We start from the raw sequence: 57,671 nt of genomic DNA on the forward strand, positions 1-57,671 counted from the left end.
CCAGCCGCGCCGCCTCCCTGAGGGCTCGCACCTGCTCGTCACTGAGACCACCGGTCGGGTAGGACATCCTGGCTCCTGTCGATCGAAACGGCGCTTGGTGGCCACATCACTCCCTGGTCAGAGCGTCCGCGCATGACGAGCCCTGCACGGTCACTGCTCGTCGACGCGCTCGCAGACGACGAATCCGGGTTCGATCTCCGAGCATTCGAAGACCGGCTGAGAGATCCCCACCGTCATCGTTGTTCCCGATTCCTCGCCACGGCCCGCGGGGTGGTAGGCGAGCGAGAAGTGCCGGTCCGCACGGGGGTACTTCTCGAGCAGACCGCGAAATTCTGCGATCAGTCCGCCGAACTCCTCCGGAATGGCATCGCTGCTCTTGCGTTGCTCCGTCATGACCGCTCCCAGGTCAGAGAATCGCTGGTACCGACTCAATGGCATTCACAGCGCTTCAGTCTCGCGCGACGAACGCATATGCACGGCGTGCGCCACGCGGAGGGACCGGACCGAGCTCACGACGGACCCCGGTGCTCCTCGGCGAGGGCGGTGAAGGGGATGGGACAGCACGGGCTTCCGACGCAGACGGTCAGGTCGTCGCAGCCCGCCTCGACGGCGGCGGCCAGGGCGGTGCGGATGGTGGTCAGGTCGGCGATCTTCGCCTCGACCTCGGCAAGCTTGGCCTCGGCCCGCTCCTGGAGACCGGCGACGGGGCGGCCGTGGCGGTGACTCTGGCGAGAGCGGCCGTGGCGGCCGGCCTCCAGCAGTTCGGCGACCTCTTCGAGCGTGAAGCCGAGCCTCTGGGCAGCCTTGATGACCCGCAGGACGGTCACCGCGTCGTCACCGTAGAGGCGGTGGCCGCCGCTACTGCGTTCCGGTTCGGCGAGCAGGCCGCGCCGCTCGTAGTAGCGCAGGGTCTGGATGTTCACACCCGCCGCTTCGGCCACCTGCCCGCTGCGTAGACGGGAACTCACGGCGACTCTTCGGCGCCGGCGGTGCGTGCGGCGAGGGCGTCCAATACCGCCTCGTGCGCCCGGTCCACCGAGATGTCGAGGCCGATCAGGTCCTCGCCGGGGGTGGTGGTGAAGGTGAAGAACGAGCAGCAGTCGCTCTCACGCGCAACCAGGTCCCGCACTCGCTCCTCGACGCCCGGTCCGCCGGCCAGGTCAAGCCGCAGCCTCAACGGCTGGGGCCTGGACATCGAGGTCAACCGTTCGGAGAAGAGCGCGTCCCACTCCGCGACTCGCAGGGGACGTTCCTCGGTGGGCAGTGTGCAGGACTGCGGAACCCACACAAGATCGCTCATCGCCCTCACTCCCGTCATCACGTACCGCAAGGCCGGGGACGCTTCCCACCGTAAACCTGTACCTGGGTACAGGTTGCAAGCCGTACGAACCCCGGAGACGACGACCCCGCGCTCAGTTGCAGCACGCGCATCCGGGGCCGCACCCACAGGCGTCCTCCCCGCCCGCACTCGCGCTCACCTGCATGGCACGGGGTGCCGCGCAGCAGCCCCTTCCTTGCCAGGTGTCGCGACCTTCCTTGACGGCGATGACGGCGATGACCAGGGCGGCGATCGGGTCGGCCCAGGACCAGCCGAGGGTGGCGTTGAGGATCAGGCCGACCAGGGCGATCACGGCTGGCAGACAAGCCGACGGCCCCCGACCATCGATGCTGGTCAGGGGCCGTTCACCTGCGGTGGGTGTGGGATTTGAACCCACGGTGACTCGCGCCACGACGGTTTTCAAGACCGTTCCCTTAGGCCGCTCGGGCAACCCACCCCGCGCCGGATCCCGTTCGGGGCGGCGCGGGGGACAGCCTAGCCGGTCAGTTGTCGCCCGTGCGTTCGCCGAGGGTCACCGTGGTCGTCGCGGGCTTGCCGTCGCGCTCGTAGGTGACCTTGATCGAGTCGCCCGACTTGTGGGTCCAGATCTCGCTGATCAGCGTCGGGCCGCTGTCGATCTGACGGTCGCCGAAGCCGGTGATCACGTCGCCCGGCTTCAGGCCCGCCTGCGCCGCCGGGCCGTTCGGGGTGATCGCCGGCGTGCCGCCCGCGCCCTCGTCGGCGATCGTGGCGCCCTCGCCCCGGTCGGTCATGTTCACCGTCGCGCCGATCACCGGGTAGACCGGCTTGCCCGACTTGATCAGCTGCTCCGCCACGTTCTTGGCCTGGTTGACCGGGATGGCGAAGCCGAGGCCGATCGATCCCGCCTGCGACTGGCCGAAGCCGTTGCCCGTCGACTGGATCGCCGAGTTGATGCCGATCACCGCACCGTTCGCGTCGAGCAGCGGACCACCCGAGTTGCCCGGGTTGATCGAGGCGTCCGTCTGGAGCGCGCTCATGTACGAGTTGCTGCCTCCGGAACCGTCGCCCGAGGCCACCGGGCGGTTCTTGGCGCTGATGATGCCCGTCGTCACCGTGTTGGACAGGCCGAACGGCGCCCCGATCGCGATCGTCGAGTCGCCGACCGCCACCTTGTCGGAGTCGCCGAGCAGGAGCGGAGCAAGCCCCTCCGGCGCCTTCTTCAGCTTCAGGACGGCCACGTCGTAGCCCTCCGCCCGGCCCACGACCTCCGCGTCGTACGTCTTGCCGTTGGAGAAGGTCGCCGAGAGCGTGCCGCCCTCCGCCGCCGATGCCACCACGTGGTTGTTGGTGACGATGTGGCCTTCCTTGTCGTAGACGAAGCCGGTGCCCGTACCGCCCTCGCCCTCGCCCTCGCTCTCACCGGTGCTCGCACCCGACTTCGCCTGGATCGTCACGACGCTCGGCAGCGCCTTGCCCGCCACCGCCGCGACCGTGCCCGGATCGCGCTTGAAGGCCGCCGGGGAGTCGCCCGCGGAGACCGTCGTCGAGCTGATCCCGTCGTCGCTGCGCTCGGCCGCCCAGTAGCCGATGCCGCCGCCGACACCGCCGGCCACCAGAGCCGCCACCAGGACCGCCGCCACCAGTCCACCGGCCCGCTTGCGCGGAGCCTGCGGGGCGGGCGGGACGGGCGCACCCCAGGCCGGCACGGTCGGCGGAGGCGGAGGCCAGCCACCGGCGCCCGCGGGAGCCGGGGCCCCAGCCGCGGCCGGAGCCTGTGCCGGGTGGGCCGCCTGTGCCGGGTGCGCCGCCGTGGGCTGGTCCGGGGTCGGGTGGGCAGCGGGGGACGGGTGCGGGGTCGGGTGTGCCGCCGTGGTCTGGTCTGCGGTCGGGTGCGTCACCGCGGTCTGGTCCTGAGCCGGGGCGGCGGCCGTCGGCTCCGGTGCGGCAGGGGTCGGGGGTGTGGGAGGGGCGGGAGGGGCGGACGGGGCACTCGGGTCCGCCGGAACCTCGGTGCCCTCGTTCTCGGTGCTCACAGCTCTCTCCTCGTTCACTGCACGGGTGGATGCCATCTCTCGGGTGCTGCGAACAGCTTTTCCCACAGGACGTCAGGCCACTGTAAGGCGGAGCTGTGCATCCGCACCCCATTCTTTATTTACGGACAGAACGGACGCGATCCGATACGGTCGTCCCGCCAATGGCACCATGACGCGGTGACCCACGCACGGCAGCACCCCCGGCCGCACTCGAACCGCGCCCCCGTCCAGGTGGTCGCCCACCGCGGAGCCTCCGAAGACGCCCCGGAACACACTCTCGCCGCCTACGTGAAGGCCATCGAGGACGGCGCCGACGCCCTCGAGTGCGACATCCGGCTCACCGCCGACGGCCACCTCGTCTGCGTCCACGACCGCCGCGTCAACCGCACCTCCAACGGCCGCGGCGCCGTCTCCGCCCTGGAGCTCGCCGACCTCGGCGCCCTGGACTTCGGCACCTGGAAGGGCCGCGAGGAAGCGGGCGAGAGCCCGGACTGGAAGGACTCCGGACTCACCTCCGTACTCACCCTGGAACGCCTTCTGGAGCTGGTGTCCGACGCCGGGCGCCGCGTCGAGCTGGCCATCGAGACCAAGCACCCCACCCGCTGGGCGGGCCAGGTCGAGGACCGGCTGCTCCAGCTCCTCAACAGGTTCGGCCTCGCGGAACCGGCGACCCCCGAGGACTCTCCCGTACGGGTCATGAGCTTCTCGGCGCGCTCCCTGCACCGGATCGCGGCCGCCGCCCCGACCCTCCCCACCGTCTCGCTGTCCCAGTTCGTCACCCCCCGGCTGCGCGACGGAAGGCTTCCCGCGGGCGCGCGGATCGCCGGGCCGTCGATCCGGATCGTCCGCCACCACCCCACCGTGATCCTGCGGCTCCAGAAGGCCGGGCACCAGGTCCACGTCTGGACGGTGGACGATCCGGAGGACGTGGAGCTCTGCGAGCGGCTCGGCGTGGAGGCGATCATCACCAACCGGCCCAAGCAGGTGCTGTCCCAGTTGGGCCGCGTTTGATCCCCTTTCCCTCCCCCACGCGTCCCCTTCTTTCCCACCCGTCGCAGAGTGACAAGGAGTGCACCGGCGCGTTCGGTCCGTACTCGATCGTCACGAGTGCGTCACCGCACGCTCATGGGGCGGTTTCCGGTCCAGGCCATTGGGGCATTCACACCGTGGCGTGGGGCAAAGGAGGTCTCGGGGGTGGCGTTGGTGGTGGCACAGGAGGTGCCCACGTCGTCGAGCATGGCCGTACCCCATGGCCCTGCGGGCGTGGGTGAGGCGCGACACCGCATGCGGGAGCAGTTGAACCGCAGCGGGATGTCCGAATCGGTCGTCGACGATGCGGTACTGATCCTTTCCGAACTGCTCAGCAATGCCTGCCGGCACGGCAGACCGCTGGGGCGGGCGGAGGTGGGCGACGGGGATGTCCGTGCGGCCTGGCACGTCGATCCGTCGGGCGGGCTGACCGTCGAGGTGACGGACGGCGGTGGTCCGACGCGACCCGTTCCGTCGACGCCCTCGGTCACCGCACGCGGCGGCCGTGGGCTGAACATCATCAGTGCGCTGGCTCAGGACTGGGGCGTACGGGACAGTGCGTCCGGCGAGGTGACGGTCTGGGTGGTCGTCACCGAGGGCCATCGCCGCGAGGACTTCGCCGCGCGGGTCGGCGGCGGCTCGGGCTTCGACTTCCTGGACGCGTACGACGATCTGGACTGAACGCGCGGCGCGCGCAGGACTGACCGTGCACGTGCGATGGCGGGCACGACTGACGGTGAACGTGCGGCCGCGCGGGGCGCCCCCGGCCCGTGATCGTGCCCGCCTGAGGCCCTCGGCCCCTCCGTACGGCTAGGCTCGCCCGACACAGAGCCGTGCAACGAGCGCGGCCTGCACCACACGCACTGCCGCTATCGGGAGAAGCCACACCATGGCCAAGAAGCGCCCCCAGACGAAGGCCGTCAAGGCACAGGTCACGAACGGGGAGATCCCGGTCGTCGGTGCGCGCGAGCCGTGCCCCTGCGGCTCGGGTCGCCGCTACAAGGCGTGTCACGGCCGAGCCGCCTCGCACGCCGTGACCGAACTGGTCCAGCGCCCCTTCGAGGGACTGCCCGGCGAGTGCGACTGGGTCGCGCTTCGCGAACTGGTGCCCGCCGCCACCGTCCCGCTCACCCTCAAGGACGGGCTGCCCGAGGGTGTGCCCTCCGTGACGCTCGCGACCGTACTGCCCATGGCGTGGCCCGCGCTGCGCCGCGACGACGGTTCCGTCCTCCTCGCCCTCCAGAACGACTCCTCCTCCGGCGACCTCGCCCGCGACCTCGCCGACACCCTCCTGCGCGCCCTGGAGACGGAGCCCGGCACTCCGGTCACCGGCCGTCGCGTGCCGGCCGACGGCCCGCGCCTGCAGGATCTGCTCGACCCGAACAGCGATTTCACGCCGGTCGTGCACACGGGCTTCGAATTCTGGGTTCCGGAGTCCTCCGACAACTCCAACCCCGAGGTCAGCGCCTCCCTGGAGCGCGCCAACGCCGCCGCGATCCCCACCGTCAAGCTGACGGGCGTGGACTCCTCCTACTGGTGCGAGACCCCGGAGAAGAACCACCTGCGCTGGGTCATGCCGCACCCCGAGGAGAAGCTCCTCGACGCGCTCGCCCGCCTGCACGCCGCCGGCACCTCGTCCCTCGGCGACAACACCCGTCTGGTCGGCTCCTTCCGGGCGCACGGCCTCATGGTGCCGGTCTGGGACCTGCCGACGTCGATGAGCGCCGAGGAGTGCGAGAAGCCGGCCGCCGAGTTCGCCGAGCGGCTGGCCGCGGCGCTGGCCACCGACGCCCCGCTCACCCCTGAGGAGCGCCGGGCCCGCGGCGGCCTCACCAACCGTCAGGTCACTCTCAGCTGACACCGGTGATGCGGGTGGTGACGGCGGGGACTGACAGACCGACCAGTCGGTGACATCCGCCACAACTCCTCGCGCGGCCAGGTAAATCCCTGTCCGAATAACCGAGATCGAATTTGCGAACAGCAGATCTCTTGTTACCGTTCTAGAAGCCCGGTCGCTGGTGCATCCCCCGTCGCCAGCGACCGGGTCTTCTCATACCCGGACGGACCCCGTCCCGAGGCTCAACTGCCGCCCGCAGCGGCCATGTTGCTCCCCGAGCGCAGCAGCAGCGGAGCACTCCCGCTCTCTCCCACACCCGCGAATTCCGCCACGGCCGAATATGCCGAAGCAGCGCCCCGCGAGCGCTCCCGCGGCGTCTCACAGGCCCCCGGTTCATCCCTTGCCGGAACAGCACAACGCACTTGTACGGTCCGCCCGCCGGGCGCCATCAGAGTGAGTACGGAGTCGAGCCGCCGACCGGCCGCGTTGCGGTAGTACGTACGCGCCCAGGTGTCGGGCCCCTCCGTGAGCACGCACGTCTGCGCCTCGATCCCGTCCGGGGAGGCCAGCTCGGGCCCGCAGCGCGAGGCGCGGCCGACGGCCTCCGACGGCGCCCGCACGGCCGCCGAGGGGGCGGTCCCGGGCGCAGGGGTCGGCGGGCTCTCCGGCGCGCCGAGACCGAGCCCGGGCAGCAGGCCGCCGCCGGCGCGCCGTCCGGCGTCATCCGTCCGCGGCTTCGCATCGTCGCCCGGGCCCGGACCCGGGCCTGCGGCCTCGCCGGCGAGGGCGGCCAGCGGGAGGAGCGTGGCACACGCCACGACGGCCCCGAGCCCGATCATGCGGAGATTCATGGGACCCACCTGCCCGGCTGGCTGCGACGTGTGAACGGCGTGGACGGCGCGTACGCGCGTACGGCGTGAACTGCGAGAACGCGCGTGAACGGTGGGGCGAAGATATCGGCGGATCGGGGGCGCGCAGTGCTCCGCGCGCCCAATACCCGTACAAGTCGGGCAGCCTCACACTCGTACGGGTGAGGCCGGCCTTCCGGATTCCGTCCGACCTCCCGGATTCCGTCCGATCCGATCCCTCGTGAGCCCGGGCCCGCCGAGCCCCGTCCTCGTACGGGGACACCGCCGAGCCCCGTCGTCGTACGGGGACACCGCCGAGCGCCGACGGGCCTACCGAGCGCCCCCGAGCGCCGCCGACACGGGCCCCCGCCGCGGCCCGCCCCCCCCTGCCCGTCAGTACGTGAGTCTGCTGCCGCCGCCCGGCGCGCCCGTGCTCGCCTCGACCAGCGCGTCCACGACCGCCTCCACGTCCGGCAGCCAGGGCCTGGCCGAGCCCTCCAGCGGCGCCCGCTCCCAGCGCACCTGCCCCGTACCCGCGACCGACGGCGGCAGCAGCAGATAGCCGCCCTCGCCGTGGAACCGCAGCGAACTGGGCACGCTGTCCTTCGCGTAGAGGAGCTCGCCGAGCCGTTCGAGGCCGTACGGGGCGACCAGCAGCGACCAGCGCGTGGGCGTCGCCACCACCGGTCCCAGCCGCATGCCCATCGCGTCGAGGGCGACCAACGCCCGCGCCCCCGCCACGGCCGGCAGGCTCACCGCGCAGGGCGCGCCGCCTCCGGTGGCCATGACGACCGGCGCGTCCGGGCGCCTGGTCCACCACCAGCGGATCATGCGCTCGTCGGTGGTCGCCGCGAGCAGTCCGGGGTCGAAGGGGTGCGCGCCGGGGACGACACACCCCGGGTCGGGGCAGGCGCAGCCGGCCCCTCTGGACGTACGAGTCGTCGCCTTCAGCCCCACACCGGGCAGTACGGGCCATCCCCAGTCGCCGGCGCAGACGAGCGCCGCGTCGAGCTGGACGGTCCTTTCCCTGCGCCGGAACCGGAACCTGCGTCGCCTTCCGAGGATCTCGCGCATGAGCGCTCGTTCCTTTCCGTTGAACGCCGAATCCACATCACACCATGTGCAGATCACTTCACTGTGCGTATCAGCGCGTACAAGGTCGGCGGATCACCGCCCCGTGCGGTGGGGCGGGAGGGGCCGAGCTGAGGCTCGTCGTCCACTCGAGGAGCGCGGCCTGCGGCGGTGAGGACGCCCAGGCACCCTGCCAGGTTCCGGGGCCGTTCCAACTGCCCCTGGCCATCACCGATTACGTACCCGTCACGTTCAAATCAACGCGCCTTCAAACGACGCCAGTCGACCGTAAAAGGTGCGCCGAGGGGGTAATTTTCGGCCAACTTGGCCTGCACTTCAACCCCTCTGCCAAACCCCACGGACACCACAAGTCCCGTGGGGACAATGCTGGACATCGCTCCTCTTGTGCGTGTACATGTGGATGCATTGCTAGCGGCGCAGATTGACATGGGGGTTTGCGATGCTATTGAGCGAAACGCACCGGTCGGAAAGCCGGCCGACATGAGCGCCCCACACCTGCCGAAAGTGGCTGGAATCGATTCAACGGTTCCCTCGCCCGCGCACACTACCGCGCCCGTACCGCCCGCACAGCCGTCCCCGACAGCCCTCCCGGGCGTCCCCGGCGCGATGATCCAGGACCGCCTGGCCAGCTGGGTCTCCGACCTCACCACCCTCCACGAACTCACCGAACGCCTGGTCAAGACCGGTTCCCTCGACGAAGCCCTGCGCGAGGTGCTGCGCGCCGGAGCCGCCCTCGTCGGCGCCCGCCGCGGCATGGCCGTCCTCGAACCCGGCGACGGACTCGGCCCCACCTCCACCGTCGGCCTCGGACTCGCCCACGCCGACCTCGGCACCATCGAGACCGTCCCGCGCAGCGCCACCTCCTACGGCCGCATCCTCGACGGCCTTCCCGAACCCGCCGCCACACGCACCACCGTCCCCGGCCCGGTCGCCCCCAGCCCGGCCGCCCCGGACCCGATCGCCGTCCCCGAACCGATCGCCGTCCCCGACCTGCTGAGCGAGGCGGAACTCGACCCGCGCCACCGCGAGGTCGCCGCCCGGCTCGGCTACGCCGCCAGCTACGCCCTCCCCCTCGCCACCGAGGCAGCCGGGAAACTCGGCGCCGTCGTCTGGCTCTACGACGAGCCCGCCGAACCGGTCGAACGCCAGCGCCATCTCGTCGGCCTCTACAGCCGCCACGCCACCGAGCACCTCGCCCGCCTCCTGGAGCTGGAACGCGCCCGCGTCCGGGTCGCCACCATCGCCGAGGAGTTGCTGCCCAGCCGCCTCCCCCGGGTCCCCGGAGTCCAGCTCGCGGCCCGCCACCGCACCGGCCCCCAGGGCGGCGGCGACTGGTACGACGCGCTCCCGCTGCCCGAAGGCGCCCTCGGCCTCGCCGTCGGCTCCGTCTCCGGCACCGGCCCGAGCGCCCTCGCCGCCATGGGCCGACTGCGCGCCTCCCTGCGGGCGTACGCGGTCATGGAGGGCGAGGACCCCGTCGCCGTCCTCTCCGACCTGGAACTCCTGCTCCGGCTCACCGAACCCGCCCGCTCGGCCACCGCGCTCTTCGCCTACTCCGAGCCGAAGCAGCGCAAGCTCGTCCTCGCCGGAGCCGGACACACCCCGCCACTGATCATCGGCGACCACCGCACCGAGTTCGTCGAGACCTCGCTGTCGGCACCGCTCGGGATGCTCGCCTGCTGGGAGGCGCCCAGCATCGAGATCGCCCCCGCCGCCGGAGAAACGGTGCTGCTCTACACCGACGGGCTGCTCCGCCGGACCGGCGACCCCATGGACCGGGCCTTCGCACGGCTGCACGCGGCCGCCGCGAGCGTCCCGAGAGCGGACCGTACGGACCCCGGAGCCATCGCCGACCACATCCTGCGGACCCTGCTGCCCGAGGGCCTCGACCACGACGTCGACGGGGAGGACGTGGTCCTGCTCGCCGCCCGCTTCGAGTGAGAGCACACGTGCACGACGGCTCGCGCCCGTAGCACGCGGGCCCGCGGCAGGTCCGCGGCCCGCTCCCGGTGAGCCGCGCGCAGACCACCGGTGACTCAGCGGTGACTCAGCGGTAATGGGTCTTCCGGCCCTGGGCCCCCTTCCGTACGACCGTACGATGGAGGGGGTTCAGTGTCGTACCAAAAGGAGACCCCCCGTGGCAGACGAGCTCACCCCGGAAACCCCGGACGAGACCGAAGAGCCGATCAAGCAGCGCAAGAACGGCCTGTACCAGGGCGTGTCCGACGAGCTCGCCGAGAACATGAAGTCCGGCTGGGCCGACACCGAGCTGCACGACCTGCAGCCGATCGCCCAGGCGCAGCACACCGCCGACCGTCGCGCCGCGCTCTCCGCGCGCTTCCCGGGCGAGCGTCTGGTGATCCCCGCCGGCAACCTGAAGACCCGCTCGAACGACACCGAGTACAGCTTCCGCGCGTCGACCGAGTACGCCTACCTCACCGGCGACCAGACGGAGGACGGCGTCCTCGTCCTGGAGCCCACCAAGAGCGGCCACAAGGCGACGATCTACCTGCTGCCGCGCTCCGACCGCGAGAACGGCGAGTTCTGGCTCGACGGCCAGGGCGAGCTGTGGGTCGGCCGCCGCCACTCCCTGACCGAGGCCGAGCAGCTCCTCGGGATCCCGGCCAAGGACGTCCGCGAGCTGACCGCCGCCCTCAAGGAGGCCACCGGCCCGGTCCGCGTCGTCCGCGGCCACGACGCCGCGATCGAGACCGCGCTGACCGACAAGGTCACCGCCGAACACGACGAGGAACTGCGCGTCTTCCTCTCCGAGGCCCGCCTCGTCAAGGACGCCTTCGAGATCGCCGAGCTCCAGAAGGCCTGCGACTCCACCGCCCGCGGCTTCGAGGACGTCGTCAAGGTCCTCGACAAGGCCGAGGCCACCAGCGAGCGGTACATCGAAGGGACGTTCTTCCTGCGCGCCCGCGTCGAGGGCAACGACGTCGGCTACGGCTCCATCTGCGCCGCCGGCCCGCACGCCACCACCCTCCACTGGGTCCGCAACGACGGCGCGGTCCGCTCCGGCGAGCTGCTGCTCCTCGACGCCGGCGTCGAGACCAACGAGCTGTACACCGCCGACGTGACCCGCACGCTGCCGATCAACGGCCGCTACACCGACCTCCAGCGCAAGATCTACGACGCCGTGTACGAGGCGCAGGAGGCGGGCATCGCCGCGGTGAAGCCGGGCGCCGCCTACCGCGACTTCCACGACGCCGCCCAGCGCGTGCTCGCCGAGAAGCTCGTGGAGTGGGGCCTGGTCGAGGGCCCCGTCGACCGCGTCCTGGAGCTGGGCCTCCAGCGCCGCTGGACGCTGCACGGCACCGGTCACATGCTCGGCATGGACGTCCACGACTGCGCCGCCGCGCGCACCGAGGCGTACGTCGACACCACGCTGGAGCCGGGCATGTGCCTGACCGTCGAGCCGGGCCTCTACTTCCAGGCCGACGACCTGACCGTGCCCGAGGAGTACCGGGGCATCGGCGTCCGGATCGAGGACGACATCCTCGTCACGGAGGACGGCAACAGGAACCTCTCCGACTCGCTGCCGCGTCGCGCCGACGAGGTCGAGGCGTGGATGGCCGCCCTGAAGGGCTGACCCGCACACGGACGAAGACGGAAAGGGCCCCCACCGACGACGGTCGGCGGGGGCCCTTCCCCATGCCCTGTCAGGTCGGGTCGGGTCGGGTCGGGTCGGGTCCAGGATCAGATCGGCTCAGGTGAGCCGTAGGCCCCGGATCAGGTCGGCGCGGGCCGGGAGGGGGTCGGCGCGGCCCCGGATCAGGTCAGCGCCAGCGGAGCGTCCGTGCGCCACTTCACGATCTTGTCGAAGCTGACCAGCGCCCCGCCCCGGCCCGTACGGCCGAAGTGGACGTGGTCCGCCAGCTCCTCGATCAGGCGCAGCCCCCGCCCGCTCTCGGCATCCGGACCCGCGGAAGCCGTGAGGCACCCCGTCCCCGCGAAACCCGGCCCGGAGTCCGCGACCTCGATACGGCACGTCTCGCCATCCAGATACGCCGTCACCCGGTACGCCTCCGACGCCGGACCGCAACCGGTGTCCCCACCGTGCTCCACGGCATTGGCGCACGCCTCGGTCAGCGCCACCGACAACTCGTAGGAGACATCGGGATCGACCCCCGCCGTCTCCATCGTCCCGAGCAGAAGCCGCCGGGCGAGCGGAACGCTCGCGGCCTCGCGCCTCAGATGGAGGGACCACCAGATGCTCATGCTCCAGCCTCCTGGCTGCGGCTCGACATGCTGCGGCGCGACATACCGTTACCTATTGCCGCCCCACGGGGTCCGTAAGCCCCCCACGGCGTCAAGAGCGCTCGTTCGGCGGATGCGTGCACACCGCACGCCGGTGTATGACCGGCCCGAAGGCCCCAAACGTGATCTTCCGGACCTGCCTCATGCCGGGCGGGGGCCTGGTGCGATGATGGGCCCGCCATGTCTGCCCCCGCGCTCGCGCCACGCCTGCTGAGGGCCGCGGTGTTCACCGCGGTCTGCGTCGTGCTGTCCGGACTCGGACACGCCATCGCGGCATGCGAAGCCATCGCCCCCTGGGCACTGGCCGCCGGCTTCCTCGGAATCTTCGGCATCACCGTCCTCTTCACCGGACGGGAACGCTCACTGCCCTTCATCGTCACCGCCCTCGCCGGCGGACAGCTCGGACTGCACGTCCTCTTCGGCCTCGGACGGCGCCCGTTCACAGCCGGCGCCCTCGGTCCGGCCACCGACGACACGCTGATCCGGATGGCCGCCAAACTCGTCTGCGGCGGCGGCGCCGCGTCCCTGACCACCGCCGACGCCACCCGGATCATCAGCGACGCCGGCCTCGACCCCGCTGCCGCCACCACGTCGTCCGCGGCCCACGCCGCCCACCTCGCGACCGGAACGGCGGCCGGCGCCGGCCTCCTGCCCAACCTCCCGATGCTGCTCGGCCACCTGTTGGCCGCACTCGCCACCGGCTGGCTGCTGCGCCACGGCGACCTCGCCCTCGGCCGGCTCGCCCAGCTCTCCGCCCACGGGGCGACCGAGCTCGCCGAAAGCGCCCTCGTCCGCTCCCTGCGCGCCGCACTCACCCTCGTACGGGCACTGCTCGCCGGCCTCCCCGGGCTTCCCGCGGCCGCGCCGCGCCGCACCGCCCATCCCACGGACGCCACCTCACCGCCGCCCGGCGCCGAGGCACTCCAGCACACGGTCATCCGCCGCGGCCCCCCGGCCGTCGACTGCGCCCTCGCGGCCTGACGCGGACCGCTCACCGAGAGCCGGTCCGCGGCCCTTCGTACGCCCGTACCACCCGGATCACACCCTTCCGGCCCTCGGCGTGCCGGAACCCCGACCCTTCTCCCGAGCTGGAGTGTCCTCTTCCATGAACGTTTCCCGTATCGCCCTCACCACCGGCATCGCCCTCTCCTCCGTCGTGCTGCTCTCCGGCACCGCCTCCGCCCACGTCGGCGTACAGCCCCAGGGCGAGGCCGCGAAGGGCGGCTACGCGACCGTCAACGTCAAGGTCCCCAACGAGCGCGACAACGCCTCCACCATCAAGGTCGAGGTCAACTTCCCCGTCGACCACCCCCTCGCCTCCGTCATGCCGCAGCCCGTCCCCGGCTGGAAGTCCGACGTCACCAAGTCCAAGCTCACCAAGCCGCTGGAGCTCCACGGCAAGACCATCAACGAGGCCGTCACCAAGGTCACCTGGACCGCCGAAGGCGACGCGAAGATCGGCCCCGGCCAGTTCCAGCAGTTCCCGCTCTCCCTCGGCCAGCTGCCGGAAGCCGACCAGCTCGTCATCAAGGCCATCCAGACGTACGACAACGACGAGGTCGTCCGCTGGATCGAGGAGCCCAAGGACGGCGCCGAACTCCAGAACCCCGCGCCCGTGCTGAAGCTCTCCGCGGCGAGCGACGACCACCACGGCGGCGGCACCAAGACGGACGACAAGGCCGGCCACGACGACAAGGCCAAGGACGGGGCCAAGGACAAGGCCAAGGACCGCAAGGCCCACACCGAGAACGCCGCCCACGCCGACTCCGGCAGCGACACCACCGCCCGCGTCCTCGGCGTCGTCGGCATCCTCATCGGCGTCGCCGGCGTCGCCTTCGGCCTGCTCGCCGGCCGCCGCCGCTCGGCCTGAACCGACGAGAACCACGAGAGAACGAGTCCCATGGCCGTCCAGAAGACGAACGACCCCACCGATGAGCGGACCCGGCCCAGCCGCCGCGCACCCCTGATCATCGCCGCCGCCGCGGTCGTCGCCGCCCTCGCGGTGACGGCCGCCGTCGGCCTCGGCGACGGCGGCGACACCACCGGATCCGGCAACGGACCCGTCGCCGAGGTCTCCACCGACGGCGACAGCGCCAAGGCGGCGACCGTCCTCGACCGCCCCTTCACCAAGCCCGACCTCGTCCTCACGGACACCAAGGGCCAGAAGTTCGACCTCCGCGCCCAGACCAAGGGCAAGCCGACGCTGATCTACTTCGGCTACACGCACTGCCCCGACGTCTGCCCGATGACGATGAGCAACATCGCCATCGCCAAGAAGCAGCTCCCCAAGGCCGACCAGGACAAGCTCCAGGTCGTCTTCGTCACCACCGACCCCGAGCGGGACACCTCGGCCGAACTCGGCAAGTGGCTGCCCGCCGCCGGCGACCCGTCCTTCATCGGACTCACCGGCGACTTCCCCGCCATCCAGGCAGGCGCCCGCCAGATCGGCATCGGCATCGACCCGCCGAAGAAGGAGAAGAACGGCTCGGTCGTCTCCATGCACGGAGCCCAGGTGATCGCGTTCTCCCCCACGACCGACCAGGGCTACGTCCTGTACGGCGAGGACACGACCGTCGAGGACTACGCCAAGGACCTGCCGAAGCTCGTCAAGGGGGAGAACCCGTGAACCGCCGCACCACCACCCTGTTCGCCGCCCTCGCCCTCACCACCGGGCTGGCGCTGACCGGGTGCTCGTCCGACAGCACCGCCGGAGCCGACGGCACCGCCGGAGCCGACAGCATGCCCGAGCTGAAGGTCAGCGGCGCGTTCATGCCGCAGCCCGTGATGGACATGGCCGGCGGCTTCCTCACCATCGAGAACAAGAGCGGCACCGCCGACAGACTGACCTCCGTCACCAGCCCCATCTCCGACGACGTCACGATCCACGAGACGAAGAACCAGAAGATGCAGGAGGTGAAGTCCTTCGACATCCCCGCCAACGGCGAACTCAAGCTCGAACGCGGTGGCAACCACATCATGTTCATGGAGCTGAAGCAGAAGCCGAAGCAGGGCGAGAAGGTCAGCATCGAGCTCCACTTCGAGAAGGCCGACCCCATCAACGTCGACCTTCCCGTCGAGGCCGCCAACCACAACCCGAAGCAGCACTGAGCTAGTTGAGGGACTGACACACATATGCCCACCACCGCCCCGCGCCTCGGAACCGCCCTGACCCGGCTGCTGCTCGTCACAGCCGCGCTCCTCGGCACCCTGCTCGCCGGCGCCGCCCCCGCCTCCGCGCACGCCGCGCTCACCAGCAGCGACCCGCAGGACGGGGCGGTGGTCGCCACCGCCCCCAAGGACGTCAACCTCACCTTCTCCGAACAGGTCGCCATGAGCGCCGACTCGATCCGGGTCCTCGACCCCTCGGGCAAACGCGTGGACACCTCGGAGATACGCGACCTGTGCAGCGGATCCATCGTCAAATACGGAGTGGGACTCCGCTCCGGCCTGCCCGAAGGCACCTACACCGTCGCCTGGCAGACCGTCTCCGCCGACAGCCACCCCATCGCCGGCGCCTTCACCTTCTCCATCGGCGCCCCCTCCCAGACCACCGTCGCCCTCCCCGACACGGAAGTCGGCGGCGGACTCGTCGGCGCGCTCTACGGCATCGCCCGCTACCTCTCGTACGCCGGCTTCACCGTCCTCGTCGGCGGCAGCGCCTTCGTCCTCGCCTGCTGGCCGCGCGGCGCGAGCGTCCGGCCCGTCCAGCGGCTCGTCGTCCGCGGCTGGCTCACCCTCACCGCGGCCACCCTGGCCATGCTGCTCCTGCGCAACCCGTACACCGGCTCCGGCGAACTCTCCGACGCCTTTGACCTCGGCGGGCTCAGCTCCGTCCTGGAGACCAAGACCGGCGCCGCCCTCATCTCCCGGCTGATGCTGCTCGGCGCCGCCGCGCTCTTCGTGGCCGTGCTCTTCGGGACGTACACCAAGCGCACCGACGAGAAGGAGAAGAAGGACCTCACCTTCGGACTCGCCATCGGCGGCACCGTGGTCGCCGCCGGAATCGCCGGCACCTGGGCGCTCGCCGAACACGCCTCCACCGGCATCCAGCCGGGCATCGCGATGCCCGTCGACCTCCTCCACCTGCTGGCCGTCGCGGCCTGGCTCGGCGGCCTGACCACCCTGCTCGTCGCCCTCTACCGGGCCCCCGACATCGAACGCACGGCGGTGGAACGCTTCTCGAAGATCGCCTTCGGCTCGGTCGTCGTCCTCGCCGCCACCGGGCTCTACCAGTCCTGGCGACAGGTCGGATCCTGGTCCGCCCTGACCGGCACGGCCTACGGACAGCTCCTCCTGGCCAAGATCGGACTCGTGGCCGTCCTCGTCGGCATCGCCTGGATCTCACGACGCTGGACCCAGCGACTCGCCGCACCGGCGACTGCCGCCGTCCCTGCCGACGGCATCGAGAGCGTGGGAGACGGCGAGAGCGACCGGGACGGCGAGGGCACCGCGGGCGGCGAGGGCGTTCAAGAAGAGGCCTCCCCGGACGAGGCCCCGGTCGACCCCGAGCGGGCCGCACAGCTCGCCCGGCAGCGGGCCGCCGTCGCCACCGCGCGCAAGAAGCGGGACCGCGACGCCGACCCCGAGCGCACCGGCCTCCGCCGCTCCGTACTCACCGAGGCCGTCGTCGCCGTCGTCCTCCTCGCCGTCACGACCGTCCTCACCACGACCGAACCCGGCCGCACCGAGGAAGAGGCGGGACGGGCCCAGTCCGCCTCCGGCTCGACCGCCGTGCCCGACCGGCCCGTCGACATCCGGCTTCCCTTCGACACCGGAAGCGTCAACGGCAAGGGCACCGTGCAGCTCACCCTCAACCCCGGACGCACCGGCGCCAACACCCTGCACCTCTTCGTCGACGGACCCGACGGCCGCGCCCTCGACGTCCCCGAGATCAAGGTCGCCTTCACCCTGAAGGCCAAGGACGTCGGCCCGCTGCCCGTCGTCCCGGACCGCATCCAGGCCGGACACTGGAGCGCCAACGGCGTACAGATCCCGATGGCAGGCGAATGGCAGATCCAGGTCACCGTCCGCACCTCCGACATCGACCAGACCACCCTCGACAAGAACGTGAAGATCGGCTGACCGACGTGCGCAACGACGACACCCTCGAGATCTCCCGGCGCCGACTCCTCGGCACCGTCGGCGCCGCAGGCGCAGCCGGCCTCGCCCTCGGCGCGGCCGGCGGCACCGGGGTCCACGCGGCCGTCACCGACTCCGGAACCTCGGCGACCGACACGACAGCGCTCGCGACCGTCGGAGCGACGCAGGCGATGTTTCACGGGAAACATCAAGCGGGGATCACCCATCCGCTTCAGTCGCGCGGCCATCTGATCGCCTTCGACCTCACACCCGGAGCCGGCCGCAAGGAAGCCGCGGCACTGCTGCGCCGCTGGTCGGCCACGGCCAAAGCCCTGATGGCCGGCAAGCCCTCGACCGACGACACCGGCATCGCCCTCGACGCCGGCCCCTCCTCGCTCACGGTCACCTTCGGCTTCGGCCACTCCTTCTTCACCCGCACGGGACTCACCGCCCGCCGCCCCACCCAGCTCGACCCGCTGCCCGCCTTCTCCGCCGACGCCCTCGACCCCAAGCGGTCCGAGGGCGACCTCTGGGTACAGATCGGCGCCGACGACGCACTGGTCGCCTTCCACGCCCTGCGCGCACTGCAGAAGGACGCCGGCGCGGCCGCCACGGTCCGCTGGCAGATGAACGGCTTCAACCGGTCCGCAGGCGCCACAGCCACACCGATGACCGCCCGCAACCTCATGGGCCAGGTGGACGGCACCGGCAACCCCAAACCGTCCGACCCCGACTTCGACCAGCGGATCTTCGTCCCCGCGGGAGCAGCAGGAACACAGGAGTGGATGGCCGGGGGCTCGTACGCCGTGGTCCGCCGAATCCGCATGCTGCTCGACGACTGGGAGAAGCTCTCCCTCGACAAGCAGGAGAAGGTCATCGGACGGCGCAAATCCGACGGCGCCCCCCTGACCGGCGGGACCGAGACCACCGAACCCGCCCTCGACAAGACCGGCCACGACGGCACACTCGTCATCCCCGACAACGCCCACTCCCGGATCTCCGCCCCCGAACAGAACGGCGGAGCCGCCATGCTGCGCCGCCCCTTCTCGTTCCACGACGGCATCGCCCCCGACGGCACACCCGACGCCGGACTGCTCTTCATCTGCTGGCAGGCCGATCCGCTCAGGGGCTTCGTGCCCGTGCAGCGCAAGCTCGACCGGGGCGACGCGCTCTCGCCCTTCCTCCGGCACGAGGCGAGCGGCCTCTTCGCCGTGCCGGGCGGCGCCGCACCGGGGGAATACGTGGGCCAGCGGCTTCTGGAGTCCTGAAAGCCCGGCGCCTATTAGGGTGACCGTATGTCAGCCACCCGGTATACGTATCTCGGCCCCGAAGGCACCTTCACGGAGGCCGCACTGCGTACGCTGCCCGAGGCCGCGACCCGGGAACTCATCCCGATGGTCTCCGTCCCGGCAGCACTGGACGCCGTACGCAACGGAGAGGCCGCGGCCGCTCTCGTACCCATCGAGAACTCCGTGGAGGGCGGCGTCACCGCGACGCTGGACGAACTGGCCTCCGGCGAACCGCTGATGATCTACCGCGAGGTGGTCCTGCCGATCGCCTTCGCTCTGCTCGTACGGCCGGGCACCACGATGTCCGAGATCAAGACGGTCACCGGTCACCCCGTGGCCCAGCCGCAGGTGCGGAACTGGCTGCGGGGCCACCTGCCCGACGCCCTGTGGGAATCGGCCGCCTCGAACGCGGACGGGGCCCGGCTGGTGCAGGAGGGCCGCTTCGACGCCGCCTTCGCCGGCGAGTTCGCGGCGGCGACCTACGGCCTGGAGGCCGTGGTCAAGGAGATCCACGACGCGGAGAACGCCGAGACCCGGTTCGTCCTGGTGGGCCGGCCCGCCCGGCCCGCGGCGCCGACCGGCGCGGACAAGACGTCCGTGGTGCTGTGGCTGGGTGATGATCATCCGGGTGCCCTCCTCGAGCTGCTCCAGGAATTCGCCGTGCGCGGGGTCAACCTGATGCTGATCCAGTCCCGCCCGACGGGCGCGGGGATCGGTAACTACTGCTTCGCCGTGGACGCCGAGGGCCATATCTCGGACCGGCGCGTCGGCGAGGCGCTGATGGGGCTGAAGCGCATCTGCCCGAAGGTGCGGTTCCTCGGCTCGTACCCGCGAGCGGGCGTCGCCGTGAAGGACGTACGGGCGCTCCGGCGCGGGACGTCGGACGAAGAGTTCATGGCGGCCTCCGATTGGCTGGCGAGGGCCCAGGACGGTCGGGCCTGACGCGATAGTGCCCCACCGCCCCCTTCGCCGGGCGCGGTCGTCCACAGGTGTGAACCACTAGTCCTACCTGCATATTTTCCGACCGAACCCATAGTTATCCACAGGGGGCCTTCTCGACCTGGGGACAAGTCGATATGGCTGAAGGGTGAGGTCGACAAATCGCCCCAGTCGTCTCCCTGTCACCCACAGGGCGCGGATCGGCTCACGTCACCCGCATTCCGTTGATCAACTCTTTAGAGCGAGCGAGTGCAGGGAATTCCCACTCGGAAGAGTGCGTGGGGCACGTTTGATCATCACAGCGCCCAGGAATTCGTTCACCATCCACAGAAGTTCCGCACAGCCTGTGGAAAACTCTGGGGCGGGGCGCCCCGCTGTGGAGAAGTCCAGTAATCCACGCGGCGGTTCGGTCAAGCCGGGCATCTCGGTCCGCCCCATTTCGGGGGCTCCGGTACCGTTTATTGACGAATAGGGAGAGCATTTTCCAATACCGGCAATTCGGGCAAAGCGACACGCACGGCTATATCGGGTGGGGTGGGGCGAGCCCGCACCGGTAGCCTGGTGGGGTGATTGACCTTCGCCTGCTCCGTGAGGACCCCGACCGTGTTCGCGCCTCCCAGCGCGCCCGTGGAGAGGACGTCGAGCTCGTCGACGCCCTGCTCTCCGCCGATGAGCGGCGCAGGTCGTCCGGCGTCCGCTTCGACGAGCTCCGTTCCGAGCAGAAGGCGCTCGGCAAGCTGATCCCCAAGGCCTCCCCCGAGGAGCGCGCCGAGCTCCTGCAGAAGGCGGAACAGCTCAAGACCGACGTCAAGGCCGCCGAGGCCGAGCAGAACGAGGCCGACGAGACCGCGCGCACGCTCCTGCTCCAGCTCGGGAACCTCGTCCACACGGACGTGCCCGTCGGCGGCGAGGAGGACTTCGTCGTCCTGGAGACGCACGGCACGATCCGCGACTTCGCCGCCGAGGGCTTCGAGCCCAAGGACCACCTGGAGCTGGGCGAGGCGCTGGGCGCCATCGACGTCGAGCGGGGCGCCAAGGTCTCCGGCTCGCGCTTCTACTACCTGACGGGTGTCGGCGCCCTGCTGGAGCTGGCCCTCGTCAACGCGGCGATCGCGCAGGCGACCGAGGCCGGGTTCATCCCGATGCTCACGCCGGCGCTGGTCCGCCCGCGCGCCATGGAGGGCACCGGCTTCCTCGGCCAGGCCGCGGAGAACGTGTACCACCTGGAGAAGGACGACTTCTATCTCGTCGGTACGTCCGAGGTGCCGCTCGCCGCGTACCACATGGACGAGATCATCGACGCCGACAAGCTCCCGCTGCGCTACGCCGGCTTCTCGCCGTGCTTCCGCCGCGAGGCCGGCACGTACGGCAAGGACACCCGGGGCATCTTCCGGGTCCACCAGTTCGACAAGGTCGAGATGTTCTCGTACGTCGCTCCGGAGGACGCCGAGAACGAGCACAAGCGGCTCCTGGAGTGGGAGAAGCAGTGGCTGACCAGCCTTGAGCTGCCCTTCCAGGTCATCGATGTGGCCACCGGCGACCTGGGCTCCTCCGCCTCGCGCAAGTTCGACTGCGAGGCCTGGATCCCGACGCAGGGCAAGTACCGCGAGCTGACCTCCGCGTCGAACTGCGACGGTTACCAGGCGCGCCGCCTGTCCGTGCGGATGCGCGACGAGCGGGGCGGCAAGAAGGTCGTCCAGCCGCTGTCGACGCTGAACGGCACGCTCTGCGCCGTACCGCGCACGATCGTGGCGATCCTGGAGAACCACCAGCTCCCGGACGGTTCGGTGCGCGTGCCGGAGGTGCTGCGTCCCTACTTGGGCGGCCGCGAGGTCCTGGAGCCGATCTCCAAGTGAGCTCCTTCCCGTACAAGCTGGTCGCGACGGACCTCGACGGCACGCTGCTGCGCGCCGACGAGTCGGTCTCGGAACGTACGCGTGACGCTCTCGCCGCCGTGGTGGCGGCGGGGGCGGCGCACATCGTCGTCACCGGCCGGTCCGTCCCGTGGACCCGGCACATCCTCGACGACCTCGGCTACGACGGGCTCGCGGTGTGCGGTCAGGGCGCGCAGGTCTACCACGCGGGCCAGCACCGGCTGCTGACCTCGGTCACCCTGGACCGGCAGCTGGCCGGCCTGGCGCTGTCGAAGATCGAGGCCGAGGTGGGGCCGCTGGCGCTGGCCGCGAGCCGGGACGGTCTGGACGGCGAGGTGCTGATCAGCTCGGACTACCGGGTGCAGGAGGGGCCGCTCCCGTACGTCCCGTTCAAGGACCCGGCGGATCTGTGGTCGGCTCCGCTGAACAAGCTGTACATCCAGCACCCGACGCTCTCGGACGACGAGCTGGCGGGAGCCGCGCGGCAGACGGTCGGCAGTCTGGTGGACGTGGTCATGGCGGGCCCGGGGATCGTGGAGATCCTCCCGCTGGGCCTGAGCAAGGCCACCGGCCTTTCGCTCGCGGCGCGCAGACTCGGCGTGAAGGCGGCGGAGACGATCGCCTTCGGCGACATGCCGAACGACATCCCGATGTTCGGCTGGGCGGCGCGGGGCGTGGCGATGGCGAACGCGCACGACGAGCTGAAGGCCGTCGCGGACGAGGTGACGTCGTCGAACGAGGACGACGGCATCGCGGTGGTGCTGGAGCGCCTGCTGGCGGCCGCGGCTTAGGACGGGCCCCTTGGCGTCCGTACGGGAAAGCGGGGCGTCCGTACGGGAGAACGAGTCGTCCCTACGGGAAAGCGGGGCGTCCGTACGGGAAAGCGGGGCGTCCGTACGGGAAAGCGGGGCGTCCGTTCAGGAAGACGCGGAGGATGCGCGGATCGAACGCGCGCGGGGGTGACCCCGACTGCGGCTTAGCAAGCCGATGCCTTACCACTCGGCCAATCCTCCGGGTGGGCGGCCTCGCGCGGAGAACCCGCGCGCTCGAAGCGGCCGCCCCGGCGGCGCTAGGGGGCGCCGCCCTGCAGGGAGCTCGACGGACTCGAACTCCGGCTCGAACTGGTGTCGGTCATCGTCGTGCTCCTCCCCGGTCTCGCGGCCGGCCCGGCCTCAGGCGGGCGTTTCCCGCACAACTAGTGTGCGCGGGGCGGGGGTTCGAGGGCCACCGATTTACCGGGCGTGACGCCCCAGGTGAGTGGCCGACAGGCCAGTCCGACGGCCAGCGAGATCGCATGTCCCAGGTCCGTGTAGGTGTGACTCGTGCACAGCGGTACGGCGAAGAAGGCCACGGCCGCCGCCAGGTAGAGCCACCGCCAGGGCCGCGGGATCCGGTACGTCAGGATGCCGACCGACGCCGCGATGCCGTAGCTGACGCCGATGTCGACGACGTGCGCCATGCTGCGCGGCACGTCGTGGTCCTGGATCGCCTCCAGGACGACCTTCTGGCTGATGAGCGTCGCCGCGATGTGCGCCGTGGCGACCGTGACGACCCATCGCAGTGTGCCGAGCCAGCGTTCGACCGGCGCGTGGAAGACCTCGAAGAGCAGCGCGTACAGAACGAGGTCCGCCGGGTCCGCGATCCAGAACGCGCTGCCGAGCAGCGCCCGGACCGGGTGGTGGGAGAGCTGGTAGAGGTTGCTGCTGTTGCGGTGGAGCAGGTGGTGCTCGAGGCCGTCGGGCGAGAGCGCGATGACGAGGCTGGTGATCGCGATGACGAGCAGCCACACATGCGTACCGGGTGACGAACGCACCCACGACCGGATCGGTCGGGACGGTTCGCCACCCGGTGCGGCGGCGGCGCGGGTTTCGCTCGGCATCTTCAGTGCCTATCACCCCGGGCCGGGAGAATCCTCAGAAATTGATCATGTGTCCGGCAAGACCGTGGATGGCTTCCTTCACGGCCTCGCCCAGCGTCGGGTGGGCGTGGACGTTCCGTGCCACCTCGTTGACCGTGAGGTCCCACTGCTGGGCCAGCGTCAGCTCGGGCAGCAGTTCGGTGACGTCGGGGCCGATCAGGTGGGCGCCGATGATCTCGCCGTACTGCGCGTCGGCGATGATCTTCACGAAGCCGGTGGGGTCGCCGAGGCCGTGCGCCTTGCCGTTGGCGGTGAAGGGGAACTTGGCGACCTTGACGTCGTAGCCCTTCTCCCGCGCCTGCGCCTCGGTCCAACCGAAGCTGGCGATCTGCGGCTGGCAGTAGGTGGCGCGCGGGATCATCGGGTAGTCGAGCTCCATGGTCTCGGCGTCCCCGATGGTCTCGGCGGCGACGACGCCCATGGACTCGGCGGTGTGCGCGAGCATCAGCTTGGCGGTCACGTCGCCGATGGCGTAGATGTGCGGCACGTTGGTGCGGCAGCGGCCGTCGACGTCGATGGCGCCGCGCTCGGTGAGCGCCACGCCGGTGTTCTCCAGGCCGTAGCCGGAGACGTTCGGGGCGAAGCCGATGGCCTGCAGGACCTTGTCGGCCTCCAGGACCTTCTGCGCGCCGTCCTTGCCGGTGACGATGACGCGGACCTGCGGGCCGGACTCGTCGATCGTCTCGACGCGGGTGGAGGTCAGGACGTCGATGCCGAGCTTGCGGTACTGCTTGGCGAGCTCCTTGGAGACGTCGGCGTCCTCCAGCGGCGCGATCCGGTCGAGGAACTCGACGATGGTGACCTTCACGCCGTAGTTGTGGAGGACGTAGGCGAACTCGATGCCGATCGCGCCGGCGCCGGCGATGATGATCGACTGCGGGATGTCCTCGGCGAGGATCTGCTCCTCGTACGTCACGACGCGCTCGGTGCGGGCGGTGCCCGGCAGCAGGCGGGGGGTGGCGCCGGTGGCGATGATGCAGTTGTCGAAGGTGATCGTCTGCGTGGTGCCGTCGGACTTGGCGACCTGCATCGTGTTCGCGTCGACGAAGGTGCCGCGCCCGTCGAACTCCGTGATGCCGTTCTTCTTCATGAGGAAGTGGACGCCCTTGACCCGGCCGTCCGCGACCGTGCGGCTGCGGCTGAACGCCTCGCCGTAGTCGAAGGAGACGGTGCCGTCGACCTTGATGCCGAAGGTCTTGGCCTCGTGGGTGAAGATGTGGGCGAGTTCGGCGTTGCGCAGCAGCGCCTTGGTGGGGATGCAGCCGACGTTCAGGCAGACACCGCCCCAGTACTTCTCCTCGACGACCGCGACCCGCTTGCCCAGCTGGGCGGCGCGGATGGCGGCGACGTAGCCGCCGGGGCCAGCTCCGAGTACGACGACGTCGAAGCGGTCTGACATGACTGACTCCCGAGGGTGGTGAGGGTGTTCGGTCCCGTACGGAGCCACAGTAGTCCGGCGCTTCCCGGAGGGGCGGAGGACCCGAAGGCCAGTTGTAGGATGACTGGGCAACCGGGCGAATGGTGGTGGAGTGGTGATGGCGCTGAAGGCGGCGGGGCGGACCTCGCTGGTGGACTCGGTGGTCGAGCAGCTGCGGGAGCAGCTCGCGGAGGGGGTGTGGACGGTCGGCGACCGCATCCCGACCGAGCACGAGCTCGCCGAGCAGCTGGGCGTCGGCCGCAACACGGTCCGCGAGGCGGTACGGGTCCTGGTCCATGCCGGGCTCCTCGAATCGCGTCAGGGCAACGGCACGTTCGTCCGTTCGACCGCCGACCCGGCTGCCGTCCTGCGTGGCATGTGCCATGCGGGGGCACGGGACGTCCTGGAGCTGCGGGTGGCGCTGGAGGCGGAGGCGGCGCGCCTCGCGGCGGTACGGCGGGACACCCACGACCTGCTGCGGCTTCGGGCGGCCCTGACGACCCTGCGCGAGGAGGGCGACCGGGACGCGGACGCGGACCTGGCCTTCCACCTGGCCGTCGTCGCGGCCACGCACAACGCGGCCTTCACCGAGGTGTACCGCTTCTTCTCCACCCAGGTGCACGAGGTGCTGGTGGACGCGCTCGGCGACCGGGAGATGCCGCCGGTCGACATCGACGCCCATGAGGCGCTGATCGCGGCGATCGAGTCGGGGGACGCGGAGGCGGCGGAGGCGCAGGCACGCGAGCTGCTGCGCGTGCCGATGGAGACGGTGGCGGCGCTGACGGGGGAGTCGCGGTGAGGGCGGGGGCGGAGTCCACGGGGCCGGTGCTCGACGCACGGGGCGGGTCCACGGGGCCGGTGCTCGATGCGGGGGCGGAGGTTCTGCCCGGCGCGCGAGGGGGCGTGGGGCGGCGCGTGGCGCTCGCGCACCCGCTGCTGCTCATGGCCGCCATCGTGCTGGCCTCGCTCAACATGCGGGCGGCGCTGGCGAGCGTGGCCCCGCTGGTGGGTGAGATCGCGGCGCACTACGGCCTGTCGTCGACGGCCAGTTCGCTGGTGACGTCGGTGCCCGTGCTCTTCCTCGGGGCGGGCGCGCTGGTCGCGCCGTGGCTGGGGCGGCGCTTCGGCGTCGAGCCGGTGCTGTTCGCGGCGCTGGTGCTGCTCGGGGCGGGCATCCTCGTGCGGGTCCTGCCGTCGGTGTACGCGCTGTACGGCGGCGGTGTCCTGGTCGGCACGGCGATCGCCCTGCTCAACGTGTTGATGCCGGGCCTGATCAAGCGGGACTTCCCGGACCGGGCCGCGTCGATGACCTCGCTCTACACGGGCGCGATGATCGCGGGCGCGACGGTGGTCGCGGCGGCGTCCGTGCCGCTGGAGGAGGCCTTCGGCGGGAGCTGGGAGGCGTCCCTCGCCTTCTGGTCGCTGCTGGCGGCGGTCGCCGCGCTGGCCTGGCTGCCGCAGGTACTGCTCACCAGGGCCCGTACGACGAACGGGAGCCGTTCCGCGCCCGAGGCACGGGCCGCTTCCGGAGCGCCCGCGCGCGGTGTCTGGCGTTCGGCGCTCGCCTGGCAGGTGACCCTCTTCATGGGCCTGCAGTCCCTCTGGACGTACGTCCTGATCGCCTGGATGCCGACGATCTTCACGGACCACGGCATGAGCCGCTCGACGGCCGGCGTGATGTTCGCCTTCAACACCCTGACCCAGGTGGCGGGCGCCTTCGCGGTGCCGCTGCTCGCGGGCCGGATGCGGAGCCAGCGCCCGCTGGTCGTCCTCGTCACGGCGCTGGTCGCGGCGGGTTACGCCGGGCTGCTGGTCGCGCCCGTGGAGGGTGCCTGGCTGTGGTCCGCGCTCCTCGGCGTCGGACAGGGCGGGGCGGTCGGCCTCGCCCTCACCCTGATCGTGCTGCGGGCGGGCGACGCGGTGACCGCGTCCCGGCTCTCCGGGATGGCCCAGACCGTCGGTTATCTGATGGCGGCGGCCGGACCGCTGACCGCCGGGGCGGTCCACCAGGCGACCGGCTCGTGGACGGTGCCGATCGTCCTGGTGCTGTGCGTCTGCGCGGCCGCCCTGGTGGTGGGACTGCTCGCCGCCAGGGACCGCAAGGTGTGAAACGCCGGAGGCCCCCGCAAGGGGGGCCTCGGTGCTCGTCGAGCGGTTACTCCTCGCCCGCCAGCTTCAGCGTCCGCAGCTTCTGGCCCGCGTACCAGGTCGCGAGGACCGTCACGCCGACCAGCAGCGCCACCGCCGTCGGCAGGCCGACGTCCGAGGTGACCAGGCCCTCGCCGCTGACCTTCTGGGCGACCGCGAGCGCCCACTGCTGCACGCTGAGCGTCTTCGCGCCGGAGATCAGCGAGCCGAACAGGGCCTCCCAGACCAGCGCGTAGACCAGGCCGATGACCACGGCGTGGCGGCTGACCGTGCCGAGCAGCAGGAACAGCGCGCTGTACGCGATGGAGGCGACCAGCGCCGCGACGGTGTAGGCGACCGCCACCTGCTGCCCGTTGCCGTTGAGGATCATGCCGGCGAGGAAGGTCGGCACCGCGGAGAAGACCATCGTCACCGCGATCGCGACGATCAGCTTGGTGAAGATGATCGAGGGCCGCTTCACCGGCTTGGACAGCAGATAGACGATCGAACCGTCGTCGATCTCCGGGCCGATCGCGCCCGTTCCGGCGATGACGCCGATCAGCGGCACCATCGTGGCGAGCGCGAATCCGCCGAGGACGTCGGCGGCGACCTGGTCGTCTGCGCCGTTGAACGCCCGTACCGCGGCGGCGATCACCAGCAGGAGGGCGGGCAGTGCGAAGAGGATCAGCGCCCGCCGGCGGCCGAGCAGGGCCCGGTAGGTGAGCCGGGCGACTGTGGGGTTGTACATCGGTCAGGCTCCTTTCAGGCCGCTACGAGGTACGAGAAGACCGATTCGAGGGACTCGTCCGACGGCGAGACCGTCAGCAGCCGGATCCCCCGCGCCCGGGCGACCCGGGGCAGCAGCTCCGTGAAGCGGCCGAAGTCCACCGCCTGGATGCGCAGGGCGCCTTCGGCGAGGTCGACCTCGATGCCGGCCGTGGACGGGTCGGCGATGAGCGCGGCTGCGAGCCCCCGGTCGTCGCTGGACCGTACGAGATAGCGGTGCGGCCGGTCCGTCATCAGCCGGCGGATCTTGCGGAAGTCGCCGGAGGCGGCGTGGCGCCCGGCCACGATCACCTCGATGTGCGAGGCGAGCTGCTCGACCTCCTCCAGGATGTGCGAGGAGAAGAGCACCGTGCGGCCCGCGGAGCCCATCCGGCGCAGCAGGTCCATCAGCTGCATGCGCTGGCGCGGGTCCATGCCGTTGAACGGTTCGTCGAGCAGGAGCACGGACGGGTCGTGGACGAGGGCGGAGGCCATCTTCACGCGCTGCCGCATGCCCTTGCTGTACGTGGCGATCTTGCGGTCCTGCGCGTACTCCATCTCGACGGTGGCCAGCGCGTGCTGGGCCTCCTTGTCGCCGAGGCCGTGCAGCTCCGCGTTGGCGACGACGAATTCGCGCCCGGTGAGGAAGTCGTACATCGCCTCCCGCTCGGGCACGACGCCGATCTGCCGGTAGACGGACTCGTTGCGCCAGATCGCCTCGCCGTCGAGGGTGACCGTGCCGGTCGAGGGGGCGAGGAAGCCGCCCATCATGTTGATGAGGGTGGACTTTCCGGCGCCGTTGGGGCCGAGGAGACCGGTGACGCCCGGGCCGATGGTCATGGTGACGTCGTTGACGGCCACGACATTGCCGAACCAGCGCGAGGCGTGGTCGATGTTGAGCGTTGTCACAGCCCGACCTTTCGGTAGCGGCGCATCAGGACCCCGTACGAGCCGGCGATGAGCGCGAGGACGACCAGCAGGTACACGACGCCGACTCCGGCGCCCGGTCCCGCGCCTTCCCCTCCGGGGAAGGAGGTGGCGGCACCGAGGAAGGCGGTCTGCACCCCGTCGATGAGCGTGATCGGCGAGAACAGGCCCATCCACTGGATGGCGTCGATGTTGTCCGTGCCGTAGGCGATGCCCTGGAGCGTGGAGACCGCGCCGTAGGAGATCACCAGCGTCGCGATGACGGCGGCGACGCCGAAGCCGCGCCGCGGGGTGAGTGCCGCCATGACCAGGCCGATGCCGCCGAAGAGGAGCGAGAGCAGGGCCACGGAGACGAGCCCCTGGCCGAAGCCCGCGGCCTGGTCGGAGAAGTCCAGCTTCGCGAGCAGCGCGCCGACGAAGAGGATCACCAGCGGCGCGGCGGTCAGGACGAAGAGGGCCGAGGCCATCGCGCCGTACTTCGCGAGGACGTAGTCCACCCGCTCGATCGGGCGGGAGAAGTAGAGGGGGACCGTGCGGAACCTCAGGTCGCGCGAGACGGACTGAGGGGCCTGGGCGGCCAGGTAGATGCAGATCACCAGCTGGAGGTAGATCGCGTAGGCGGTGTAGTCCAGCGGCAGCTTGGACGCCTTGGTGACGACGGCCACCGCGACGATGATCAGAGCCGGCACGCACATGACGGCGAAGAGGATCATCGGCAGCACCTTGGACTTGGCGCTGCGGCCCAGTCCGTACGCGCCGCGCAGCGACTGCGAGAACAGGGCACGGCGCGCGTACGCGCGGCCGAGGCGCGGCCCGTCGTAGTTGCGGTAGCCGATGTTGTGGATCTGTGTGGTCTCGGGGGCCTGGGAGCTCATCGCGCCGGCACCTCCTCCTGCTGCTGCTGGGCGTCGGGGCGGAAGACCTCGGCGATGTGGTGGCGCCGCTGCTCCATCCGTACGAGACCGAGGCCGAGGTCGGCGACGGTGTCGCGGACGAGGTCGTACGTCTCCTCGCCCGCGGCCTCCACCAGGAGGATGTGGCCGGCGCCCGGCAGCCCGTCCTCGACACCCTCGTGGAGGGTGACGCCCGCCGCGGTGAGCGCGGCGCGCACGGCCTGGGAGCCGTCGGGGTGGGTGTCGGAGTCGGTGACCTCGACCGCGAGGGTCGTGGTGATCTGCGTGAAGTCGCTGGTGGAACTGGACCGCAGCAGCCGGCCGCCGTCGATGACGACGACGTGGTCGCAGGTCCGCTCCAGCTCGCCCAGGAGGTGGGAGGTGACGAGGACCGAGATGCCGAAGTCGGTCCAGACCCGGCGGATCAGGCCGAGCATCTCGTCGCGGCCGACCGGGTCCAGGCCGTTGGTCGGCTCGTCGAGGAGGACCAGCTGCGGGTCGTGGACCAGCGCCTGGGCCAGCTTCACCCGCTGCTTCATGCCGGTCGAGTAGCCGCCGATGGGGCGGTACCGCTCCTCGTACAGACCGACGTGGCGCAGGGTGTCGGCCGTCCGCTCGCGGGCCGCGGTGGCGGGCAGGCCCGACATCCGCGCCATGTGGACGACGAGCTCGGTGGCCGAGACGTCCGGCGGGAGGCAGTCGTGCTCGGGCATGTATCCCACGCGCTCACGGATCTGGGCGCCGGAGGTGGCGACGTCCAGGCCGAGCACTTCGGCGCGGCCCTCCGTGGCGGGGGACAGTCCGAGCAGGATTTTGATCATCGTGGACTTACCGGCTCCGTTGGCACCCACCAGTCCGGTCACACCGGGCCCGATGTCCAGGGAGAGCCGGTCGAGAGCGGTCACCCGGGGGAACCGCTTGCTGAGGCTTTCGGTGGCGATCACAGTCACGCTTCGACGGTAGTGGCGTGCACCACAGGAGTCGTCAGCCCAACGGCTCGATCCGTGTACGACTCCAGACGTACGGACCCGTAAGGGAGTCGAGACCAAAGTCGCTCGTCAGCCGATCACGCCCCCGAGTTTTCCACAGCCTGCCGCACACCCCTTGACGCAGCCGCCGGGCATTGTCACATTCATCAGTGTCAAGTTACGAACACGTAGCGCACACCTAGGTTCACGGGACGGACGGGTGGCATGACCTCAGCAGTGACGAGCGAACTGACCGCGGATCTGCGGGGGTTCCGGGAAGTGCAGCGTCTCTCCTACGCGTGCGCGGAGGCCGTCGCGGCGCAGCTCAGACCGGGGGTGACCGAGCGCGAGGCCGCGAAGATGCAGCGCGACTGGCTGTACGAGCGGGGCGTGCGGGACTGGTTCCACCGGCCCTTCGCCTGGTTCGGCGACCGCACCGCCTTCGTCGGCTTCAGGATCCCGCTCCAGTTCTTCCCCACGAACCGGCGCCTGGAGGCGGGGATGCCGTTCATCCTCGACATGGCCCCCGTGTACAAGGGCTACACCTCGGACATCGGCTATTCGGGCTGCCTGGGCCTCAACCCGGTCCACGACAAGCTGCTCGCCGACCTCCGGGCCCACCGGGAACTGATCCTGACCGAAGTGCGCGAGCGCCGCTCGCTGCGGGAGATCTACGAGAACGTGGACCGGCTCATGGTCCGCCAGGGGTACGCCAACCGGCACCGCGCGTATCCCTTCGGCGTGATCGCCCACAAGATCGACCGGGTCAGGGAGCGCCGCTGGTCCCCCACCCTCTTCGGCTTCGGGACCCAGTCGCTCAAGGGCCTGGCGAGCGACGCGATCCACGGCCACCGCGACGGCTGGTCGCCGCTCTGGTCGCCGTACACGTTCTCCGACCACCCGCCCCAACCGGGGTTGTGGGCGGTCGAGCCGCACCTCGGATTCCGAGGTACGGGAGCGAAGTTCGAGGAGATCCTCGTGGTCACCGACTCCAAGGACCCCGAGCAGAGCGCTTTCTGGCTGGACGACGACCTGCCGCACGTGCGGCGCTGGAACGAAGAGGGGGCGGCGGGATGACGGCGGGACCGAGCGGCACGACGGCAGGGTTGCAGGGGGCGCGCGAGCGCCGGGTCCGTACGGGCGGGATCGAGCTGTGCGTCGCCGAGCTGGGCGACGCCGGCCGGCCGACCGTCCTGCTCGTGCACGGCTACCCGGACTCCAAGGAGGTCTGGTCGGAGGTCGCGCACCGGCTCGCCGAGCGCTTCCACGTGGTGCTGTACGACGTCCGGGGCCACGGACGGTCCACGGCGCCGGCACCGCTGCGGGGCGGGTTCACCCTGGAGAAGCTGACGGACGACTTCCTGGCCGTCGCCGACGCGGTGAGCCCGGACCGGCCCGTGCACCTGGTCGGGCACGACTGGGGCTCGGTGCAGGGCTGGGAGTTCGCGACCGTCCCCCGCACCGAGGGCCGCATCGCCTCCTTCACCTCGATGTCCGGCCCGTCCCTGGACCACTTCGGGCACTGGATCAAGAAGCGCATGACCCGGCCCACCCCGCGCAGGGTCGGCCAGCTCCTGGGCCAGGGCGCCAAGTCCTGGTACGTGTACATGCTGCACACCCCCGTGCTGCCCGAGCTCGCCTGGCGCGGCCCACTCGGCAAGCGGTGGCCCAGGCTCCTGGAGCGGATCGAGAAGGTCCCGGCCGGCGACTATCCGACGCCCTCGCTGCCCCAGGACGCCGCGCACGGCGCCTGGCTCTACCGGGACAACGTCCGCCCCCGGCTGAGCCGTCCGCGCGCCGACGCCTACGCCCACGTGCCGGTGCAGCTGATCACGCCCACCGGCGACGCGTTCCTGTCCGAGCGGCTCTACGACGACCTCGCCGGCTGGGTCCCCGACCTGACCCGGCGCTCCCTGCCCGCAAAGCACTGGGTCCCCCGCACCCGTCCCGACCAACTGGCCGCCTGGATCACCGATTTCGTCCGGGCGAACGAGGACCCGGCCACCAAGGCACCGAGCACGGCGGCGAAGAGCACGGCCGACCCCGTGTACGCCGAGCGGTTCGGCGGCCGGCTGGTCCTGGTCACCGGCGCGGCCAGCGGCATCGGTCGCGCCACCGCCTTCGCGTTCGCCGAGGCCGGCGCGCGGATCGTCGCCGTCGACCGGGACGGCGTGGGCGCGGAGCGTACGGCGGAGATGGCCCGGCTGATCGGCGCCCCCGAGGCCCGGGGCGAGACCGTCGACGTCAGCGACGAGCAGGCGATGGAGAAGCTCGCGGCGAAGGTGGCGAGCGAGTACGGAGTCGTCGACGTCCTCGTCAACAACGCGGGGATAGGTCTCTCGGGCTCGTTCTTCGCGACGACCGGCGAGGACTGGAAGAAGGTCCTCGACGTCAACCTCTGGGGTGTCATCCACGGCTGCCGGATCTTCGGCGGCCAGATGGTCGAGCGCGGCCAGGGCGGCCACATCGTCAACACCGCCTCCGCCGCGGCCTTCCAGCCCTCCCGCGCGCTGCCGGCGTACAGCACGTCCAAGGCGGCCGTGCTGATGCTGAGCGAGTGCCTGCGCGCCGAGCTGGCGGACCAGGGCATCGGGGTCTCGGCGATATGCCCCGGAATCGTGAACACGAACATCACGGCGACGGCCCGGTTCGCCGGGGTGGGCGAGGAGGAGCAGAAGCGACGGCAGAAGAAGGCCTCCCGGCTCTACGGTCTGCGCAACTATCCGCCGGAGAAGGTCGCGGACGCGATCCTGCGCGCCGTGGTGCGCGATCAGGCGGTCGTCCCGGTGACCCCGGAGGCGCGCGGCGCGCACTTCCTGTCGCGGTTCGCCCCGAGGGCGCTGCGGGCGATAGCCCGGCTGAAGCCGCCGGCGTGAGGGGCCGTACGGCCGCCTGAACGCCGGGACGAGCGGGGGCCCGGCCGGGCGGGCGGCGGACGGCCGCCCTGGAGCGGGCCGCCGGTCGTGCCCCGTCCCTGTCGGCGGCCGTACCATCCCTCGCGGGAGGGCTCCCCGCGCAGGACCGCGATCGGGTGGCAGGAGCGAGCGGGTGGGAGTGGCTTTGTCGGAGCAGTCAGTACAGGGGGCGCCCTCGGCGCAGACGTCCCCGGTGGAGTACCGGATCGAGGATCTGGCCCACCACAGCGGTGCCACGGTACGGACGATCCGCGCCTACCAGGACCGGGGCCTGCTGCCCCGCCCGGAGCGCAGGGGCAGGTCCAACGTGTACGGGGACACACATCTGGCGCGGCTGCGGCAGATCGCGGACCTGCTCGACCGCGGGTACACGCTGGCCTCGATCAAGGAGCTGCTGGAGGCCTGGGACGCGGGGCGGGGCCTCGGCGGGGTCCTGGGGCTGGTCGCCGAGGTGGACGGGCCGTGGACGGACGAGGAGGCGGACCGGATCTCCCGGGCGGATCTGGACGCGGCGTTCGGGGGCAAGCCCGACGAGGACGCGATCCGGGAGGCGATCGAGCTCGGTGTCCTGGAGCGGATCCCGGACCGGGAGGACGAGTTCCTCGTTCCGAGCCCCCAGGAGCTGTCCGTGGCCGCGGAGTTGTACGAGGCGGGTGTCCCGCTCTCGGCCATCTCCGGGCACCTGAGGGAACTTCGCGTCCAGGTCGAGCACATCGCCTCGCGTTTCCTGGAGTTCACGACCGAGCATGTCTTCGCGCGCTATCTGGAGCACCGACCGCCGACGGACGCCGACGCGGCCGAGGCGGCGGCGATGGTTCGCAGGCTGAGGCCGCTCGCCCAGCAGACCGTGGACGCCGAACTGGCGCGTGCGATGCGCCTGTTCGCCACCCGGCACCTCCAGCACCATCTGTCCGCCGGACCGCAGCCGGTCCCCGACGACGAGGCGCGTCCCGTCAGCCTTCCTTCGGGGACGATTCGGGCCGTGCAGGGGCTGGTTGGCGCCGAGAACGTGGCGGCGTTCGTCACCGCGGCCGCCGAACGCGAAGTACAGACAAGGACATTGGATGCACTGGCCTCAAATCACCATGAAGAGAGCGGAGTAGACCAAATGGGTCGATAAATCACGCGAGTTGTCCACAGAATCGCCAATTCCCCTGTGGATAAATCAAGTTCGCTGTGGATCAAACATCCGGAGGGAATTCATTGGTCGTCCGATCCGCCCTCCGGCATGCTGGCGCCATGAACAGACCGATGGACGAGAGACGCACCGTGAAGGTGTCGAAGTACCTCTCGAAGCATCTTCGGCACCAGCCCGAGCGGATCGGACTGGTCCTCGACGCGAACGGCTGGACCGAGATCGACGCGCTCCTGGGCGCGGCGGCCGAGCACGGCTTCCCGATCACCCGCGCCGAGCTGGACCATGTCGTCGCCTCCAACGACAAGAAGCGCTTCGCGGTCGAGGGATCGCGGATCCGCGCCAGCCAGGGCCACACCGTCGAGGTGGACCTCGGCCTGCCGGCCGCGGAGCCGCCCGCGTACCTCTACCACGGTACGGTCGCCGCCCGGCTGGACGCCATCCGGGCGGAGGGCCTGCGGCCCATGGCCCGCCACCACGTCCACCTCTCCCCCGACCGGGAGACCGCGACCCGGGTCGGAGCCCGCCGGGGCCGCCCGGTGGTCCTGAGCGTGGACGCCGGCGCGATGCACCGGGCCGGCCATGTCTTCCACGTCAGCGCCAACGGTGTCTGGCTGGCCGACGCCGTCCCCCCGGAGTTCCTCCGCTTCCCCGGAAACGGCTGAACCGCCCGGAGCGGCCCGCGCCAGGGCATGATCGTTCCCATGACGCATCCTCATCTTCCGACCACCGAGTCGGCCGTCACCGCGATCCGCGAGATCGCCCGGGAGTACGACCTGGAGATGACGGTCACCGACGACATCGGTGCCGACCAGACCTCCCGGCGGACCTCCGCGGGCGCCTTCGCCGTCCTCGACCCGGACGGCTCGCTCCCGCACGAGGCCTTCGTCGAGCTCGGCGGTGCCCCGGCGGTCACCGTCCAGATCTTCCCCGAGGACGACGCGAGGATCCGTGTCGACGGCGTGGACTTCGAGGACATCCCCCGCGACTCCGTCCCGGCCTTCGTCCGCTCGGTCCACGGCGGACTGGCGTATGTGAAGGGCAGGTTCTTCCCGCCCGGCTGGTGGCTGGTCGTGCCCCTGCCCGGGGACGAGACGTACAAGGAGCTCGTCCTGGACGACACCCTCACCCCGTGGCTGAGCCGACGGGTCCGCTGACGGTCCGCTTCCGCTTTCGCACCCCGGATCCGCGCACGTCAACGGGCTATACTCGCGCCCGCATTCGACATGGTGAGAGGAATTCCAGGTGGCGGCTCCGACTGCGCTGAACTCGGTGATCGACGGCAAGGAGACCCCCGGAAGCGGTGTCACCTATATCTCCCGAAACCCGGCACGCCTGAGCGACGTGGTCGCCGAGGTCGAGCTGGCCGACGCGGGACAGATGCGGGACGCCTGCGCGGCGGCACGGCGGGCACAGCGCGAGTGGGCGCGGGTGCCGGCCCCGGTGCGCGGCCAGGTCGTGGGGGCCTTCGGGCGCCTCGTACAGGCGAACAAGGAAGGCCTCGCCCGGCTGATCACCCGCGAGGTGGGCAAGACGTACGCCGAGGCGCTCGGCGAGGTCCAGGAGATCATCGACACCTGCGACTTCTTCCTCGGTGAGGGCCGGCGTCTCTACGGGCACACGGTCCCGTCCGAGATGCCCGACAAGCAGCTGTTCACCTACCGCATGCCGGTCGGTGTGGCGGTCATCGTGACCGCGGGGAACTTCCCGGTGGCGGTTCCGTCCTGGTACTTCGCCCCGGCGCTGCTGTGCGGCAACGCGGTGGTGTGGAAGCCCGCCGAGTACGCCGCGGCGACCGCGCGCGCCCTGGCCGAGCTCGCCTGGCGGGCGGGCGTGCCGGCCGGTGTCCTCAACCTGGTCTACGCCGACGGCGAGACGACGTTCGGGGGCCTGGAGGCCGCGCTGGGCGAGGGCCTGGTGGACAAGGTCGGCTTCACCGGTTCGACCCTGGTCGGCCGGAAGATCGGCGAGCTGTGCGGCCGTCACCTCCAGACGCCGTGCCTGGAGCTCGGTGGCAAGAACCCGATGGTCGTCGCGCCCGACGCCGATCTCGACCTGGCCGTGCAGGCCGCGCTCTTCTCCGGCTACGGCACGGCGGGCCAGCGCTGCACCTCGCTGGGGACCGTCATCGCGCACGAGGACGTGCACGCCGAGTTCGTGCGCCGGTTCGCCGAGGCGGTGCGGACCGCGCCGGTGGGCGAACCGTCCGAGGGCGTCGTCTACGGGCCCCTGCTGGACGAGAAGTTCGCCCGCTCCTACGAGTCCGCGCTGGGCTGGATCGAAAGCCACCACACGGTCCTGGGTTCGAGCGCCGTCGGCAGGATCACGGCCGACGCGCCCCGGGAGGGCTTCGTCGGCGACCCGTCGGACGGCCTGTACTACCACCCGGTGCTGGTGGACGGGGTCCGGTCCACGGACCGGATCTTCCTGGAGGAGACCTTCGGGCCGATCGTCGGGGTCACCACGTACCGGACGCTCGACGAGGCGATCGAGCTGGCCAACGCCTCGGGTTACGGCCTCTCCGCCGCCGTCTGGACCAGCGACCCGGCCACCGCGTTCCGGTTCCGGGAGGGCGTCGGGGCCGGCATGGTCAGCGTGAACAACTCCACCTCGGGCGCGGAGGCCCACCTGCCGTTCGGCGGGAACGGCAAGTCCGGCAACGGCAGCCGCCAGTCCGGTGTGTGGGTGCTCGACCAGTTCACCCGCTGGCAGTCGATGAACTGGGACTTCTCCGGTTCGCTGCAGAAGGCCCAGATGGACGTGGCGACCGTCGAGGCCGACCTGGACTACCGCCTGCCGGAGGCGTGGACCGAGGGCGTCTGACACGGCAGGTGGGGCCGGGGGTGATGGTCGTACGACCACCGCCCCCGGCCCCACCGCCGTACCGGGCCCGTGTCAGGAACGGGGATCCGCGTAGGTGCGCGTGACGAGCGTCCTCGCGTGCCCCACCGTCCACTCCGGCAGCGCCGCCAGCGCCTTCTCGGCGTCCTCGCCGGTCCGCAGGAACACCTGGTCGACCTGGATCTCGACGGGGCCCGAGCGGTCGACCGTCACCGTGTGGCCGTCGAAGCGGCCGACGACGTCGACCACCGCCTCGCCGCCCTCGAAGGGCCGGCCGCCGACGGAGAGGCCGGGGCCCGTCACCGTGATCCTGACCAGCTCCGCACGGTTGGCGCCGACGGTGATCCGCACGGGTGCGGTCGTGCCGGCGGTGTCGAAGGAGACGGTCCCCTCCGGTACGGGCACCTTCCGCGCGGCGAGCGCGCCGTCGCGGACCCGCAGCCCGGTGTCGCCCGCCACCTGGTCGACGATGCCCAGCTTCTCGGGCGTGAGGTAGTCGCGGCCCTCCAGCACGATCCGCGGGTCCTTGCCGTCGGTCTGCTCCTGGAAGAGGCTGACCAGCTTGGGGTGCGCGCTGTCGTACGGCGGGACGAGACCGACGGCCAGCAGCCCGCAGGCGGTGTAGGCCACCAGGGCGAGGCCGGTCCGGCGCGGCGGGCGGCCCGCGTGGACGGCGAACGGCGCGAGGATCAGCGCCAGCGGGACGGCGACCAGGGTGCAGGCCACGGCGACGACCGCGTCCATCGGGATGGCGGCCGGCAGCCGGCCCATCATCGGGACCGCCAGCTCGAACAGGTTCCGGGCGAACTGGGCGATCAGCACGAACGACACGAACGCGCTCACCAGCAGCGGCACCGCCCGCCAGGGGCCCGGCAGCAGCAGGAACCCGCCGATCGACACGGCCAGCAGGGCGGAGGCGATCCACAGCAGATAGCCGGGCCCGACACCGAGCCAGGCGGTGAGGGCGCCCAGCAGGGCGACCGCCCACGCGTTGCCGAGAAGGGAGATGCGGGCCGCCGGCCGCCGGGTTCCCTCCGAGGTGCGGCGACGGCGCCTGCGCTCCAGGAGCAGCTGGGGCGCGAGCGCGCCGAGGACGACGAGGGGCAGGGTCACCCCGTACACCAGCCACGGATGCGCGAACCAGGAGTGCGGTCCTACGAGGGACTGTGCCGCGCCGAGCACGACGCCCGTGAGCACGGCCGCCGGGAGACCGAGCAGCGCGACGCCCGCGGTGGCGGCCACCCGGCCGGGCCGGACGCCCCAGACCCGGCAGGCCCGCCAGGTCAGTGCGGCCAGGGCCAGCAGCAGCGCGAGGGTGCCGGTCTCGGCCAGCAGCGGGTCGAGGGTCACCCACCAGCGCGACAGCACGTCGAAGTAGTACGGGGCGGGCTTCGGCTCTCCCAGATCGGCGGCCCCGGTCACGTCGGAGGCGAACCGGACGGTCAGGTCGGTCACCGCCTGCGCCGAACCGGAGCCGATCCCGGCGACCCGGTCGTTCGGCGTGTGGTAGCGGTAGCCGTCCTCGAAGAGGGCGTAGTCGAGCCCCGACCAGCCCTGGGCGCGCCACACCCGGCTGTCGGTGTCGGAGTTGATGAGGCCCGCCTGGAAGAGCCACTGGCCGAGGACCGAGCCGTAGGGCCGTGCGGTGTTGCCCGCCAGCTCGATCAGCCGGCCGTCGTCCTCGCCCGACTGGAACAGGATGGGCAGTCCGCCCGATCCGACGGCCTCCAGGTTCAGGAACCAGCGGACGTCCGCCGCCCACGGGTGCCGGGTGAAGGCGTCGGCGCCGGTGAGGCCGACCTCCTCGCCGCCGTTGAACAGGTAGATGACCGTGCGGTGGTGGTCCTGTCCGGCCAGCTGGCGGGCGGCCTGGAGCACCGCGCCGACGTTGATGCCGTCGTCGGCGGCGCCGGGGCCCTCCATCGCCGAGTCGACGTGGACGTTCACCAGCAGGGCGTCGTCCACGTCGCCGGGCTGGCGGGCGATCACGTTCTCGACGCCGTAGTCGACGGCGCGGTCGTGGAAGCGGTACGAGCCCGAGGCGCGCTGCCGTTCCACCTCCAGGCCCTCGATCGCCTTCAGGTCACGGGAGACGAGGTCGAGCGCGTCGGAGAGCTGCGGGCTCGCCGCGACCCGCGTGCCGAGGTCCTCCAGCTGCTGGGCGGTGGCCAGTGCGCCACGGCCGGCCTCCCGGTCGGGCGCCGGCCGGGTCGCCCCGTGCGCCAGCGAGAAGGAGACGGCCAGGAGCAGGACCAGGACCGCCCAGGTGCCCGCGAACCGCCTCGCACCGAGCCGGGAGGGCGTGGCGCCCGCCGGCGGCGGTACGGACGGAGGAGCGTCGACCGCACGCGGCCGGGACTTCAGCATGCTCACCGCATGACCCTTTCCATGGTTAGGCGGCCGTCTCCGGCGTCCGCTGCATCTCGCGCCACCACGTGCGCAGTTCGCGTACGACGGTGTCCTCGTGCTCCAGCGTGAGCGCGTGCGCGGCGTCGGGGACCCGGACGAGCCCGGCCCGCGGGCAGGCGCGCTCGATCTCCTCGGCCATGGCGCGCATGCCGGCGGTGTCCTCGTCGCCCACCAGCACGCGGACGGGGAGGTCGAGCTTCTCCAGCCGTTCGGCCGCGGGCTCGGCCTTCACGAAGTCCGGGGTGTCCTTCTGCTGCGTGTAGTTGAGGCGGAGCATGTCGGCGACCGCCTCCCGTACGGCGTCCCGCCCGGGCGCGGGTGCGCGGCCCGGTCCGTCGACGAAGAGCCGTACCTCGTGTGCGATGAGTTCCTCGACCGCCCGGGCGGTGTCGGCCGCCTCGGCGGTGTCCCAGGCCTCCTCGGCCGCCTCGACCGCCTCGAACAGCGGGCGCTCGGCGTCGGTGACCGGGGTGTCGTACCCGGAGATGTCGGGGGCGAGCAGGAACAGCCCGCGGACCCGCTCCGGATGGGCCAGCGCGAAGTCGATGGCCAGCCGCGCCCCTCGTGACTCGCCCACCAGGTAGGTGGACTCCAGTCCGTAGGCGTCCAGCACGTGTCCGAGGTCGTCGATGTCGGAGAACTCTCCGTCGAGCGTCGTGGTGGACTCACCGAAGCAGCGGCAGTCGTAGGAGATGCCGTACATCTCGTCCTCCAGCGCCCGCATCAGCGGTGTCCACATCTGTGAGTGGGCGATGCCGGAGTGGACCATGACGGCGGCGGGGCCGGCCGGTGCGCCGCTGACGGCGGTCCGGAGCGTGCCGCCGGGGACGGTGATCCTGCGCGTTTCCATGTTCATCCTTCGATTGACTGCCTATGGCTGTTGATCACGAATGTGGCGACGTCCTCGACGTGGCTCAGCAGGTACATGTGCCCGCCGGGCCACATCCGGGTCGGGCAGTCGCCCTGGGCCAGCTCCGCCCAGGCCGCGAGGGCCTCGGCGGGTACCTGGGCGTCCTCGGTGCCCCCGAGGGCGAAGACCCGGGCCGAGAGCTTCTCGCCCTCCCGGTACCGGTAGCCCATCGCCATGCCGTAGTCGGCGCGGATGCCGGGCATGACGAGTTCGAGGAGTTCGGGCTGCTGGAAGAACTCCGCCGGTGCCACCCCGTGGGAACGGAGGCTGGCGAGGATCTCGGCGTCCGTGGGCACGGACCTGGGGGGCAGTGTCTGGGGCGCCGGCATCCCGGACGCGACCAGAGCGCGGACCGGGAGCGAGCGCTTCTGGAGCCGGCGGGCCAGTTCGTAGGCGACCAGTGAGCCGAAGCTGTGCCCGAACAGGCTGGTCGGCCGCTCGTCCCCGCCGAGCTCGTCGAGCAGGGTGCCGACGAGCAGTTCCATGTCCTCGACGGGTGCTTCGAGCATCCGCTCCTCGCGTGCGGGGAGGTAGGGCGCCCACAGCTCCACCTCCGGGGGGAGCCACTTGGTCCAGCTCTCGTAGATCGACCCGTTGCCGCCCGCGTAGGGCAGGCAGACGATCCGGCTGGTTCCGTCACCGGCGCTGAGCCGTCTGAGCCACGTCATGACGGGTGGTCAGCCCCGCACGCAGCGCGGACGCATGTCGGTCCACAGCGTCTCGATGTGGTCGAGGCACTCGTCCTTGGTGCCGGTCGGCCCGTCGGCCTGCCAGCCGGCGGGCAGATCACGGTCGCTCCGCCAGATCGAGTACTGCTCCTGGTCGTTGACGACGACGACGTAGTCGGGCTCTGCGGTGGTCACAGTCATGGCGCTACCTCTTCGGCTTTCAGGATCGCGGGACGCGTGAGGGTGGGTTCGGGGGTTACGGGGGTGGTGGGTTCGGGGGTCACGGGTTCGGGGGGTGCGGAGAGCCGGCGGATGCGGCTCGCGAAGGCGACGCTGATCGCGATGCAGGAGAGCGCGATCACGGCCAGGGTCATGGAGCCGGAGGTCGCCTCCAGGGCGATGCCGGCCACCAGGACGGAGAGGGGTCTCAGGCTGAACGCGGCGACCTGCGCGGTCGTGGTCACGCGGCCGAGGAGTTCGTCCGGGGTGAGCCGCGCCCGCAGGGTGCTGTAGAGGATCGCGGAGAGCGACTCCCCGCCGCCCGCGAGCAGGACGACACCGAGGGCCAGCGGCAGCGACGCGGTGCCGCTCAGGACGAGCAGGGCGACGCTGCCGAGGACCGTGCCGGCGCACATGACCGCGACGGAGGCCTCCTTGATCCGCGAGGCGAGCACGGCGCCGGCGATCGCGCCGACGGCGTAGACCGCGATGATCGACCCCAGCACGCCGGGCGACCAGCCGAGGTCCTCGCGGATGAAGTACGTGGCGCAGATGATGATCGGCGACGTGAAGAAGGTGATCGCCGCCCAGTAGAGCAGCGCCGCCCGCAGCAGCCGGTGCCCGGCGATGAACCGGAACCCCTCCAGGACCTGCCGGCGCATCGGGGCGGGCGTCTGCTCCCGCGCGGTCTGCAGCGGGCGGCGGATCAGCATCAGGGTGAGTGCCGACACCGCGAAGGTGAGCGCGTCGACCCCCAGGGTGCCGGCGCCGCCGATGCCCGTCACCAGCACACCGGCGAGCGCCGGTCCGGCGATGTAGCCGAGGGCGTTGCCGATCGACAGCAGCGAGTTGGCCTCGCCGAGCCGTTCGCGGCCGACCAGCGACGGTACGCAGGACAGGCATGCCGCCTCGAAGACGGCGTACAGCGCGCCGACCGGCACGGCGATCGCGTACAGCACCGGCAGCATCGGCAGACCGAGCACCGCGGCCAGTGGCACCGCGGCGACCAGCAGGGCGCGCCCGACGTCCGACCAGAGCATCATCCGCCGCCGGTCGAAGCGGTCGGCCCAGGCGCCCGCGGGGACGCCCAGCAGCATCATGGGCAGCGCCGACAGCATGGCGATCAGACCCATGTGCAGTCCGGAGCCGGTGAGGGCCAGGACCAGCAGCGGCAGGGCGGTCTTGCTCAGCGCGTCGCCGAGTGCCGAGGCGCCCTGGCCGCCCGCGAACAGCAGGAAGTCGCGGTCCCGCAGCAGGTTCCGGCCCGCGGGGGTGGCCGTGCTCGCAGGTGTGGTCACCGTCAGGCCCAGTCGTCCCAGTCCTTGGCGCCGGTCACGTTGCGCAGACCGCCCTGGGACTTGAAGTACATCTGCGCCAGGTAGCGCTCGGGGATGCAGGTCAGCCAGCCGAGCGCGTTGTCCTCGCCGACGATCTGGTGGCTGTACGAGATCGAGGTGTCCATGGCCTCGATGGCGTGCCAGTAGCCGCTGGGGACGTACAGGGTCTCGCCCGGGTGCAGGACGGTCTCCTCCACGACCACGTCCTTGAAGCGCGGGTGGCGCGTCAGGTCGGGGCGGCGGTAGTCGACCTGGGCCATGCCGAACTGGCGGCGGAACGGGCGCGGGTAGAGCTTCTCGTGCTGGTCGGGGGAGACGAAGTAGCAGCGCTTGCGGCCGACGACCTGGCTCAGGTAGGCCGCGGTCTGCATGCCGTCGCTGTGGAAGGGGGTGACGGTGCCCTTGCTGCCGATGAACATGACGGCCGCGACCCGGGAGGAGACGGTGGCGCGCGGGGCGCCCTTGCCGCCGCCGCGGTTGAGGAAGGTCTTGGCGAGGTACAGCCCGAGCAGCTTGGCGGGGTTGGCCGTGCCGGTCTTCCAGTCGGCCTTGAAGCGGATGTCGGCCCAGTTCGGCGCCAGGTCCGGGAGGTCGTAGTCGTCGGCGAGCGCCGGGTGGTGCTCCACCATCCGGTGGACGGGGTAGGCCCGCAGGTAGTAGGCGCGGCCCTCGTCGGTGTTGTTCTCGATCTCGTCGAGAAGCTTGGACAGCTTCATCCCGCGGAAGCCGCCGACGTTGCCGAGGATCAGCTCGTTGTCGAGCCGCTGGAGGTTGGCGTGGATGTCCAGGTCGCCGAAGTGCTCGCGGAAGTAGTCCAGGCTCCAGCGCTCCATGGCCGGCCAGGAGTCCATCAGGCCGGTGATGACGGCGGGCTTGCGCTTGTAGACGTACTCGCGCTTGAACTCCTCGGGGTTGGGCGCGTGGATCCGGTCGATCGCGTCGGTCTTCACCGTGGCCTCGGGGAAGAACGTTCCGGCGACGGCCTCGTCCTGCTCGGGCGGGTTGATGGTCATGACGGGTCCTGTTCCTGTGTCCTGTGGGGTGGGGGTGGTCGAGAGGGCGGGCCGCGTCACCGGGACAGCGCCACGCGCAGCGCCTCGTGGATCAGCTCGCAGCCGTACCGGAGCACGTCGAGCTCCATGGTCAGAGCGGGAAGCAGCTTGAGGACGGCCTTGTCGCGGCCGGTCGACTCGACGATCAGCCCGCGCTCGAAGCAGTAGGCCACCACGTCGTCCGCGGCCCGGCGGCCGCCGGCGTGGGTCAGGTCGATGCCGATCGCGTGGCCCTCGGGGCGCACCTCGACGCCGGGCAGCGGGTGGTCCAGCCAGAAGGTGCGCAGCAGTTCGGCGCCGTTGCGGGCCTGGTCGAGGAAGGCCGGGCTCTGCCACAGGTCGAGGGCCGCGCAGGCGGCGACGAACGCCAGCTGGTTGCCGCGGAAGGTGCCCGGGTGGTCACCGGCCTGCCACGAGTCGAAGCCCTCGTGGATGAGCAGCAGCGACATCGGCAGGCCCATGCCGCCGATGGACTTCGAGACGGTGATGAGGTCGGGGACGACCCCGGCCTGCTCGAAGGAGAAGAAGCCGCCGGTCCGGCCGCAGCCGGCCTGGATCTCGTCGGCGATCAGCACGATGCCGTACCGGTCGCAGATGTCGCGCAGGTGCCGCAGGTCCGCGTCGGGGATCCGGTAGACGCCGCCCTCCATCTGGACGACTTCGAGGATCACCGCCGCGGGCAGGTCGACGCCGGACAGGTCGTCGCTGAGGAACTGCTCGAGGAGGTCCATGGTCGGGAACGGGCCGCGCGGGCCGACCGGGAAGGGCAGGTGGGTGACGTCGCCGAGGTGGGTGCCGGCCACCTTGCGCAGCGACAGGTCCGCGGTCGCGGCGAGGCTGCCGCGGCTGACGCCGTGGTAGGCGCCGGAGAAGGCGATGACCTGGGTCCGGCCGGTGTGCTTGCGGGCCAGCTTCAGCGCAGCCTCGACGGCGTCGGTGCCGGTGCTGCCGCAGAACTGGACCCGGTGCGGCAGTCCGCGCGGCTCCAGGATCTCCCGGCCGAAGCGCTCCAGGAACTCGCGCTTGGCCGCCGTGTGGAAGTCGAGCGCGTGCAGCAGCCCGTCGCCCTCCAGGTGGGCGATGACCTGGCGCTTGATGTGGTCGTGGTTGTGGCCGTAGTTGAGGGCGCCGGCGCCGGAGAAGAAGTCGACGTACTCCGTGCCGTCCTCGGCGACCAGAGTGGTGCCGCGGCCCGAGGTGAGGAGGACGGGGAACGCCCGGCAGTACGAGCGGACAGCGGACTCTCGGGTCTCGAACACCTGGGTAGAGGTGGTCAGATCTGCCAGAACCGTCATCGGAGGTCTCCAATCGAGGGGTGGGCGAGCGGGAGCACCTGGCCGACGGTGGCGGCAGGTGTACGGGCGACGGCGGCGAGCAGCGCGAGGTAGTCGTCGAGGAGCCGCCGGGCTTCGGTGTCGGCGATGCGGTCGCCGTAGTACGACAGGGCGATACGGGGTTCGGCGTCGTCGGTGACGTCCAGGCGGAGGGCGTACTCGGTCTGGTTGCGGGTGCCGTCGCTCTCGGCGCCCCGCTGCACGCTCGCGGACTGCTGGGCGCGCAGGGCCGAGGAGACCGGGTAGTTGGCGACGACGACCACCGAGTCGAAGAGCGGTCCTTCGTCGGCGCCCATCCGCTGGAGTGCGCCGGTGGGCACCGAGGTGTGCTCGGCGTCCTCGACGCGGGCCAGCTGGAAGCGGTCGAACAGGGCGGTCAGGGTCTCGTCCCGGTCGACCTCGACCCGGACCGGCAGGGCGGCGATGAACAGGCCGACCGCCCGTTCCAGACCGTCGACGGCCCGGTCGCGGCCGGCCGAGACCACGCCGACGGTGACGTCGGCGCGCTCCAGGCGCGAGGCGGCCAGCAGCGCCCAGCCCGCGCAGGCCAGGGTCGAGAAGGTGTGCCCGTGGCCGGCGGCCCGCTCGCGCAGCGCGTCGGCGACGGCCGGGTCCAGCCGGTCCGACACCCGGGTGAAGCGGGACGGGCCCAGCCGGCCGGGCTCCGCGGCGAGCCGCGACGGCAGCGCCCCGGCGAGCCGGCTCTGCCAGAAGGCGCGGTCCGCCTCGGGGTCGGTGTCCTCGGCGGCGCCGAGTTCGGGGACCGGCGGGAGGTCGGCCTCGCGGCCTTCGAGGGCCGCGAGGTAGAGCGCGAGGAGTTCGTCGAGCAGCACCAGGTTCGACCAGCCGTCGGCCAGCAGATAGCTCTGGATCTGGCCGAGCCACCAGGTGGAGGGGCCGCGCACCAGCCACACCCGCCACAGCGGCGGCTCGGACACGTCGAAGGGCGTGACGCGTTCGGCCTCCAGGAGGGCGATCAGCTCGTCGGCGACGGCGTCCGGCTCGTGGCCGCTCCAGTCCAGCACCTCGATCGCCGGGTCGAGCCGGTCGGCGACCACCGGGGTCCAGGCGCCGTCGCCGTCGCGCCGGAAGCCGGTGCGCAGGGCGGGGTGGCGGGCGGTGAGCCGGTGCCAGGCGACCCGGAAGAGGTCGGGGTCGATCTCGAAGGGCAGCTCCGTCGTGGACTGCATCTGGTACAGCCCGGGCACCGGGGAGGACTCCAGCACGTCGAGCATGTGGTGCTGGCCGGGCGTCACCGCGGGCTCGTCGGACCGGGTCCGGCTCGCCGGGGCGTTGGGGGCGGAGGCCTCGCGCTCGTCGACCGCCTTCGCGAGGGCCTCGATCGTCTGGTGGGCGAACACCATGCGCGGGGTCATCTCGATCCCCGCGCGGCGGGCGGCGCTCACCATGCGGATGACGGCGATGGAGTTGCCGCCCAGGGTGAAGAACCCGATGTCGACCGGGACGTCGTCGCGGCCCAGCGCCTCGCGCCAGAGCGTCACCAGGGCCCGCTCGGTGTCGGTGCCCGCTCCGCGCCCCGTCAGGGCGGTGGCCGTGGGCGCCGGCAGCTCGCGGCGGTTGACCTTGCCGTTGTGGGTGAGCGGGAAGGAGTCCATGCGGACGAACGCGGTGGGCACCATGTGCTGGGGCAGGCTCGCCGACAGCTGCCGCTTGAGCTCGGCGTCGTCGGGGACCTCCCCGCCGGGCGGTGCCACCAGGTAGGCCACCAGCGTCTTCGCGCCGTCCCGCGGGCCATGGGCCGCGACCAGGCAGGAGCCGCCGCCGATGACCTCCCGCAGGGCCGCCTCGATCTCGCCGGTCTCGACCCGGTAGCCGTTGATCTTGATCTGGAAGTCGATGCGGCCGAGCAGTTCGAGGTCGCCGTCCGGCATCCAGCGGGCGCGGTCGCCGGTGCGGTACATCCGGGCCCCGGGGACCGGGCTGAACGGGTCGGGCAGGAAGCGCTCGCCGGTCAGCCGGGCCCGGTTGTGGTAGCCCCAGCCGACCCCGACCCCGCCCAGGTACAGCTCGCCGGGCACCCCGACGGGCAGCGGGGAGAGCGACGCGTCGAGGACGTACGAGGTCTGGTTGGCCATCGGCGCGCCGTACGGGATGCTGCGCTGCTCCGGCAGCACCTCCCCGATCAGATGGATCGTCGAGTCCATGGAGACCTCGGTGGCGCCGCCCATGCTCACCAGCTGCGCCGAGGGGATCAGCTGCGCGGTGGCCCGCTGCGGGAGCGCCAGCGGGATCCAGTCGCCGCCGAGCAGGACCAGCCGGATCGGCAGCCGCTCTCCGCCACGGATCTCGCACTCCTCGACGAGCAGCCCGAACAGCGCCGGTACCGAGTGCCACACGGTGACGGACTCGCGCTCGATCGTCTCGATCCAGCGGTGCGGGGAACGCTCGTCCTCGGGCGCAGGGAACACGACGGTCGCACCCGCCATGAGCGTGCCGAACACGTCGTACGCGCTCATGTCGAAGGCCAGTGCCGAGACACCGAGGACCTTGTCGCCGGGGCCGACGAGGAAGCGCCGGTTGAAGTCGGTGAAGTTGTTGACGCGGCCCCGGTGGTCGAGCAGCACGCCCTTGGGCAGACCGGTCGAGCCCGAGGTGTAGATCAGGTACAGCAGGTCGTCCGGGCGGACCTCGCGCTCGGGCCTGGTCGCGGGGAAGGTCCCTGCGGAGGCGGGGTCGACGGCGGTGACGCCGTCGCCGGCGAGCCGGTCGTCCCGGGTGACGACGAGGCGGGCGCCGGAGTCCGCCAGCATCCACTGGAGGCGCTCGGCCGGGTAGCCCGGGTCGAGCGGGACGTAGCCCGCACCCGCCTTGGCGATGGCGAGCTGGGTGACGACCAGGTCGATGCCCCGCTCCAGGCAGACACCGACCCGCTCGTGGCGGCCGCAGCCCTGTGCGAGCAGCAGACGGGCGAGCCGGTTGGCACGCGCGTCGAGTTCGGCGTAGCTCACCGCCTCGTCGCCGCAGACCACGGCGACGGCGTCCGGCTCCAGGTCCGCCCACTGCTCGAACAGGCCGTGGGCGGTGGCGTGTTCGGGATACTCCTCGCCCGTACGGTTCCACTCGTCGACGACCAGCCGCCACTCGTCGGGGGTGAGCAGGTCCGCGTTGTCGACATGGACGTCCGGGGTCTCGATCAGCCCGGTGAGCAGCCGCCGGTAGTGGCCGAGGAGCCGTTCGGCGGCGGCGCCGTCCAGCACCGACTCGTCGAACTCGAGCGAGACCATGACCTCGTCGTCCGTCACCGCGCAGGACAGGTCCAGGGGGAACTTGGCCGTCCCGGAGTGCAGATGGGTGGGGGTCAGGGACAGGTCCCGCAGCCGCATCTCGTGACCGGGGCCGTTGTTGAAGACGAACATGGCCTCGAACAGCGGGCTCTCGGCGAGCGTGCGCTGCGGCGCGACCTTGTCGACGAGCACGTCGAACGGGATCTGGTGCTCGCGCGCCCACAGCGACTCGCGGGTGATCCCGGCCAGGACGTCGCCCAGGCTGCCGGCCCCGTCGGACAGGTCGGCGACCACGGGGACGGTGTTGGCGAAGTAGCCGACCAGGCGCTCGGTCTGCCGGTTCCGGTTGGCCATGACCGTGCCGATGGCGAACCGTGAGGTGCCGGTGTACCGGTTCAGCAGCACCGCGAACGCGGTGAGCATCACGTTGAAGACGGTCGTGCGGTGCGCCTCGGCGGTGCGCTGGAGCTCGCGGCCGAACTGCCCGTCCCACTGGCAGCGAATGCGCCTGCCGGTGCGGGCCGTGCCGCGGTCCCCGTTCGGCGAGAGCCCGAGCGGCTGGGCCCAGGCCAGCTGCTCGCGCCACTGCGCGACCAGCCAGCCGAAGTCCTCGGGCTCCTGGGCCCGCTCGTGCGCCGCCGCGTCGGCGTAGTCGATGCCGAGCTCGGGCAGCCGGGGCGAACGGCCCTCGCGGGCCGCGTCGTACAGCTCGGCGAGGTCCTCCAGGAGGACGCCCACCGACCAGGCGTCGGTCGCGATGTGGTGCACGACCAGCGCGAGGAGGTGGTCGTCGGCGGCGATCCGGAACAGCCGTCCGTGGATCACGGGGCCGGCCGCCAGGTCGAGCGGCCGGGCCGCCTCACGCTGCGCGGCGGCCAGCGCGGCCTCCTCGCCGTCGGCCTCCTCGACCGGCAGCGCCACCGGCGCGGCCGGCAGGACGACCTGCTCCAGGCCGCCGTCCGGCCGCTGCCGGTAGACGGTGCGCAGGACGGAGTGGCGGGCGACGAGCCCGTCGAGCGCGGCCTTCAGCGCGGTGACGTCGAGCGCACCGCGCAGCCGTACGCCGTAGGGCACGTTGTACAGCGGCCGGCCGTCCGCGAGGGACTCGGCGACCCACAGCTGCTCCTGGCCACGGGAGAGCAGGCAGGGCTGCTCGGGGTCGCGGCGGCGGATGGTGCGCGCCGCGGCCCGCTGCCTGCCGCGGGCCAGCAGCAGCGAGGCCATCAGCTCCCGCTTGGCCGCGGACAGGCCCTGAGACGTCTCCCGCTCGGTGGCGGCTTCCCGGATCATGCGTCCCTCTCCTCGCCGGCCGCGAGGAGTTCGCGTGCCTGGTCGTCGGTCACGCCGTCGAGCAGCACCTCGAGTTCGAGGAGCTCGGCCTCGCTCAGCCCGGCCAGCTGGAGTTCCTCCAGGGCCTGTGCGACTCCGCGCACGGTGGGCTGCTCGAAGACGGTGCGCAGCGGCAGTTCGATGTCCGTCTGTGCGGCCAGTTCGGCCACCAGACGGGTGGCGAGCAGCGAGTGGCCGCCCAGGGTGAAGAAGTCGTCCAGCGCGCCGACCGTCGGGGTGGCGAGCAGCTCCTCGAAGACCGAGGCCACGAGCCGCTCGGTCGGACCGGACAGCTCCTCGAAGCGCCGGCGGACCCGCTCGACGGTCACCTCGCCCCGCTGGAGCGCGTTCCGGTCGACCTTGCCGTTGGGGGTGCGCGGCAGCCGGTCGGCGAAGACGTAGCCGGTGGGGACCATGTAGCGCGGCAGGCGGGTGCCGAGCGCGGCGGCCAGGACGGCCGGGTCGCGTTCGGTGCCGACGACGCAGGCGACCAGCGTCGGCTCGCCGTCGCAGTCCCGCAGGACGACCGCCGCCTCCCGCACGGCCGGCAGCTCGCACAGGGCCGTCTCGACCTCGCCCGCCTCGATGCGGAAGCCGCGGATCTTGAGCTGGTCGTCGAGCCGGCCGAGGAACTCCAGCCGGCCGTCGGCGTGCAGCCTCACCCGGTCGCCGGTGCGGTACAGCCGGGCACCGGGAACGTCCGAGTACGGGTCGGGGACGAACCGGTCCGCGGTGGCCCTCGGGTCACCGAGGTAGCCGCGTCCCACCACCGGGCCGCCGATGGCGAGTTCGCCCGGCAGACCGAACGGCAGGCGCCGTCCCTGCGCGTCGAGGACGTACGAGGTCACGCCGGCGACGGGGCTGCCGAGCGGGACCGCGCGGTCGGTCGGCGGCGGGGTGGACAGCACCGCGATGTGGGTGTCGTCCGAGCACTCCGCGGGACCGTAGGCGTTGACCATCGGGATCCCGGGGAACCGGCGCAGCCAGTCGGCGGCGAGGTCCGGCGGCAGCGCCTCGCCGGTGGCGATCAGGAAGCGCAGGCTCGCGAGGCCGCCCTCGTCGGCTCCCTCCCGGCCCGCGTGCTCCAGGAGCGCCCTGATCATGCCGGGCACCAGCTGGAGCACGGTGACGCCGCGCTCCTTGACGAGGGCGAGCAGCGCCCCGGCGTCGCGGCTGGTGTCGTCGTCGCTGACCACGGTGGTCGCGCCGCGCATCACCGCGACGAGCATCTGCCAGACGGAGATGTCGAACGACTGCGAGGCGGTCTGCGCGACGACGTCGCCCGAGGACAGCTCCAGGTCGTGCGCCATCAGCTCCAGGTGGTTGAGCAGACCGGCCTGTTCGATCTCCACGCCCTTCGGCTCACCGGTCGTACCGGAGGTGAAGATGACGTAGGCGCGCCGCGCCGGGTGCGTCTCGTCCGCGTCGAGCGGGCGGCCGGCCGAGACGGAGTCGTCCAGCACCAGGTGGGTGCCGCGGGCCTCGCCGAGCAGGGCGGCGATGCGGGCCGCCTGCTCGTCGTCGGTGACGGCGACGACCTCGCCGAGACGCTCCAGCATGGTGGCGATCCGCCGGTCCGGGACGGCCGGGCTGACCGGCACGTACGTCGCGCCGGCCGCGCCGCAGGCGAGGGCGGCGGCGATGTGCCGGGCCGAGCGCCCGGCGCACACCACCACGGCCGGTTCGGGGCCGGTGGCCGCCGTGGAGATCCGTTCGGCGAGCGCCGCCACCCGGTCCCGCAGTTCGCGGTAGGTCCAGACGGTGGCGCCGTCCACGACGGCGGGGGCGTCCGGGGTCTGCCGGGCCCAGTGCTCCAGCGCCTCGGCCGTGGTCCTCGGTGTGAAGGCCTCGGGACCGGCGCTCAGGGCGTCCTGGGACGCGGCCTCGGTGACCGAGCGCAGTTCCAGGTCGGCCACGGACCGCTGCGGGGCGGCGGCGATGCTGCCGAGCAGGGCCTCGAAGTGGTCCAGGAGCTGCTCGCCGGCCGCCGTGTCGAAGAGGTCGGCGTTGAGCTCCAGCGTCGCGTGCAGACCGTCCTTCTCCTCGGCCAGGTCCAGGCTGAGGTCGAACTTGGCGGTGCCGGTCGGCGCGTGCAGCCGCTCCAGCCTGAGGTCGCCGAGGTCGATCTCCGAGTAGGGCGCGTTGTGCAGGGTGAACATGACCTGGAACAGCGGGCTCATGCTCATGTCCCGGTTGGGCTGGAGCACGTCGACGACGCGGTCGAAGGGGACGTCCTGGTTGGCGTAGGCCGCCAGCGTCGTGGACCGGACGCGTTCGAGCAGCTCGGTGAAGGTCTCCTCCGCGGAGAGACTGTTGCGGAAGACGATCGTGTTCACGAAGAACCCGACGACGTCCTCGATCTCGACCGAGCGGGTGGACACCGGGGTGGCGACGGCGATGTCCGCGGCGCCGCTGTAGCGGTGCAGCTGGGTGTTGAACGCCGCCAGCAGGGTCATGAACAGGGTCGCGTTGTGCTCGCGGCCCACGTGCCGGACCCCGCTCACCAGGTCGGCGTCGATGACCCGGCGGACCGTCAGGCCCCGGTTGGTCATCGCCGCGGGCCTCGGCCGCTGCCCGGGGAACTCCAGCAGCGGCGCCGGTTCGGCCAGCGTCTCGCACCAGAAGTCGAGCTGCGCCTGGTGGTCGCCGCCTTCGACGCGGTCGCGCTGCCAGCTCGACCAGTCCGCGTACTGCACCTCGAGCTCGGGCAGCGGGGAGGCCGCGCCCTTGCTGCGTGCCTGGTAGAGGGCCGCGAAGTCGCGGACCACGATCTGCAGGCCCCAGCCGTCGGCGACGACGTGGTGCACGGTGAGGACGAAGACGTGGTCCTCGGCGGAGAGCCGGATCAGGGTCGCCTGCTCCAGCGGGGCCGCGGCCAGGTCGAAGCGGTGCCGCGCGGCCTCCTCGACGAGCTGCGGCCAGCGCTGCTCGGCGGTCTCGGCCGGCTCGCCGCTCAGGTCGACGAGCGTGAGCGGCATGGTGACCTCGTCGGCCGGCTCGACGATCTGGCTCACCCGGCCGTGGTCCATGACCAGGCGGGTGCGCAGCACCTCGTGCCGGGCGACCAGCTCGTCCAGGGTCGCGGAGAGGGCCTCGGTGTCCAGCGGGCCGCGCATGCGCACGACCGTGGCGCTGTTGTAGGCGCCGGTGTCGCCCTCCAGCTGGTCGAGGAACCAGAGGCGTTCCTGGCCGTAGGAGGCGGGCAGCGGGCCGGTGCGGGGCAGCGGGACGACCGGCTGGGAGACGTTTCCGCCGCCGGCGACGCCGTCGATGTACGCGGCGAGTTCCCGCACGGTCTGCTTCTCGAACAGCGTGCGCAGCGCGATCTCGCAGCCGAACACCTTGCGGATCCGTGAGACGACCTGGGTCGCCATCAGGGAGTGGCCGCCGAGGTTGAAGAAGTTGCCCTCGGGACCGACCTCCGGTGCGCCGAGCACGTCCTGCCACAGGCCGGCCACCAGTTCCTCGGTGGGGGTCAGCGGCGAGCGCGGTCCGTCCTCGTGGCCGCCGGTCACCGACGAGGGCTCGGGGAGCGCCGCCCGGTCGATCTTGCGGTTCGGGGTCAGCGGGAAGGCGTCCAGCGCGACGACGAAGGCCGGGACCATGTAGTCCGGCAGCGCCTTGCGGACGAAGGCCTTCACCTCGTTGGCGACCGCCTTGGTGCCGGGCCGCGACACCACGTACGCGACCAGCGCGTTCTCGCCGCTCGCGTCCGCCCGCGCCATGACCAGGGCGTCCTGGACGTCGGGCGCGGCGCAGATCACGTGCTGCACCTCGTCCGTCTCGACGCGGTAGCCACGGATCTTGACCTGGTTGTCGGCGCGGCCGAGGGGGGTGACGGAGCCGTCGGGGAGATAGCGGCCGAGGTCTCCGGTGCGGTACATCCGGTCGCCCTCGGTGGAGCCGAACGGGCTGCGCACGAACTTGGCGGCGGTGAGCGCCTCGTCGTGGGCGTACCCCAGCGAGATGTGCGGGGAGCGGATGACGATCTCCCCCGGCTCGCCGACCCCGGCCTGCTGCCCGGCCGCGTCGAGCACCAGCAGCTGTACGTCCTTCATGCCGCGGCCGAGCGGGTAGGTGACACCCGGGTCGGTGTCGGCGACGCCGTGGGCCGCGGGCACCACGTAGTAGCCGACCGCGCGCTGCGTCTCGGTGGAGCCGTAGAGGTTGACGCAGGTCGCCGAGCCCGCCATGCGGGTGATGGCCCGCACGTCACGGCTGGTCAGCGTGTCGCCGAGGAAGAAGACCCGCTCCAGCAGCGGCAGCGTGCCCGGAGCGACCGACAGCTGGTCGAAGAGGCGCGCCATCGGAGGCGTCATGTGGCTGACCGAGACCTGCGCGGTACGGAACCACTGCGCCAGCCGGCCGGGGGTCTCGATGTCGAGCCGGTCGGGCACGCAGATCGTGGCGCCGGTGACCAGCGGTGTGAACACCTCGCGGTGCAGCGGGTCGTGGCTGATGCCGGAGAGCAGGCTGTAGCGGTCGGTCTCGCGCAGCCCGAAGGTCTCCACCATCCAGGGCACGAAGTGGGTCAGGGAGCCGTGCGCGCCCCGGATGCCCTTCGGCTTGCCGGTGGAACCCGAGGTGAACGCGATGTACGCGCAGTCCTGCGGCCCGACCTGGACCGCCTTGGCCGGCTCCGCCCCCTGCGGCACCAGGTGCCGGGCGTCCTCCAGCCGGGACGGCAGCTCGAAGCGGCAGTGCAGGGAGAACCCCTGGAGCGCGGTGTCCACCGCGAGCGGCACGGCTCCGGCGCCCTCCAGCTGGAGGAAGGCGCTCGGGCGGGCCACCGCGAGGCAGTCGGCGATGCGGTCCGCCGGATAGCTCGGGTCGAGGATGGCGAACGAGGCACCGCTGCGCAGCACGGAGAGGATCGCCCAGACCAGCGAGGCGCTGCGCTCGCCGTAGATGGCGACGACATCGCCCTTGGCGACGCCCTGCTGGGTCAGCAGCCCCGACATCGCGGCCGTCGCCCAGGCCAGGTCGCCGTAGGTCAGCTCCTGGCCCGGCTCGGTGATCGCGATCCGCTGCGGTTCACGGGCGGCCCGCCGGTCGAACTGCTCGACCACCGACCCGTACCAGGTCGTGTCCAGCGGCGCGGCCGGGTCGGGCAGCTCGCGGCGCGCCAGCGGCGTGTCGAGCCGCAGCGAGTCGATCGGGCTGCCGCTGTGGGCGACCGCCTGCTCGATGACCCTGACCCACTGGGCGAGCAGCTCGTTCGTCGTCGCCTCGTCGAAGCGGTCGGCGGAGTACATCAGGTCGAGCGTCAGCCCCGCCTGCGCCGGGTCGACGTAGAAGGTCAGGTCGAACTTCGCGCCCAGGTCCGGGACGGCGAAGGTGTCGACCGTGAGGCCCGGCAGCTCGGCCTCGTGCGGCGGGATGTTGAGCAGGTTCAGGTAGACCTGGAACAGCGGGGTGGTGGACAGGTCGCGCTCGGGGGCGAGCTTGCCGACCAGCGTCTCGAACGGGACGTCCTGGTGCTCGTACGCGTCGAGGGTGGTGGTGCGGACCCGCTCCAGGAGCTCGGCGAAGGTCGGGTCGCCCGACAGGTCGGCGCGCAGCACCAGCGAGTTGATGAAGAAGCCGATGAGGTCCTCCACCTCGCGGTGGCGGCGGCCCGCGATGGGCACGCCGATCGCGAAGTCGCGCTGGCCGGCGAGGCGTCCGAGGGTGAGCTGGAGGGTCGCCGCGAGCACCATGAACAGGGTCGCCCCGGACTCGGCGGCGAGCCGCTCCATCGCCTCGCGCAGCTCCGGTGTGACGCTCGCCCGCACCCGGTGGCCCTGGGCGGCCGGGGCATCCGAGCCGCCGCGCGAGCTCGGCAGGTTCAGCGAGGGCAGCGCGTCGAGCTGCTCGCACCAGTACGCGACGGAGGCGTCGAGTCCGCCGTTGTCGAGCTGGTGGCGCTGCCAGCGGGAGAACTGCTCGTAGGTGACCTGGAGCGGGGGCAGCGGGGAGTTCGGCGCGTGGCCGGTCTCCTCGGCGTAGTAGTGCGTCAGGTCCCGCTTGAGGATCTCCATCGACCAGCCGTCGCCGACGATGTGGTGCAGGGTCAGGACCAGCACCGCGTCGTCGTGTCCGAGCTGGAGCAGCCGGACCCGCAGCAGCGGACCGGTGGACAGGTCCATCGGTTCCGCCGCCTCGCGCTCCACGAGGGCGAGGGCCTCGGCCGCGCGCTCCTCGGCGCTCACGCCGGTCAGCTCGGTGCGCGAGATCGTGACGTCGGCGCTGTCCAGGACGGCCTGCGTCAGGACGCCGTCGTCGTGGGAGACGACCGTGCGCAGCGTGGTGTGCCGGTCCACCAGGCGGGTGACGGCCCGCTGGAGGGCGGCCTCGTCGAGCTCACCGGTCAGCCGGATCGCGCCGGCCAGGTGGTAGCGCCCGGTGTGGGCGTTCTGGACGGAGCCGTTCTCGATCTCCTCCAGGAGCCAGAGCCGCTCCTGCATCACCGACAGCGGGGCGTCGCCCCCGTCGGCGGTGTGGGACGCGATCCCGCCGGAGGTGTCCCGGACGGCCGCGGCGTCGCAGAGCGCGGCGTACTCCCGGAGCACGGGCGCCTCGAACAGGGCCCGCAGCGGGACCGTACGGCCGAGCTCCTCGCTCACCTGCGAGGTGATCACGGTCGCGAGCAGGGAGTGGCCGCCGACGGTGAAGAAGTCATCGCCGGCGCCGACCATGTCGACGTCCAGGACCTGCGCCCAGACACGGGCGACGATCCGCTCGGTCTCCGTCTGCGGTTCGGCGAAGTCGGCGTGCGCGAAGTCGGCGCGGCGCGGGCGCCCGAGGCGGTTCGCGTCGATCTTGCCGCCGGGCAGCCGCGGCAGTTCACCGCGGACCACGAAAGCGGCCGGGACCATGTGCGGCGGCAGCTCGGCCGCGCACAGCCTCCCCAGCGTCTGCGGGGTCAGCTCCGGGTCGGCCGTCTCGACATGGGCCACCAGGACCCCGTCGACGCCCCTGACCACGGCCTGCGTCACACCGGCCAGGGCCAGCAGCACCGACTCGATCTCGGCGGGCTCGATCCGGTAGCCGCGCAGCTTGATCTGGCTGTCGCGACGGCCGCAGTAGTCCAGGGTCCCGTCGGCCCGCAGCCGGACGAGGTCGCCGGTGCGGTACATCCGGGCGTCGGGGCCGGCGGCGAACGGGTCGGGCAGGAAGTGGGCGGCGGTCAGCTCGGGCCGGTCGTGGTAGCCGAGGGCCAGGCCCGCGCCGCCGACGTACAGCTCGCCGACCGCTCCGGCGACCACCGGCCGCCGGTCCGCGTCCAGGACGTACGCCGTTCCGCCGGGCAGCACCGCGCCCAGCGAGGCGGGCCGCCCCGGCTCGCACGCGGCGGCCGTGATGACGACGGTGCACTCGGTGGGGCCGTACGCGTTGACGAAGCGCCGGCCCGGCTGCCACTGCTCGACCAGCTCGGCACGGCAGGCCTCACCGCCCGACACCAGGGTCGTGAGCAGCGGCAGTTCGCGGGCGGGCAGGGACGCGATCACCGACGGCGGCAGCAGGCAGACGGAGATGGCGCGCTCGGCGAGGACATCGGCCAGCGCCTCGCCGACCAGGGCGTGCTCACGGCCGACGACACACAGGGTGCCGCCCGCGGCGAGCGTGGAGAAGATCTCCCAGACGGACGCGTCGAAGCTCAGGCTCGCGAACTGGAGCATGCGCGACGCGGCGTCGAT

The 57,671-nt window shown here is 71.7% G+C and carries 44 protein-coding genes, 2 tRNA genes and 1 pseudogene (1 of these 47 running past the window's edge); 22 read left to right on the forward strand and 25 right to left on the reverse strand.

Annotation, left to right across the window (positions count from 1 at the left end):
• Positions 1–150: 150 nt before the first annotated feature.
• The 6 genes and pseudogenes from M5362_RS31410 to M5362_RS31435 form a co-directional block, all read right to left on the reverse strand.
• A complete protein-coding gene (locus tag M5362_RS31410; protein WP_260231269.1) occupies positions 151–393 on the reverse strand; it encodes a hypothetical protein in 243 nt (80 codons plus the stop codon).
• 116 nt (positions 394–509) lie between these two features.
• Positions 510–968: a MerR family transcriptional regulator gene (locus M5362_RS31415; RefSeq protein ID WP_260231270.1), complete on the reverse strand. Its 459-nt coding sequence runs from the start codon at positions 966–968 to the stop codon at positions 510–512.
• A complete protein-coding gene (locus M5362_RS31420) occupies positions 965–1,300 on the reverse strand; it encodes a hypothetical protein (RefSeq protein WP_260231271.1) in 336 nt (111 codons plus the stop codon). Before M5362_RS31420 ends, M5362_RS31415 begins: the two co-directional genes overlap by 4 nt.
• Positions 1,301–1,412: 112 nt before the next feature.
• A pseudogene (locus tag M5362_RS31425) lies at positions 1,413–1,634 on the reverse strand (cation transporter); the annotation flags it as partial.
• A gap of 56 nt (positions 1,635–1,690) precedes the next feature.
• Positions 1,691–1,775 (reverse strand) — tRNA-Ser (locus tag M5362_RS31430).
• A 46-nt stretch (positions 1,776–1,821) separates the two neighbouring features.
• A complete protein-coding gene (locus M5362_RS31435) occupies positions 1,822–3,333 on the reverse strand; it encodes a S1C family serine protease (protein ID WP_260231272.1) in 1,512 nt (503 codons plus the stop codon).
• Between the two features lie 177 nt (positions 3,334–3,510).
• Here M5362_RS31435 and M5362_RS31440 point away from each other — a divergent pair, with 177 nt between their 5' ends.
• From M5362_RS31440 to M5362_RS31450, 3 genes are all read left to right on the forward strand, one after another.
• The gene (locus tag M5362_RS31440; protein ID WP_260231273.1) at positions 3,511–4,344 is read left to right on the forward strand and encodes a glycerophosphodiester phosphodiesterase; all 834 of its coding nucleotides are present in this window, start codon (positions 3,511–3,513) and stop codon (positions 4,342–4,344) included.
• A gap of 96 nt (positions 4,345–4,440) precedes the next feature.
• Positions 4,441–5,043, forward strand: a complete 603-nt coding sequence (locus tag M5362_RS31445) for an ATP-binding protein (RefSeq protein WP_260231274.1) — start codon at positions 4,441–4,443, stop codon at positions 5,041–5,043.
• 208 nt (positions 5,044–5,251) lie between these two features.
• Entirely contained in the window at positions 5,252–6,220 is a 969-nt protein-coding gene (locus tag M5362_RS31450; protein ID WP_260231275.1) for an SEC-C domain-containing protein, read from the forward strand.
• A 221-nt stretch (positions 6,221–6,441) separates the two neighbouring features.
• On the opposite strand, the gene M5362_RS31455 is transcribed toward M5362_RS31450, so the two are convergent.
• Positions 6,442–7,050, reverse strand: a complete 609-nt coding sequence (locus tag M5362_RS31455; protein WP_260231277.1) for a hypothetical protein — start codon at positions 7,048–7,050, stop codon at positions 6,442–6,444.
• Between the two features lie 390 nt (positions 7,051–7,440).
• Positions 7,441–8,121: a bifunctional DNA primase/polymerase gene (locus M5362_RS31460; RefSeq protein ID WP_260231278.1), complete on the reverse strand. Its 681-nt coding sequence runs from the start codon at positions 8,119–8,121 to the stop codon at positions 7,441–7,443.
• A 381-nt stretch (positions 8,122–8,502) separates the two neighbouring features.
• Between M5362_RS31460 and M5362_RS31465 the strand changes: the two genes are divergently transcribed.
• Together M5362_RS31465 and M5362_RS31470 are read left to right on the forward strand one after the other, a co-directional pair.
• Positions 8,503–10,080 carry a PP2C family protein-serine/threonine phosphatase gene (locus M5362_RS31465; RefSeq protein WP_260231279.1) on the forward strand — a complete coding sequence of 526 codons (1,578 nt, stop codon included), beginning with the start codon at positions 8,503–8,505 and terminating at the stop codon, positions 10,078–10,080.
• A 196-nt stretch (positions 10,081–10,276) separates the two neighbouring features.
• Positions 10,277–11,734: an aminopeptidase P family protein gene (locus M5362_RS31470; protein ID WP_260231280.1), complete on the forward strand. Its 1,458-nt coding sequence runs from the start codon at positions 10,277–10,279 to the stop codon at positions 11,732–11,734.
• A gap of 182 nt (positions 11,735–11,916) precedes the next feature.
• Here the strand turns inward: M5362_RS31470 and M5362_RS31475 are convergent, their stop codons facing one another.
• A complete protein-coding gene (locus M5362_RS31475) occupies positions 11,917–12,363 on the reverse strand; it encodes an ATP-binding protein (RefSeq protein ID WP_260231281.1) in 447 nt (148 codons plus the stop codon).
• 219 nt (positions 12,364–12,582) lie between these two features.
• Between M5362_RS31475 and M5362_RS31480 the strand changes: the two genes are divergently transcribed.
• The 9 genes from M5362_RS31480 to M5362_RS31520 all read left to right on the forward strand — a co-directional run bounded on the left by M5362_RS31480 (position 12,583) and on the right by M5362_RS31520 (position 22,374).
• A complete protein-coding gene (locus tag M5362_RS31480) occupies positions 12,583–13,383 on the forward strand; it encodes a hypothetical protein (protein ID WP_260231282.1) in 801 nt (266 codons plus the stop codon).
• A gap of 124 nt (positions 13,384–13,507) precedes the next feature.
• The gene (locus tag M5362_RS31485) at positions 13,508–14,272 is read left to right on the forward strand and encodes a YcnI family protein (protein ID WP_260231283.1); all 765 of its coding nucleotides are present in this window, start codon (positions 13,508–13,510) and stop codon (positions 14,270–14,272) included.
• A gap of 30 nt (positions 14,273–14,302) precedes the next feature.
• The gene (locus M5362_RS31490) at positions 14,303–15,028 is read left to right on the forward strand and encodes an SCO family protein (RefSeq protein ID WP_260231284.1); all 726 of its coding nucleotides are present in this window, start codon (positions 14,303–14,305) and stop codon (positions 15,026–15,028) included.
• Positions 15,025–15,510 (forward strand): copper chaperone PCu(A)C, encoded by a 486-nt coding sequence (locus tag M5362_RS31495; protein ID WP_260231286.1) that lies wholly within the window; start codon positions 15,025–15,027, stop codon positions 15,508–15,510. The genes M5362_RS31490 and M5362_RS31495 overlap by 4 nt, the downstream gene beginning before the upstream one ends.
• Before the next feature lie 24 nt (positions 15,511–15,534).
• Positions 15,535–17,484, forward strand: coding sequence for a copper resistance protein CopC (locus tag M5362_RS31500; RefSeq protein ID WP_260231287.1), 1,950 nt, complete (start codon positions 15,535–15,537; stop codon positions 17,482–17,484).
• Between the two features lie 5 nt (positions 17,485–17,489).
• Positions 17,490–18,749, forward strand: a complete 1,260-nt coding sequence (gene efeB, locus M5362_RS31505; protein WP_260231289.1) for an iron uptake transporter deferrochelatase/peroxidase subunit — start codon at positions 17,490–17,492, stop codon at positions 18,747–18,749.
• A gap of 27 nt (positions 18,750–18,776) precedes the next feature.
• Complete coding sequence (gene pheA / locus M5362_RS31510) at positions 18,777–19,712, forward strand: prephenate dehydratase (protein WP_260231290.1); 936 nt, start codon at positions 18,777–18,779, stop codon at positions 19,710–19,712.
• A 563-nt stretch (positions 19,713–20,275) separates the two neighbouring features.
• Positions 20,276–21,565 (forward strand): serine--tRNA ligase, encoded by a 1,290-nt coding sequence (gene serS, locus M5362_RS31515; protein ID WP_260231291.1) that lies wholly within the window; start codon positions 20,276–20,278, stop codon positions 21,563–21,565.
• On the forward strand, positions 21,562–22,374 hold the full coding sequence (locus tag M5362_RS31520; RefSeq protein WP_260231292.1) for an HAD family hydrolase: 813 nt from the start codon (positions 21,562–21,564) through the stop codon (positions 22,372–22,374). Before serS ends, M5362_RS31520 begins: the two co-directional genes overlap by 4 nt.
• Before the next feature lie 137 nt (positions 22,375–22,511).
• On the opposite strand, the gene M5362_RS31525 is transcribed toward M5362_RS31520, so the two are convergent.
• The 3 genes from M5362_RS31525 to lpdA all read right to left on the reverse strand — a co-directional run bounded on the left by M5362_RS31525 (position 22,512) and on the right by lpdA (position 24,900).
• Positions 22,512–22,596 (reverse strand) — tRNA-Ser (locus M5362_RS31525).
• A 182-nt stretch (positions 22,597–22,778) separates the two neighbouring features.
• Positions 22,779–23,396: a rhomboid-like protein gene (locus M5362_RS31530; RefSeq protein ID WP_374214556.1), complete on the reverse strand. Its 618-nt coding sequence runs from the start codon at positions 23,394–23,396 to the stop codon at positions 22,779–22,781.
• A 100-nt stretch (positions 23,397–23,496) separates the two neighbouring features.
• Entirely contained in the window at positions 23,497–24,900 is a 1,404-nt protein-coding gene (gene lpdA, locus M5362_RS31535) for a dihydrolipoyl dehydrogenase (RefSeq protein WP_260231295.1), read from the reverse strand.
• Positions 24,901–25,036: 136 nt separating this feature from the next.
• Here lpdA and M5362_RS31540 point away from each other — a divergent pair, with 136 nt between their 5' ends.
• Together M5362_RS31540 and M5362_RS31545 are read left to right on the forward strand one after the other, a co-directional pair.
• Positions 25,037–25,717: a FadR/GntR family transcriptional regulator gene (locus M5362_RS31540; protein ID WP_260231297.1), complete on the forward strand. Its 681-nt coding sequence runs from the start codon at positions 25,037–25,039 to the stop codon at positions 25,715–25,717.
• Between the two features lie 59 nt (positions 25,718–25,776).
• A complete protein-coding gene (locus tag M5362_RS31545; RefSeq protein ID WP_374214558.1) occupies positions 25,777–27,027 on the forward strand; it encodes a CynX/NimT family MFS transporter in 1,251 nt (416 codons plus the stop codon).
• A gap of 46 nt (positions 27,028–27,073) precedes the next feature.
• On the opposite strand, the gene M5362_RS31550 is transcribed toward M5362_RS31545, so the two are convergent.
• From M5362_RS31550 to M5362_RS31565, 4 genes are read right to left on the reverse strand one after another with little or no spacing between them, the layout of a single operon-like run.
• Complete coding sequence (locus tag M5362_RS31550; protein ID WP_260231298.1) at positions 27,074–27,793, reverse strand: ABC transporter permease; 720 nt, start codon at positions 27,791–27,793, stop codon at positions 27,074–27,076.
• Positions 27,794–27,807: 14 nt separating this feature from the next.
• Entirely contained in the window at positions 27,808–28,719 is a 912-nt protein-coding gene (locus M5362_RS31555) for an ABC transporter ATP-binding protein (protein WP_260231299.1), read from the reverse strand.
• Positions 28,716–29,612, reverse strand: coding sequence for an ABC transporter permease (locus M5362_RS31560; protein WP_260231300.1), 897 nt, complete (start codon positions 29,610–29,612; stop codon positions 28,716–28,718). The genes M5362_RS31555 and M5362_RS31560 overlap by 4 nt, the downstream gene beginning before the upstream one ends.
• Positions 29,609–30,574: an ABC transporter ATP-binding protein gene (locus tag M5362_RS31565; protein WP_260231354.1), complete on the reverse strand. Its 966-nt coding sequence runs from the start codon at positions 30,572–30,574 to the stop codon at positions 29,609–29,611. Before M5362_RS31565 ends, M5362_RS31560 begins: the two co-directional genes overlap by 4 nt.
• A 249-nt stretch (positions 30,575–30,823) precedes the next feature.
• Between M5362_RS31565 and M5362_RS31570 the strand changes: the two genes are divergently transcribed.
• From M5362_RS31570 to M5362_RS31595, 6 genes are all read left to right on the forward strand, one after another.
• A complete protein-coding gene (locus tag M5362_RS31570) occupies positions 30,824–31,675 on the forward strand; it encodes a M24 family metallopeptidase (RefSeq protein ID WP_260231301.1) in 852 nt (283 codons plus the stop codon).
• Positions 31,672–33,474, forward strand: a complete 1,803-nt coding sequence (locus M5362_RS31575; protein ID WP_260231303.1) for an SDR family oxidoreductase — start codon at positions 31,672–31,674, stop codon at positions 33,472–33,474. The genes M5362_RS31570 and M5362_RS31575 overlap by 4 nt, the downstream gene beginning before the upstream one ends.
• Positions 33,475–33,652: 178 nt before the next feature.
• Entirely contained in the window at positions 33,653–34,633 is a 981-nt protein-coding gene (locus M5362_RS31580; RefSeq protein WP_374214559.1) for a MerR family transcriptional regulator, read from the forward strand.
• Between the two features lie 131 nt (positions 34,634–34,764).
• The gene (locus M5362_RS31585) at positions 34,765–35,313 is read left to right on the forward strand and encodes an RNA 2'-phosphotransferase (RefSeq protein WP_260231356.1); all 549 of its coding nucleotides are present in this window, start codon (positions 34,765–34,767) and stop codon (positions 35,311–35,313) included.
• A gap of 39 nt (positions 35,314–35,352) precedes the next feature.
• Positions 35,353–35,805: a hypothetical protein gene (locus tag M5362_RS31590; RefSeq protein ID WP_260231306.1), complete on the forward strand. Its 453-nt coding sequence runs from the start codon at positions 35,353–35,355 to the stop codon at positions 35,803–35,805.
• A gap of 88 nt (positions 35,806–35,893) precedes the next feature.
• A complete protein-coding gene (locus tag M5362_RS31595) occupies positions 35,894–37,471 on the forward strand; it encodes an aldehyde dehydrogenase family protein (protein ID WP_260231307.1) in 1,578 nt (525 codons plus the stop codon).
• A gap of 72 nt (positions 37,472–37,543) precedes the next feature.
• Here the strand turns inward: M5362_RS31595 and M5362_RS31600 are convergent, their stop codons facing one another.
• The 9 genes in view from M5362_RS31600 to M5362_RS31640 are tightly spaced (at most 56 nt apart) and all read right to left on the reverse strand, a layout consistent with a single transcriptional unit that may run on beyond the window.
• Positions 37,544–39,856 (reverse strand): M28 family peptidase, encoded by a 2,313-nt coding sequence (locus M5362_RS31600; protein ID WP_260231357.1) that lies wholly within the window; start codon positions 39,854–39,856, stop codon positions 37,544–37,546.
• 25 nt (positions 39,857–39,881) lie between these two features.
• The gene (locus tag M5362_RS31605; protein WP_260231308.1) at positions 39,882–40,748 is read right to left on the reverse strand and encodes an alpha/beta fold hydrolase; all 867 of its coding nucleotides are present in this window, start codon (positions 40,746–40,748) and stop codon (positions 39,882–39,884) included.
• A 2-nt stretch (positions 40,749–40,750) separates the two neighbouring features.
• Positions 40,751–41,476: a thioesterase II family protein gene (locus M5362_RS31610; RefSeq protein WP_260231309.1), complete on the reverse strand. Its 726-nt coding sequence runs from the start codon at positions 41,474–41,476 to the stop codon at positions 40,751–40,753.
• Positions 41,477–41,485: 9 nt separating this feature from the next.
• The gene (locus M5362_RS31615) at positions 41,486–41,677 is read right to left on the reverse strand and encodes an MbtH family protein (RefSeq protein ID WP_260231310.1); all 192 of its coding nucleotides are present in this window, start codon (positions 41,675–41,677) and stop codon (positions 41,486–41,488) included.
• Entirely contained in the window at positions 41,674–42,993 is a 1,320-nt protein-coding gene (locus M5362_RS31620) for an MFS transporter (RefSeq protein ID WP_260231311.1), read from the reverse strand. The genes M5362_RS31615 and M5362_RS31620 overlap by 4 nt, the downstream gene beginning before the upstream one ends.
• Before the next feature lie 2 nt (positions 42,994–42,995).
• Positions 42,996–44,045, reverse strand: coding sequence for a cupin-like domain-containing protein (locus M5362_RS31625; RefSeq protein ID WP_260231312.1), 1,050 nt, complete (start codon positions 44,043–44,045; stop codon positions 42,996–42,998).
• A gap of 56 nt (positions 44,046–44,101) precedes the next feature.
• Positions 44,102–45,379, reverse strand: coding sequence for a diaminobutyrate--2-oxoglutarate transaminase (locus tag M5362_RS31630; RefSeq protein ID WP_260231313.1), 1,278 nt, complete (start codon positions 45,377–45,379; stop codon positions 44,102–44,104).
• Positions 45,376–49,953, reverse strand: a complete 4,578-nt coding sequence (locus M5362_RS31635) for a non-ribosomal peptide synthetase (protein WP_260231314.1) — start codon at positions 49,951–49,953, stop codon at positions 45,376–45,378. The genes M5362_RS31630 and M5362_RS31635 overlap by 4 nt, the downstream gene beginning before the upstream one ends.
• On the reverse strand, positions 49,950–57,671 hold the 3' portion of the coding sequence (locus M5362_RS31640; RefSeq protein ID WP_260231315.1) for a non-ribosomal peptide synthase/polyketide synthase. It continues 7,104 nt past the right edge of the window; the window shows 7,722 of its 14,826 coding nt (coding positions 7,105–14,826); its start codon lies beyond the right edge, outside the window; its stop codon occupies positions 49,950–49,952. Before M5362_RS31640 ends, M5362_RS31635 begins: the two co-directional genes overlap by 4 nt.

Origin of the sequence: Streptomyces sp. Je 1-79, from assembly GCF_025195125.1 — a bacterium.
GTDB lineage: Bacteria > Actinomycetota > Actinomycetes > Streptomycetales > Streptomycetaceae > Streptomyces.

Coding starts and splice junctions, on each gene's coding strand:
- M5362_RS31410 (WP_260231269.1), bottom strand. CDS start 393: ATGACGGAGCAACGCAAGAGCAGCGATGCCATTCCGGAGGAGTTCGGC.
- M5362_RS31420 (WP_260231271.1), bottom strand. CDS start 1,300: ATGAGCGATCTTGTGTGGGTTCCGCAGTCCTGCACACTGCCCACCGAG.
- M5362_RS31450 (WP_260231275.1), top strand. CDS start 5,252: ATGGCCAAGAAGCGCCCCCAGACGAAGGCCGTCAAGGCACAGGTCACG.
- M5362_RS31455 (WP_260231277.1), bottom strand. CDS start 7,050: ATGAATCTCCGCATGATCGGGCTCGGGGCCGTCGTGGCGTGTGCCACG.
- M5362_RS31460 (WP_260231278.1), bottom strand. CDS start 8,121: ATGCGCGAGATCCTCGGAAGGCGACGCAGGTTCCGGTTCCGGCGCAGG.
- M5362_RS31465 (WP_260231279.1), top strand. CDS start 8,503: ATGCTGGACATCGCTCCTCTTGTGCGTGTACATGTGGATGCATTGCTA.
- M5362_RS31475 (WP_260231281.1), bottom strand. CDS start 12,363: ATGAGCATCTGGTGGTCCCTCCATCTGAGGCGCGAGGCCGCGAGCGTT.
- M5362_RS31480 (WP_260231282.1), top strand. CDS start 12,583: ATGTCTGCCCCCGCGCTCGCGCCACGCCTGCTGAGGGCCGCGGTGTTC.
- M5362_RS31485 (WP_260231283.1), top strand. CDS start 13,508: ATGAACGTTTCCCGTATCGCCCTCACCACCGGCATCGCCCTCTCCTCC.
- M5362_RS31490 (WP_260231284.1), top strand. CDS start 14,303: ATGGCCGTCCAGAAGACGAACGACCCCACCGATGAGCGGACCCGGCCC.
- M5362_RS31500 (WP_260231287.1), top strand. CDS start 15,535: ATGCCCACCACCGCCCCGCGCCTCGGAACCGCCCTGACCCGGCTGCTG.
- pheA (WP_260231290.1), top strand. CDS start 18,777: ATGTCAGCCACCCGGTATACGTATCTCGGCCCCGAAGGCACCTTCACG.
- lpdA (WP_260231295.1), bottom strand. CDS start 24,900: ATGTCAGACCGCTTCGACGTCGTCGTACTCGGAGCTGGCCCCGGCGGC.
- M5362_RS31540 (WP_260231297.1), top strand. CDS start 25,037: ATGGCGCTGAAGGCGGCGGGGCGGACCTCGCTGGTGGACTCGGTGGTC.
- M5362_RS31550 (WP_260231298.1), bottom strand. CDS start 27,793: ATGTACAACCCCACAGTCGCCCGGCTCACCTACCGGGCCCTGCTCGGC.
- M5362_RS31560 (WP_260231300.1), bottom strand. CDS start 29,612: ATGAGCTCCCAGGCCCCCGAGACCACACAGATCCACAACATCGGCTAC.
- M5362_RS31570 (WP_260231301.1), top strand. CDS start 30,824: ATGACCTCAGCAGTGACGAGCGAACTGACCGCGGATCTGCGGGGGTTC.
- M5362_RS31575 (WP_260231303.1), top strand. CDS start 31,672: ATGACGGCGGGACCGAGCGGCACGACGGCAGGGTTGCAGGGGGCGCGC.
- M5362_RS31585 (WP_260231356.1), top strand. CDS start 34,765: ATGGACGAGAGACGCACCGTGAAGGTGTCGAAGTACCTCTCGAAGCAT.
- M5362_RS31590 (WP_260231306.1), top strand. CDS start 35,353: ATGACGCATCCTCATCTTCCGACCACCGAGTCGGCCGTCACCGCGATC.
- M5362_RS31600 (WP_260231357.1), bottom strand. CDS start 39,856: ATGCTGAAGTCCCGGCCGCGTGCGGTCGACGCTCCTCCGTCCGTACCG.
- M5362_RS31605 (WP_260231308.1), bottom strand. CDS start 40,748: ATGGAAACGCGCAGGATCACCGTCCCCGGCGGCACGCTCCGGACCGCC.
- M5362_RS31610 (WP_260231309.1), bottom strand. CDS start 41,476: ATGACGTGGCTCAGACGGCTCAGCGCCGGTGACGGAACCAGCCGGATC.
- M5362_RS31615 (WP_260231310.1), bottom strand. CDS start 41,677: ATGACTGTGACCACCGCAGAGCCCGACTACGTCGTCGTCGTCAACGAC.
- M5362_RS31625 (WP_260231312.1), bottom strand. CDS start 44,045: ATGACCATCAACCCGCCCGAGCAGGACGAGGCCGTCGCCGGAACGTTC.
- M5362_RS31630 (WP_260231313.1), bottom strand. CDS start 45,379: ATGACGGTTCTGGCAGATCTGACCACCTCTACCCAGGTGTTCGAGACC.
- M5362_RS31635 (WP_260231314.1), bottom strand. CDS start 49,953: ATGATCCGGGAAGCCGCCACCGAGCGGGAGACGTCTCAGGGCCTGTCC.